Genomic DNA, 57,671 nt, shown 5'->3' on the forward strand with positions numbered 1-57,671 from the left:
TCAGTTCGGCGTGGAAGTGGGCAATGACGGCATCCAGTGGCTTGTGCTCGCGGAACAGCATCTTCTGGGCCTGGCGAACCAGCGCGATGGTCGCTGCGCTGATTCCCGCGCGTTGCATGCCGATGACGTTGATCGACTTGATTTCCGGATTGTCACTTCCCGCGGCCAGCATGTAGGGGGGGATGTCGGTCGGAACGCGGCAGCCGCCGCTCACGAAGGCGAGCGTCCCGATCGTGGCGAAGTGGTGCACTACGGAGTTCCCCGAGACAATCGCCCGGTCGTGCACGTGGACATGTCCGCCCAGCAGCACGCCGTTGACCAGCATGGCATGATCGTAGATGTGGCAGTTGTGCGCGACATGTGCATTCGCCATCAGCAGATTGTGATTGCCGATGCGGGTGCAGCCATCTTCTTTCTCGGCTCCGCGGTTGACCGTGACCCCTTCGCGGAACTGGTTTCCGTTTCCGATCTCGACGGTGGTCGGAGCACCGGGGTGATAGCTGTAATCCTGTGGTTCGCCGCCGATGACCGATCCGGGCCAAAACCGGTTCTCTTTGCCGATGGTCGTATGGCCAGTCAGGGTCACATGGCTGTCGAGGTGGCAGCCATCTCCGACCGAGACGTTCGGGCCAACAACGCAAAACGGTCCGATGAAGACGTTCTCGCCCAACTGGGCGCGACGATCAACCTGAGCAGAGGGACTGATCTGGGTGGACATGGTGAGATGTTCCTGAGCGAACGGATGGCCAGTTAACTGGCCTTGAGAGTGGCGGTCGGGTGATGAGCATCCGGTCGCGAAGCGGCCAGATGGAGAGTTGAATTCGTGGGGAGCGCGAGGGAACGGGCTCGAAGGAAGGGGTGTCGATGTGAGGCGGAACGGATCAGCCGGATGATTTCGTGACTGTGTCGATGACCGGATCGCTCAGCCGCGAATCGTCCCCGGATGTCACATCCCAGGAGTGCGAAATCGCCGACGCAGTCCAGCATCTTGTGACGAACGCATTCATCTGCAAATCGCAGTGAATTGGCGATCAGTCCCTGATCTCCGAAAACAAGGGCGTTACTGGTTGTCGAACGCAGGGCAATCCCCTGGCTCTGAAGTTGCTGGACTTCCCGTTCAAGCGCAAACGTGCGGCAACGGGCCAGTTCAGCGACAAATGTCTCCGGGGTGATCGACAGCTTGAGAGACTGTCTGCCGATCGGGCCGGGTCCATAGTCGAGGAGAAATCCGATCTCCAGTTCGCCAGACCGGGAAGGCTGGGCAGCAATTCCGACCTGGGCGTTTTCGGTAAAACACAATGTTTCTTCAATCTCGATGACCGGCCGCCAGGCTGCCTGCTGGACGATTCCCGCACTCTGCAGGGCTTCGACAAAGGCCCACGAGGAGCCGTCACAGCCGGGCGGTTCGGGGGCATTGAGCCGGACGAGACAGTTATCAATCTGCAGGCCGGCCAGTGCGGCCATCACATGTTCGATGACGGAGACCGTTGCCCCCTGATGCGAGATCATGGTGCAGCGGGACTGTGGAACGACGTATTCAATCCAGGCGGGAATGCGGACGGACGGCTTCAGATCCACACGTTCAAATACGATGCCGGTGTCGACCGCTGCCGGGCAGAAGACGAGATCGACATCCTGACCGCCGAATAACCCGAAACCACTGACTGAAACGGGACGCTGGATGGTTTGTTGGTGACGCTGGGGAGGATTGAGCATGGGACAGACTCCTGAAGGCACAAACTGAAGTCTGTCAGAACTAGCGGATGGTCTTGCCGGAACTCGTTCCTGCCGCCGGCTTCACACCGGAGGGAGACGTGGTTGCCGGCGGGGCACCAACCCGTTTGGCCCACTCATCATTCAGATAGGTGAGAATCGGGTCCGTGAGGTCATCCTGCGGACGATGGTAGAGAACCTGGCGGTTCATCCCATTGATAATGTCTCGGGGATTCTCGGCATCGTCGACCGATTGGCGACTGAAGCGGAGAACGACAGCATATTTATAGAAGCGGGCGTACCGCTGCACGGCGTCTTCGACTTCGAGGTACACCGTCTTATAGATGTCTGCTTCTTTGCGGAGGAATTCCCGCTGGGTATTGCGTTTGAAGGTCTCCAGAGCGGTCTGGGCCTGCAGCAGCTCCCCTTCAATCTTGACGAAATCCGGGCTCCCTTCCTGCAGGGTCTGCAGCTGGCTCTGCAACTGTTTGAATTTTTCGACTTTGCCGCGGGCTTCCTGATCAGACTGCTCCAGTTCTTTCTGGAGTTCCTCGGTCATCGTCTTGAACTTCTGGTAGTTCTTGAAGACGTGGGCCATGTCGATGAGGCCGACCGGGTTCGCGGAGCTGCTGGCTGCGGCCGGAGTATTGTCGGCGGAGTACGCAGAAGGATTCGTCAGAGCCAGGCCGGCCACCAGTGTGGTGCCGACAAGCCAATGAGACAATTTCTTCACGAGAGGGCACTCCTTTGCACCGCTATGACTGATCGATCGCATCAGATCACAGCATCGAACCGGCATCCTGCTGGCAATTCCTGCACGTCAGCGGGCAGGCTGTGCATATTCTGCACATGCTCCGGAATGGGTCAAGATGTTTTCCCGGTCGGGGGTGTCCGCCCTGCAGATCCTGCTGATGCAACAGGCCTGCCAGTGTTTTCCGCTGACGGCCTGGAGCTTGTGCCTTCTGCCGGGGGGTAAGTTCGGGCCAATCAACAAAAAAGCCTTCCGTAACAGCTGTCACGGAAGGCGTCGATGTGAAGATCAGCGATCAGCCAAACTTATGCACCTGGCGGATTCGGAGCGTCTTCGTTAATCGGGGTGGAGTGGCCGCCCGTGGCACCGCCGCAGGGGGCGCAGCCAGTGCTGCAAGGAGCACAGCCGGTGCTGCAGGGAGCACAGGCGTTGCCGCACGGTGCGGCGCAGGCCGGAGCACAAGCCGGGGCGCAGCAGGAAGGAGCCGCACAGGTGGCCACGCAGCATGACCGGTGATGATGGCGAACCTTCTTGCAGCAGCGGCGATGTCCAGCTTCTGCGGAGTTCGCAGAAACGAATGCCACGATGGCGATCAGGGCCATCAAGCCAGTGAGTTTCCGTACCATAGATGTCGCTCCCATGTCGTAGTCTCGGAGTGTTTCGCTGCCGTCCACCGGGCCCGAGGCCAACCCGCGGTGGCGGACGCTGAGATCATGTGACGGCTGTCAACATTGCTGATCACAGCGAATTTACCGATTTGGTACTTTAGGGTGTACAGAAAGTCAAACAACTTTTCCTGGAACTGGGTGGGACTTGGGAAAATAACCGAGGTTACGAAATCTTCAGAAATCGCGAAAAGCTCCCAGCTTACGTGGCGAAACCGCCGGGCTTTTGCAATTCGCCGAGTTTTCCGGTCGTAAGGATTTGTTGACATTCGGCACGCTGTTTCCGTGTCGAAAACGCCAGCTATTCCGAATATTCCGCATCAGCGGGCGGTAGAATCCCTAGAGATGGCACATTCGTCGGAACCCATTGTGCCGTAAATCACGAATCATGACGATTCCGCGGTCGGTCTGAAGAGTCGGGCTTAAGTTGATGCCCCGTGCAGACCGAAATTGTAAGTCAGATTAATCACTCTCAACGGAACGGGAATGCACTTCCCGAGGGTTGCAAGACGCAAGCCTGCCGTGAGGGTCGATTGGTCAAGGGGGGGTTCACGCTTGGACTGCGATCTGGAGGAGCGGCATGACGCCGTCTCGTCTTGGGGATGCTGTTCATGCGTGGCTCTAAGCAAATGCTGCTTGCGAGTCATGTGCCCGGCGTCGAGCCGGAAAGCTGGGACTCCCTATATGGACGGCGTCGTTCGCGCTGGTGACAGGGTTGCGAGGGGGACTGACCACTCTCCCGCGCCGGCACAGTGTGGACGCCTGCTGTAATCACCTGAGACGACCCCGAAGCCGACGCTGGTTTTTGCCATGGACCCACGGGCTAGGAGAGCCGGCCATGTTGTCGAACTAGGGGTGAAGATCCAGAGCAACGAATTGCTCTGACCCAGACAGAATGTGATTGGAGAGCCCGCAATGAGGACGATCTTCACTACTGGTCAAGTTGCGAAAATTTGTAAAGTCGCACCACGCACCGTCAGCAAGTGGTTCGACTCCGGACGACTCCGCGGATACCGGATTCCCGGTTCCCAGGATCGCCGGATTCCCCGGGAGCATCTCATCCGGTTCCTTAAGGAACACGGGATGCCGCTCGGAGAACTCGAAGATGAAGCCATGGGCAAACTGCTGCTCGTCGGAGTGGACGGTCCCGTCCGCAGCGGTTTGGAAGGCGTTCTGCAGATTGACGACTTCAAAATTGAACTCGCGGCCAGCGGGTTCGAAGCCGGCATTCAGGCAGAATCACTGCACCCGGATTGCGTTGTCATCGACTTCGCAATGGGTCGCAATGAAGCCCTGATGATTGCACAGAATCTCCGGAAGAATACCGACTACACTGACACGGTGCTGATCGCGCTGCTCAGCGACGATGACACCGCCAGCGGGTTCGACCGGACGATTTTCAACGAAACGTTCCGCAAGCCGTTCGACGCAGCTCTGCTCGCTGAACGGATCCGGACGCTCGTCAGTCGTCGCAAGACGCTCGTTTGACCGGCCGTGAGGCGGACAGGTCACTGCCTCAAACTTTCCGCCGGACAGTCGCCCAAAGCTTCGTCACGGAAGACGGGCGGACGGGACGGCAAGTCTGATGACCAGTTTCGGTTCGAGATGTCCGTTGGCGCGATTCGCCCGTTCAGCGTTCGTAGCTCTCCGGATCCGTGGGTCCAATCCATTCGTAACTTTGGGGAAAGTTAGGAATGACGTGTTCGGCGATCGCCAGCACTGGACCGGAAGGAATCTCGTCAGCGACCATCATGAACCGCAACTCTCAGTCAGTATGCCCTACTAACCAGGCGATTCCGCGAGTGACGGAAATTCGGAATTGCTGATGAGCGGCTCGACCATTCGACTGAAGCGACCCTCGCTTTGAGGGTCGCTTCAGCCATTTCCAGACCACCCTCTGGCGCTTGGAACGAACTCCACCCGCCACGCTACACTGAAGCCTGCAGCCCGCTGGTTCCAGGCCACTCCCCCCGACATCTCATGCTCCGGGCGGACTTCTGTCTGCAACCACTCAGGTCGGTTTTCCCGCAGACAAAGCGATCTCCCCATGCCCGCAGGCACTTTCTGTCGCACTTCCTGTTTTCTGCCGCTGCTGCTGGCACTGCTGGGAATGTTTTCCGTCGCTGCGACAATCGACCTCGCCAAGGACTGCCGCTGGTCCGCCGAAGGGCCCGGCCTCACCTTCGATGAGGGCTTCAACGTCGACATCGGGGTCTACCTGGTCGAGTCGATGATCCACGCCGGACTCGGACTGCTCCATCCCGCGACGCTCGCCGAAATTTATAATGATCCCGCGTACAACCCGGATCATCCGCCACTCGGCCGTCTGGCAATGGGGATCTCTAACGCTCTCCTTTGTCGACTCGGGGATGACCCGCGGATTTCGGTGGTCACCTATGCCCGCGTGGCGTCGGCTCTGGAATACGGAGCACTGATCTGGCTGGTCACCCGTTTCTGCCTGCGACGCTGCGGACGCACCGGAGCTGTGGCGGCCGGCCTGTCGTTGCTGCTGACGCCGCGACTGTGGGCTCATGCCCATCTGGCGGCACTCGAAACCTGCATGAATCTGACCTATGCCCTGTTCGTGCTGGTCACACTGGACCTGTGGAGCCGCATCGGTCGGACGCCCGTTCAGACCACCGTCGGCGCAAAAGGTTCACCGCAGGGACTTCCTCATGTGCTGCGCCCCAGAGACGGCATCGTGCCGGGAATTCTCCTCGGTCTGGCACTCCTGACCAAGATGCAGGCGATCTTTCTCCCTCCCGTGTTTGTCGTCTGGGCGCTTCTGACGTGGCGCAGCAAAGCCCTTCTTCCCATTGTGGTGACGGCGGTCGTTTCGTTTCTCGTCTTCTTTGCCGGGTGGCCGTGGCTGTGGCACGATCCAGTGAACCGGATGCTTGACTACTTCGCCCGCTCGACCGATCGGATCACGCTCTATTGCTATTACTGGGGGGAACGCTTCGCCGACCGGGAAGTCCCCTGGCACTTCCCGTGGATCACCTTCCTGATCACGACTCCGGTGGTCTGCCTGCTGCCCGGACTGCTCGGGCTCTGGCCGGAACGAGCCGCGACCTCAACCCCCCGACTTTCTTTGCAACGACATGAACGCCTGTTTCTGCTGGCAGCCATGCTGTTGCCGTTGGGGGTGTTCTCTCTCCCCGGCGTGACGGTCTACGACGGCGAACGACTCTATCTTGTCGCCTGGCCCCTGTTCGCGGTGTTCGTCGGGATCGGCGCGCAGCGGATCGCCAGCTGGCTAGTTCCTGTCACCGGCGAGTCCCATGTCGTCGGTCCCGGAACCAAATGGAAATGGGGCACGGCAGCGGTGGTGCTCTTCCTGCTGCTGTTCTTCCCTCTGCGACAGATGATTCTGCTGCAGCCCTGTCAGCTCAGCTACTACAACGAACTGGTCGGCGGTCTCGCCGGCGCGGATCGGCTGGGCTTCGAGCCGACGTACTGGGGAGACGCGGTGACATCCTCCTTCCTGAAGCGCAGCAGTCAACACCTCCCGCAGCAGTCGCGACTGGCTGTCGCCCCGTTGTTGCATCCCGCCTATCTGCAGGTGTTACGACGGGATTCCTGGCTGAGGCATCGTCCGGATCTGACGTTCGAGCCCTACGATGACACCAATCCCCAACTGTCAAAGTATGTGCTGGTGATTCGTCGTCACGCCGATCCGTGGGCCTCGTTGACCCCACCGCCACCGGGGACCAGGGTGCTGGAGCAGGTGACCCGCGACGGCGTGGTGCTGGCGGAGCTACTGCAACTGCCCTGACGCCGGGGGCCGCAACAGTGGGAGGTGCCGCAATAGTGGGGTGAGTCCGGAAATCCAATTCCAGGAACTCCTCTGTTCGGAATTCCAGCTCCCGCATAGAATTGCCGCGACCAACCGCTCTTTGGATGACCGGCGTTTTCTTCAGCCTGGCGGGGCGTTTGGCTTTTCCCTCCGTGCGCTCCCCGACAGCGAGTTTCCCGTTTACTCGCAACCGTCGAGATCGTCAGTCTGGCGAAACCGCGACAACAACGGTTGCTGGGAGAGAACATGGCTGTCACGACTCACCGGGCACTGCCGCCTGAGATTCAGGACATTCAGGCCGAGATGGAGCAGATCGCTGCCTCCTATGGGCTGGATTTCTTTCAGACCATCTTCGAGATGCTCGACTACGAAGAGCTGAGCATGTTCGCCGCGTATGGCGGGTTTCCCATCCGCTATCCCCACTGGCGGTTCGGCGCTGAGTACGATGAACTGATGAAGAGCTATTCGTACGGTCTGTCCAAGATCTACGAAATGGTGATCAATACCGATCCCTGCTACGCCTACCTGCTCTCCGCCAATGCCATCACCGACCAGAAACTGGTGATTGCTCACGTCTACGGACACTGCGACTTCTTCAAGAACAACGCCTGGTTCGCCCCGACCAATCGGAAGATGCTCGATCAGATGGCGAATCACGCAGCGCGCGTCAATCGCTATATCGACCGCTACGGCTACGAAACCGTGGAGCGGTTTATCGATGCCTGTCTGTCGCTCGAAAATCTGATCGATCCCCATGCTCCGCATATTCGCCGAACTCCGGATCCGGCGAAGGAACAGGAAGCCCGTCGCCACGAGCGTCGTCAGGACTCGGTCGAAGGACACGCCCGGCCAACGGAGTCCGGGCGATTTCAGTCCAAAGACTACATGGACTCGTTCATCAATCCTCCGGATGTGCTGGAAAAAGAGCGGCAGATCCGCCGCGAGAAGGAAGAAGCCCGCGAGGCGACAAGATCCTTCCCCGAAAAGCCGCAGCGGGACGTAATGCTGTTTTTGCTGCAGTACGCCCCGTTGCGAGACTGGCAGCATGACGTGCTGGCGATGATCCGCGACGAGGCCTATTACTTTGCTCCTCAGGGACAGACCAAGATCATGAATGAAGGCTGGGCCAGCTACTGGCACTCCACCATCATGACAAAACATGGCCTCACCGATGCGGAAGTGATTGACTACGCCGATCACCATTCCGGCACGATGGCCATGAGCCCGCAGCGGCTCAACCCTTACAAAATCGGCATCGAACTGTTCCGTGATATCGAGGAGCGGTGGAATAAAGGTCGCTTTGGAGCGGAGTGGGAAGAATGCACAGATGAAACCGCTCGCAGGAACTGGGACCAACAACTGGGACTCGGGCGTGAGAAGATTTTCGAAGTTCGTCGCATCCACAACGACCTGACGTTTATCGACAGCTTTCTGACAGAAGACTTCTGCCGCAAACACAAGTTGTTCAGCTTCGCCTACAACGATTCCAGCGGGAACTATGAAGTCGCTTCACGCGAATTTCAGGCGATCAAAAAGCAGCTGCTGACCAGTCTGACCAACCACGGTCGTCCGTTCATCTACGTCAAAGACGGAAACTATGCCAATCGGGGAGAGCTGTATCTGCAGCATGATTTTCAGGGAATCGAACTGAAACGGGATTACGCCAACGACACGCTGCAGAACCTGCAGATGATCTGGGGTCGTCCCGTGCACATCGCGACGGTCATGGATGAAAAGCCGGTGGTTCTGGCGTATGACGGTCGACGGCACGAGGTGCATTCGGCGTAACCCGCCCCGGCGATGTGTGGCGGCGATGCAGCGAGACCCTCGCTGCCGCGTCGGGTTCCGCAGTGAGCCAACCAGACGCCGTCGCGTCAGAGCCATTTTTGACCCGTTTCGCAGCAACTGCTACTCTGTCCGCTCACAGCAGTTTTGAAACGCGAGTACAAGGATGCGGCGATGAGCGGATACGACACAGATCCTGAATCGGGTGGCAATTTTCCTCCGGTTCGGCAGCTCACCAAACCCCAGCGTCGCGCCTTCGGTGTGTTGATCGAGAAGGCGTTCACCGTCCCGGAAAGCTATCCGATGACGTTGAAGGGGGTCACGGTCGGATGCAATCAGAAGAGCAACCGGGCACCGCTGACCAACTACTCCGAAGATGCCGTTCTGGAAGCGTTGGAACAGCTCCGCGAGATGGGACTCGTGGCGGTCGTGCATACCGAATCGGGCCGCACCGAGAGATATCGGCATTATGCCCGCAAGCGATTCCCTTTCACGGAACCGCAACTGGCGATCATCACCGAGTTGCTGCTGCGCGGATCTCAGCAACTGGGTGAGTTGCGGGCCCGGGCCAGCCGCATGGTGCCGATCGAGAGCCTGCAGGACTTGCGCACGGAACTCGATGCACTGCTTGAGCAGGGATATATCCGCTCGGGTGGTTCACTGGATCGCCGGGGAGCTGAGGTGGACCACAACTTTCATGTTCCTTCGGAGGCGGTCCCCGCGCTGGGAGGCGGGAGCGATGTCGCGACGCCGGGCGAACAGGAAGACCGCCCCGCAACGCGAGCCGTGGTGACTTCTTCTGCAGGAGCGTCGGACGATCTGCGGCAACAGCTCGCGGCGATTCGCGAGGAGAATCAGAGCCTACGCAGCGAACTGCAGGAACTCAGGCAGACGGTCTCCGAACTGCAGGACAATCTCACTTCGCTCCGTCAAAGCCTCGGAGCGTAGCGCGGCGGCCCGCTCCTTTCCTTGCGCAGCACGGTTCCCCATTGATCAATCGCTCGATCCCGCGCGGGGGGTGCGTCGACCGCAAACCGAAACGCGAGACATCGGCGGGTGTTGATGTTTTCTGCCGAAATGTTTGGTGACGTGGAACCCACACGGCTGCGCTCGACGAGGTCCCGCGGATTGACAAAGGCAGTTTGACTTTTCCGCCCGTGTCGAGGAACCTCGGCGGAAGAGGTGTGCCGCTTCGCTGCAAGGAGCGGAACACCAGGGCATCGACGGAGCGTAGTTTTGAAACGTTGTTCTGAACGTTTCACCAGGATGGAATTGAACGGACTCATGTCTGCATGGATCAGAATTGTCAGCCTGTGTGGATTGCTGGCGCTGACCGCCACGAGTGGAACGCTGCTCGCCCAGCTTCCGATTCCGCTGGTGCCACCGTCTCCCCCTCCCTCACAGCCGGCTGCTCCGGCGGAGAATTCAGCCCCGGCCCCTGCTGCCGCAGCGCCGGCGGGAGCCCCCTCTCCCCCTCCTCCCACGGTCGAATCGCCGACCACGGATCAGGTCACCAAGGACGGACTCGAAGGCCTGCGCAAACGTGTCGACGCAGCCACTGACCTCACAGAAGATCAAAAGAAAAAAGGGCTGGAGGCAATTCAGAAGGCTCAGGATGCGCTGAAGCAGGCTGAAGACTTCGCCGCTTCCAAAGACGCCCTGCAAAAACAGATCGAAGGACTCGAGGAGAACCGGAAAAAGTGGTCACGCGATGCCGCCGCGCTGCAGAAAGCCCGCTGGCCGCTTGGCGAAACGGAACTTCTCAAGCTGGAACAGGAGCTGACCCAGAAGAATCAGAACCTGATCGAAGCCACAACCGCGTTGCAGCAGGTCGAGCAGCGAATTGCCGACCGCGAAGCGCACCAGCGGACCATCACAGACCGGCTGGCTGCCATTCCCGCGGCGGTCGAAACGCTGACACAGACTCTGGCGAAGCTCCCGGCGTCGACCGATCCCCCCTTGCTGGTCGAAGCCCAGCGTTCGCGTCTTCTGGCCGAACGGTCGCGACTCTCCGCGGAACCGGCAGCCCTGCAGACGGAAATGTCGACCATTGCTGCCGAAGAGGCGGTGGGGCTGCTGCAGCTTCAACGGCAATACTGGACACAACGCACCGCCGCGCTGAAGACCGAAATCTCCCGCTGGACAGACCATATCGCCAACCTCAAGCGAGACGATTCCGTCGGCCGCAAGAACATTGCCCGCACCGATGCGGAAGCGGCCGAGTTCCCGGAACTCTCCGCGATCTATCTGCAGAATGCCAAGATCGTCGAAGCCGAGCTGGAGGTCCGTACCAAGCTCGAACAGCTGCAGTCGGAACTCGATGTTTCGACCGACATGCTGCAGCGACTGGATGAAAACTGGAAGCAGCTGGAGGTCCGCGAATCCAAAATCAAATCGAGCGCGGCGTTCGGGATTCGCCTGCGTGAAGAGCGCCGTAAGCTCCCCAATGTCACCGAACTTCGACGGGAGGTGAGCGAACGCAACGAGACCTACGTCACTGCCAACCTGGAAGCGATTCAATGGGGCGAGCGTTTTCCGGAACTCTCCAAGCTGGACGCGGAAGTTGACAGGACTCTGAAGAAGATTGTCGGCTCCTACAACGTCAGCTCGGATGAAGTGGTTGAGATCGAAGAGGAATGTCGGCGGGCCCTCGTTCAACAGCAGGAATATCTCACGCAGCTGGAAGCGGCTTATGGCCACTACAGCACGGCACTCGATCGGCTGAATGCCCTGCAGGAACAGCTGGCCAAGCGGAGCCTCGAATTCCGCGACTACATCGACGAACGGGTGCTGTGGATTCCCAGCGATGTCCCGCTGCTGCCCAAGAACATTTCTGGCGATCAGCAGGCGCTGGTCTATCTGCTGAATCCGGAGACGTGGGGGACCGTCGGTCTGGTCATCCTCAAGGATCTGCAGCAGTTTCCCTGGCTGTACGCGCTGATCACGCTGCTGACGATCGGCATGTGGGTCACACAGGGACGTCAGAAGAAACGTGTCCGGGAATACGGACAACAGGCCACCAGCCGCCTGAACACGTCGATGACTCCGACCTGGAACGCGCTGCTGTGGACCACGCTGCGGGCCGCGGTCATTCCGTTTCCGCTGGTGTTTTTGAGCTGGCGATGTATTGCGGCCGATACCAATGCGATGGTCTCGGAGCTGGCGACGTATCTGCTCTGGTTGTCGTTGTGGATTGGCTGGCTGGACTTCGTCCGGCTTTCCGGCCGCCCGAACGGACTCGGCCCGGCGCATTTTCAGTGGCCGGCACGGGTCAATCAGATTTACAGCACGCAGGCGGCCTCGTTCCTGCTGCTGGGGACACCGCTGTTGTTCATGCTGGCGGTGCTCTATGCACGACCTTACAAAGGTTCCAATGAATCGCTCGATCGCATTCTCTGGATCACACTGTTTGGGCTGCTGGCTTACTCCCTGCACCGCTTGACCTCGCCAAGATTCGGAGTTCTCTATGAGCTGAATGACGCGACCGGAGTCGACCAGCGGTGGAATCGACTCGGCGCGTTGTGGCATTTCATTGCGGTCTCGATTCCGGTGGCGCTGGCCGGGCTGATGGTCGCGGGTTACACCTATGCGGCGGAGCAACTTTGCCTGCGATTGGTCGAGACGCTGGTCGTCCTGTTCGCCGCCGTCTTTACCCGGGCCCTCTCCTTCCGCTGGCTGACGCTGCGACAGCGGAGACTCGCGGTGGAGCGCGCTCGGGAAGTGCGTGCCGCACTGGCACAGGCCCGCGAGGAAAAAGACTCCACGGCTGCTTCCGTTCTGGAAGCGCAGGAAGCCCGCACCAACCTGGTCGAAGTCAGTGCGCAGTCGAAACGCCTCCTGAATACCACCATCGTCGTGATTGCCCTGTTTGCCGCCTATTTGATCTGGAAGGAAGTGCTCCCCGCGCTGAAGTATCTGGACGAATACAAGCTGCTGGGGACGACATTGACCGTCTCGAAGCTGATGGGGGCCATCATGGCGGTCATTCTGACCACGACCGCCGCGCGGAACATTCCCGGTCTGCTGGAAATCACCATCCTCGAACAGCTGCCGCTCGATCGCTCGGTTCGCTACGCCATCGGTGCCCTGACCCGTTATCTGATCCTGATTATCGGCATTACGGCGGTCAGCAAGGCGCTGGGGGTGGAGTGGCAGAGCATCCAATGGCTCGTCGCGGCCCTGACGTTCGGCCTGGGCTTCGGGATGCAGGATATTTTCGCCAACTTTATGTCGGGACTGATCATCCTGTTCGAACAGCCGGTCCGGGTCGGCGATGTGGTGACCATCGACAGCACCACAGGAACCGTCAGCCGCATCCGAATCCGCTCCACCACGATCATGGACGCTGACCGCAAGGAATACATCGTTCCGAATCGGGAACTGATTACCGGCAAGGTGCTCAACTGGACGTTGACCGACTCCACCAACCGCATCCTGCTCAAGGTGGGTGTTGTCTATACGTCCAATCCCGTACAGGTGCAGGAGATTCTGCTGCAGATCGTACGCAGCCAGCCGCATGTCCTCACGGAACCGGCCCCCGGCGTGATCTTCGAGGGGTATGGGGAAAAGACGATGAATTTCGCCGTAACCGCGTTTCTGCCGTCGATGGAATTCCGGGGAGCGACCATCAACTCGCTTTATACCCGAATCCATCAGGGACTGACCGCCGCGGGCATCGAGTTGCCCCATCCGCAACGGGAGTTTGAGATCCGGATTCCGAATAACAGTCCGGGTCTCCCCCTGCCGGTCCCCTCCAGTAACGGGGAAGACATCGCCGAAGCTGTGGCGGACGCTGCGGACTGAATCACGCTGCCACGCCCTCCGCTGATCCCGTCGTCGTGACGTCGACTGCCTCCTGTGATTGAACTCCATGTCTTATCAAGATGAGTCTTATCAAGATGAAGATGCTGACTGGGAAGACCCGGACTTCGACGACATCGAAGAACCGGAGGACTCGGGGACGATCGAATGTCCCAATTGCGGAGCGGCGGTCTACGAGGACAGCCCGCAGTGTCCGACTTGCGGCGAGTACGTGACCAGAAGCCGCCCCTCGCCCTTCAGTGGAAAGCCGGTCTGGTATGTGGTGCTCGCCATCCTGGGGGGACTGGCGGTCGTTTTTGCCTGCCTGCGGTTCTGACGGTGAAATCGGTGCTGAAACCTCCACGGTCGGCATTCGCGCTGACCGGGATCTGCTATCCTCAGCGGATCATTCTCTGAGCCGATTGTTCAGACCAGTCCCCTCGCAGCAGAGATTCCCCGCAGGGAAACGCCTGGCGCCGCGTGGCGAAACGGATCAAGCAGCAGCCTAAATTGTCCTAGCACGTCACCCGAGCGCATGCCTCCATCGATTTTCAACTCCTTGCTGCTTCCCGATCTGCGGCTGATGCTCCAGGAAGGAGATGAGGCCGGGCTGCGGGAATTCTGCGATGCCCTGTATCCGGCAGTCGCCGCCGAAGTGTTGGAGGGACTTGAACCGGAAGAAGCCTGGAAAACACTGTCGTACTGCAAGGCTCCGCGACAGGCCGAGATCTTCTCGTTCTTCGATCTCTCGTTTCAGGTCAAGATGGTGGACTCGATCGAGCCTGAGAAGCTCTCCAAAATTATTGAAGAGATGTCGGCCGACGACCGTGTCGACCTGCTGGCCCGGATGGATCCCGAGCACGTCGAGCAGCTGCTTCGGCTCGTGGCGCAGGCGGAGCGGAGTGATATCCGCAAGCTGCTTTCGTACCCGCCGAACAGCGCCGGTTCCATCATGACCACGGAATACGCGTGGCTGCCTTCGGACATCACGGTGCAGGAAGCGCTGGAGCGATTGCGTCTGCAGGCCCCCAGCCGCGAGACGATTTACTACATCTATATTACGGATGCATCACGGCATCTGATCGGGTTCCTGTCGCTGCGGAAGATTATTCAGGCCAAGCCGGGCGTCAAGCTGGCCGACATCATGCAGCGGGACGTGATCTCGGTGCGGGTTGATGACGATCAGGAATTCGTGGCCAACGAAATCGGTCGTTACGGCTTTATCGCCATCCCGGTGGTCGACAACCAGAACCGGTTGGTGGGGATCGTCACCCATGACGATGCCGCCGAGGTGTTGCAGGAAGAAGCGACGGAAGACGCCCACCTGCTGGCTGCCGTGCAGCCTCTGGAAGATGGCTACGTCAATACGCCGTTTCTGGAGATGGCGTGGAAGCGGGGAATGTGGCTGGTGATCCTGCTCGGCTTTGCCTCGTTGACAGCGCATGTGCTGAACTACTTCGAAGGTTCAGGGACCGGCTCGTGGATGGTGCTGTTTCTGCCGATGGTCCTCGGAGCGGGGGGAAACGCCGGTTCCCAATCGGCGACGCTGGTGATTCGGGCCCTGGCGCTGGACGAAACGCAGGGGCGGGTGCACTGGATCGCGTGGCGCGAGGTCCGGCTGGGAGCGCTGCTCGGGCTGGTGCTGGCGACGTTGTCACTGATGGTCAGTGCCACGTTGATCGGCGGTCAGGCGACCGCGGTCGTCCCGATTACCGTCTTCGCGGTGGTCGCGATCGGAACGCTGGCCGGAGCGATGTTGCCACTGGGGCTGAAGAGGGTCGGACTGGATCCGGCATTCATGTCGAACCCGCTGATCGCTGCGCTCAGTGACATGCTGGGTGTGGTGATCTATTACAACACCGCGCGGGTGATTGTCGGGTTGTTTTGAAGTGCCTGGAGAGTGAGAGGGGCCTTCCATCGCCAGCAGGCGGGAGTCACGGTATCAAATCAAACAGGGCCCGCGGGTTGCCGTCCGCGAGCCCTGCTGTCGACCCAGACAGGTCGGCCATGTGCCTGTTGCTGGTGATCGAGAGACAGCTGTCGGTCGATCACCAGCGGGAGGAATGTGTGTGTCGGTTCACACGACTTCCATCCGTCCGTCGACGTATTGCCGCATCGCGGGTCCGGCGGCTTCCGACGGCCCCGCATGGATCTGCACCCGAATCGGCACTCCGTGAACCGTTCCTTCAATGGTCAGAAAGGAGAGGTCCGAGAGGTGTTCAAAACAGACGTTGCTGTTCGGGAATGCATTCCAGAACAGTCCTTCGATGCTGTCGAAGTGGCGGGTCAACTGTCCCAGATCAAAGCGGAAGTTGACCGGTCGCAATTCACCGTCACCCGGCCCGCCGACAATTTCATGTTCTCCCAGGAACAGCGAAACCTGCCAACCGCTCTCCCCTTTCAGGCATTCGTAGCCGACACGGGCGACGCCGCTGAAGGGTTCAAAGCGTTCGGAGAATTCCTCCACAAAATTGATCAACCAGGCGGGGAGCTGGGGCTTCTGCGATTTGCGCTCTCCCGACATCTCCAGTTTTTTCACAAGATGGCGAATCGCCAAATGGGAATGACTCAACAGATTCTCCCTCAATCGGACTGACCGGAAAGATCCGCAATCCTCTAACTCAATGATGCCGCGCGCCCCTGCGCTCTCCTTCGTCACTGCACATCAGCCTGAAATTTCCATGCTGCTGTCCTTACGCACCTACAAATCGGGCGATCCACGAATTGCTTCCAGCGAAACCTGCCAACTCTGGCCGGAACCCTGTCCGGAAGTTGCAGCGCGCCGAACATGCGGGCCGTAGCGTGAAGGACCTGTGGGTACGGCGGATTGGACCAGTTGTTCACCCCATGCAGCCGGCAGCACTGCCGCCGGTTATAAGCATTGACGCACAGCGCCGGCGGGTTTCCGCCAGTTGTCGCCGGAGAACAGGATTTCCGCCTGATGGGCTGAAACGACCGCCCCTGGACCTGCCCCGCTGGCTGCCCGCACCACGGGTTTCTCCGCCCATGCTGTTGCTTTTATGAAATATTCCCGTGCAGCGGCGGAAATGGTATAGCAGCAATGAAATCATCCTGAAGATGATTCACTGCGGCCAGAAGTCCCTTCTCCTGTCTGTTTCCGGTCCTGGCGTTTCATTTCACTCCTCAGATATCACGGCAGCACCCACATGTACGACTACGAAAAGCTTGGCGCGTTCTACCTGGGACGGGATTACGACCTCGCAGCCGGGCGAGCCCTTTCGCATGATGTGCTCTACGATTCACGCGATCTGACAACGCACGCCGTTATCGTCGGTATGACCGGCAGTGGAAAAACCGGGTTGGGGGTGACGCTCCTCGAAGAAGCCGCCATTGACCAGATTCCTTCGCTGATCATTGATCCCAAGGGGGACCTGGGAAATCTGGTGCTGCAGTTCCCGAATCTGGACCCCGGCGATTTCGAGCCCTGGATCGAAAAGGAAGACGCTCTCCGGCAGGGAATGAACGTGAATGAATTTGCCGCCGAGCAGTCACAACGCTGGAAAAAAGGACTGGCCGACTGGAACCAGCCGGTCGACCGGATCACTCGGCTGAAGCAGGCGGCCGATGTGGTGATTTATACTCCCGGCAGCAATACCGGCATCCCGTTGGCAATTCTGAAATCTCTGGATGCCCCGCCCGAAGCGCTGCGCAGCAATCCGGACGCCATCCGGGAAAAGATCTCGTCCACGGTCTCCGGGTTGCTGGCCCTGCTCGGGAAAGATGGGGACCCGCTCCGCAGCCGCGAGCACATCCTGCTGTCCAATATTCTGGAAACAGCCTGGACCGCCGGACGCGACCTCGATTTGGCGCAGCTGATTCGAGAGGTCCAGAAGCCCCCTTTCAGCCGGATCGGAGTGATGGATCTCGAATCGATTTTTCCGGTGGCGGAACGGATGGAACTGGCCATGACCATCAATAACGTTCTGGCCTCCCCCGCCTTCGCCAGCTGGACCGAAGGGGAACCCCTTGACATTCAGCGGATGCTCTACGCCCCGGATGGCCGCCCCCGCATGGCCATTGTTTCGATCGCGCATCTCAGCGACCGCGAACGGATGTTCTTCGTCACGATTCTGCTGAACGAAGTACTCACCTGGATGCGGTCGCAGTCCGGCACCTCCAGTCTCCGCGCTCTGTTGTATATGGATGAAGTCTTCGGCTATCTGCCGCCGACCGCGAATCCTCCCTCCAAGCTGCCGCTGCTGACCCTGTTGAAGCAGGCCCGCGCCTTTGGACTGGGGCTGGTGCTGGCGACGCAGAATCCGGTGGACCTCGATTACAAAGCACTCTCCAACGCCGGAACCTGGTTTCTGGGACGTCTGCAGACCGAACGTGACAAGCTCCGCGTGCTCGATGGGCTGGAAGGGGCCGCGACATCGACCGGCAGCGAGTTCAACCGCCAGCAGGTCGAGCAGATTCTGTCGGGGCTGCGGAACCGCGTGTTCATGATGAACAATGTCCATGATGCGGAGCCGACGGTGTTTCAGGTCCGCTGGGCGCTCTCTTACCTGCGCGGTCCGATGACTCGTGATCAGATCCAGACGGTGATGGCTCCCCGCAAAGCCCTCGCGACGTCGAACACGAGATCCGCTGTCCGTCCTGCACCGCTTGATTCCCGCTCGCCGGCGGGTGCGGCGACCGATGTCGCCCCCGGCTCCAGTGCTCCACCAATTCTCCCAGCGGAGATTCATCAGCGGTTTTTACCCATCGCCCGCAGCGTCCCCCGCGATGCCCGAATCGTCTATCAACCGGCGTTGCTGGCGGTCACACGGGCCCACTTTGTGGACGCCAAGTCCAAACTCGACGTATGGCAGGAATCGGGCTGGCTCGTTCATGCGACCGACGGAATCTCGAAAGATCCGTGGGAAGAAGCGGATGAAATCGACGCCCGCAAGCTGCGGGATGAACCGGCCCATGCGGAGGCGACGTACGGAGAATTGCCGGTCGAATTTAGTCGGCCTGCCTCGTACAAGGCCTGGGGAGCCTCATTGAAAAGTTATCTCTACCGGGCGAAAACGCTGACTCTCAGCTACTGTGCGGATCACAAACTCTATTCGCAGCCGCGCGAGCGCGAAGGGGACTTCCAGGCACGGTTGCTGACTCTCCAGCGCGAACGTCGCGATCTGGAGAAAGAGAAGGTCCGCAAGAAGTACGAAAGCAAAGTGGCGACCCTGAAAGACAAGATCCGCCGCGCGCAACAGAAGGAAGAGGTCGAACGTCAACAGGCAACCACCGCCACCGTCTCGGCAGCCATGTCCTTCGGCCAGTCGATTCTCGGTGCGTTGTTCGGCAAAAAGAAGCTGAGCACGACCAACGTGACCCGGGCTGCGACCTCTATGCGTTCCGCCGGGAAGGTTCTGGACCAGCGGAGCGACGTCCAGCGTGCAGCGGAAAACGTCTCCACCCTGCAGAAGGAGATGGAAGACCTGAGCGCTGAAGTGGAACAGGCACTGGAACAGGTCCAGAACCGGTTTTCGGAGTCCGCCGTGACCGTTGAACCCTATGAAGTGACCCCGCGGAAGGCCGATCTCGCTGTCGATGATCTGAGTCTGCTCTGGCTCCCTTATCAGGTCGGGGCCGGGGGGCGGCTCGACCCCGCGTTTGATGCTCCTTCCGCTCCGGGAGTCTGATGTGGCTGGCGAGTCGTAAGGGTTGTGGGAGAAGTGGCTTACGGCTTGTTTGCGTGCGAGACATTGACATTGAACTGAAGTGTCGGAGTGGCCAGCCTCATCCATGCGGGAATCTGGATTCATCTTGCCGCGACCGGGGGAATCACGTACCGTCCCCCGGTTTATCGCAGGCAGGTGGTTATGGATTCGGGTCAAAGAACTTTCGTTTCTGGAGTGGTGTTCGGGATCGCGCTCGGCATTGTCCTGGGGCATTTGACTCTCTGGAACGACCAGAGCAGCACGCGGCACGTGACCCTGCGCAAGGCTGCGAGCGGCGTCACCACTCCGCACTCCCCTTATTTCCAGATGCCGGATCGATCCGCCGGGGTGAATTCGCTCGAGAACTTCGAGCTGACATCGACCCAGCCGTTCGATGCCGGGCTCCCCTCGACACTGGAAAGCACGATTGCCATCGTGCGGCCCTCGCCGGACCTGGCTCAGCCGAGTGTAGCACCCCCCGCTGTGCTCCCTCTGCAGGAACCGGCTCCGATCCGGATTGCGGAAGCGACTCCGGTTCCGACGGAAGCAGTGCCGCTCCGGCCTGCACCGGCTGCCGTCGACGCGCAGCGTCTGCGGTCCATTGTCGATGAGGAGTTGACGGATCTGCCGGCTGCCGAACGGGAAGTCTGGTTTGAAGCCCTGAAGGATGTCCGCGCTCAGGATGCGCCGGAGATCCTGCGGATGTGGAAGATGCTGGGGGGCCCCACCCCGCAGTCGACTCGAACCCCGTCTCAACAGACGCTCGCACCCCTGTCAGAACTGGCTCCTCGAACGCTGCAGGCAGAACCAATTCCCTCGTCGCAGCGACACGCAGCGCTCGTACAGCAAGCGACCAGGATTCATCATCGCAATCTCCGCATGGCGAACACTCCCGGTTATCTGCGGATCGAGCCCGTCATCGTGGATGCCCTTACCGAGAACGGCATCGAACCGATGTCGATCCGCCAAGCGTTTGATTTCACTCAACGGCTTGTGAAAACCCAGTTCCCATTGGACGTCGCCATCCTCGGACCGGGAATGTTTGTCGTGCACAACGAGATGGGCGAACGATTCCTCACCCGGAACGGGCGATTTTCACTCGATCGGGAACGTCGCATCGTGGTGCAGATCGCCGGACAGAATTACATCCTGCAGCCCGAGGTCCGGCTGGAGGCTGATGGAGGTGAGGTGCTGATTGCAGCCGATGGAAGTCTTGAGGCTCAATGCGGCCATTGCTCCGAGTCCCGGAAGCATGGACCGATTCAACTGGCGATCCTGCTCACGCCGGAGCATCTTGAAGATCGAGGCAACGGGTTGTACCGGATTCCGGAAGAGTCGCTGCCGGAGCTGAGATTCGCCGCTCCCGGTTCCTCTCCTGGTGTCGGTACCCTGCTACAGGGCTCCTATGCCCTTCCGGAGATCGATGTCGTTGCCGAGCGGCAGGCAGCCGGACGGCTCAAGCCATCACTGCAACTCGAATAGATCATTCCGCTTCTGATCGGACCATCCTCTTGACGCGGACATGAGCGGTTCAACTCACGAAACGCTCGCTGCCCGCGGACTCGACAAAGCCACTTGCGATAGCAAAAGAGCCCGGGCGAGTGCTCGAGCTCTGTGAACAATGCGAACGCTGCGGGGCGGCTTACGCCTCGATGAATTCCAGATTCACCGGCTGGGGAATCAGCCCCGCCTTGTACCCCTCTTCCAGCAGCCGGGCGACGGCTTCACGGCCGCGCGGACCGAAGTCGACAGTCCAGTCGTTGACGTACATGCCGACGAATTCGTCCGCCTTACGGTTATCGAGATCCCGGCCGTACTGCAGCGCGTGCTGCAGTGCTTCCTGACGGTGCTTCAGGCCGTACTCGATGCTCTCTTTCAGATAATGGGTGACTTCCTTCATTCCCTGCGGACCGAGGTCCTTGCGGATCGCGTTTCCGCCGAGCGGCAGCGGCAGTCCGGTCTGCTCCATCCACCACTTCCCGAGGTCGACGACGAGGTGCAGCCCCTGCGTCATGTAGGTCAGCTGTCCTTCGTGAATGATCAGCCCGGCATCGGCTTCGCCCCGTTCGACGACGTTCAGAATCTCGTCGAACGGATGCACGACGTAGCGAAAGGTTCCAGCGTCACCCGACTGATGCGGATCGCGCGCGGGGGTCTGCGGCTTTCCCTGCAGGCAGAGATTGAGCGCCAGAAAGGCGGTCGTCAGCGTGCCCGGGACGGCAATCGTTTTTCCCTTCAGATCCGCGATCGTCTGCGGTTTACGGGTCACGACCATGGGACCGTAGTTGTCTCCCATGCTGGCGCCACAGGCGCACAGGGCATAGGTATCGGTCAGGTAGGCATAGCCATGCAGGCTGACGGCGGTCAGTTCCAGTTCGGCTGCAAAGGCCCGACGATTGAGAGTCTCGATATCCTGCAGTTCATGCGTGAACAGATATTTGCCGGAATCGATTTTGTCGTTGGCCAAAGCATGAAACATGAAGGCATCATCGGGATCGGGACTGTGGCCGACGCGAATGGAAATTTTTTCACTGCTCATGATCTGACACTCTTCGCAACAGGGTTGGTTCCGTGAACCGCAGCCGGGCCGGCATCTTCACGCGGAGATTGACGATTTTTAAATTCGCCGCTGACGCACTCCGTTTTTCAGGGCGAATCCGCCACGTTAGAAATGCACCCGTCCGGTTTCAAGTCCCACGATTCTTTCCCTCAATCGAAACGGATTGATTGTTCCGACCCCTGCGAGGGGTTAGGATGCTGACATTCCCTCCGGCCACATACCCATGTTGTCATCTTATGGTCGCAGCCCCTGCGCAACCGATCTCGCTCGAACTCTGGAAACGTCCGCACCTGCTGGGGTTACAGCATCTGTCGCGGGCCGAGATTGAGCTGATCCTCGATCACGCTGGCGAGTTCAAACAGCTGAAAAGTTCCGGAACCAAGCTGGAACAGCTGCGGGGCGTGGTGGTCGCCAACGTTTTCTTCGAGGCCTCCACGCGGACCCGTACCAGTTTCAGCCTGGCGGCCAAGCGGCTCAGTGCGGACACGGTCGACTTCACCGCTTCGGGCAGCAGTCTCTCCAAAGGCGAGACCATCATCGACACCGCCCTGACGATTCAATCGATGGGGGTTGATCTGATGGTGGTTCGCCACAGCTCGGCCGGGGCTCCGGAGATGCTGTCGCGGCACCTGAACTGCGGCATCGTCAACGCGGGGGACGGCGCTCACGAACATCCCACCCAGGGACTGCTCGATATCTTCACCGTGCGGGAGAATCTGGGCTCTCTCGAAGGGAAAACAATTACCCTCGTGGGTGACATCAAACATAGTCGGGTCGCCCGCTCGAATATCTGGGGGCTGACCAAGCTGGGGGCCAAAGTCATTGTCTGCGGTCCCGCCACGCTGATTCCCCCCGGCATCGAACGGCTGGGAGTCCGGGTGGTGCACCGGTTCGACGATGTCCTCGAAGAATCGGATGTCATTAACCTGCTGCGGGTGCAGTTCGAACGCCAGCGGGGGGCTTTCTTCCCCTCCATCGCCGAATACGCCCATCTCTTCGGCATGAATCGCGATCGTCTGAAGCGGGCGAAAAAAGATGTGCTGATTCTGGCTCCGGGGCCGATCAATCGCGGAGTGGAGATCACGCCTGATGTGGCCGACGGACCTCACTCGCGCATTCTGGACCAGGTGAGCAATGGTCTGTTCATCCGCATGGCCTGCCTGCATCTGCTGGCACAGTGCCGGATGGGAGCACAAAAGACACTATGAGTACGCTGCTGCTGACAGGTGGAAGAATTATCGATCCTGCGCGCGGGGTTGACCGCGTCGGCGATCTGCTGGTGCTCGATGGCAAGTTCACCGAGAATGCGTGGACCCCGCTGCCGATTCAACGGACGATCGATGCGCGTGGACTGATCGTCTGCCCGGGACTGATCGACTGCCACGTGGCCTTTCGCGAGCCCGGCTTCGAAGAAGACGAAACGATTGAAACCGGCGCTGCGGCTGCACTCGCGGGCGGGTTCACCACCGTCGCCTGCCTCCCCGAAACAGTGCCGGTCGTCGACAGCCGGGCCTCCGCCGAGTTCATCGTCCGGCAGGGAGAACGGGCGGGCAAGTGCCGCGTGCTGCCGATTGGTGCGGTTACCAAAGGCCGCGACGGGAAAGAGCTCGCTGAAATCGGTCAGTTGATCGACGGAGGGGCCATCGGCTTCTCCGACGGCAAGCATCCGATCGCCAACGCCGAGATCATGCGACGGGCCCTGCAGTACGCCGGAATGTGGAACAAGCCGATCCTGCACCACGCGCAGGTCCCCGAGCTGGTGCAGGGAGGGACCATGCACGAAGGGTTCCAGTCGACGATCCTCGGCTTGCGGGGCATGCCGGCTGCCGCCGAAGAGATCATGGTTCGACGCGACATCGCGCTCGCGGAGACCACCGGTGGTCGCGTGCACCTGATGGCCATCTCCTCCCTCCGCAGCGTGGAAGAGGTGCGGCGGGCCATTCTGCGTGGGCTGCGAGTTTCGGCGAGCGTCACTCCCCATCATCTCCTGCTGACCGATGAAGCCCTCGAAGGCTACGGCACGCATTGCAAGGTCGACCCTCCACTGCGGACGGAAGAACATCGCCAGGCGCTCATCGAAGGGCTGAAGGATGGCACGATCGGTGTGATTGCGTCCGATCACCAGCCCTTTGCCGAAGAGAAAAAAACGACCGAGCTGGATCATGCCCCCTTCGGGATTGCCGGACTCGAAACTCTGCTGCCAATCTGCGTGGCGGCGCTGATTCAACCGGGACATCTGACCTGGCCGCAGCTGCTGTCGAAACTGACCCTCGGTCCGGCGCAGCTGTTCGGACTCGATTCCGGCACGATGCGTCCGGGGGCCCCTGCCGACATTACAGTGATCGATCCGGAGGCCCGCTGGCGGATTAACGCGGCCGAGTTCCATTCCCGCAGCCGCAACTCACCCTTTCATCAGACGAACGTGCAGGGTCGCGTCCGCTACACCATCGTGGGGGGGGAAGTCCGTTACACCGCTCCCGACGCCCCTCCTCACAAGAAGAGCTGACACCGCGCGGTCATATTCGCAGGTGAAGAGTCCCGGACGGTCGCGATGAACGATCAAGCCCACTTCTGGAGAAGCGTGGCGGCACAGTTCCTCCCGGAGTCTGTTCAGATCCAGGCGTGCGTTTCCGCAACAGGAGGCTTCAGCGGAGCCACCGTCGTGCGGGTTGAGACGAACGCCGGCCACTTCGCACTTCGTCATTGGCCCGCCGATTTTCCTATCGAGCGGATTCGCGAGTTGCATCGCTATCTGGGAGAACTCAGCCGACAGGCATTGCCCGTGGCTGTCCCTTTGCCGCACGGGTCCACGCGCGATACCGTTCTGAATGTGTATGGCGAGCTGTGGCAACTGGAACCCTGGCTGCCTGGAGTACCCTGCCGGACCGCCGGAGCGATTTCCGATGAGCAGCTCATCAACGGGGCTCGCACGCTGGCCCGGATGCATGTCGCCTCCAGTCGCTACCAATGTACTCCCCGGGGGAGGCGATGGTTTCAGTGTCGTCATGCTCCCCCGCCCGCTGCGTCAGAACGCCGGGCGGTGATCGCACGTTGGGATCAACAACAGCTCTGGTACCGACGTCAGCAATTGCTCACCGCGTCGGCTCCGTTTCAGCAGCTCGCGACCACCCTGCTGGACGCTTATGGCCAACAGGCACGCCAACTCGATCAGGAGCTGGCCGACTGCGAAAAAATCGCCGTTGCGCTGCATCCCTGCTGGCGCGATCTCTGGAGTGATCACATCTTGTTTACGGAAGATCAGGTGACCGGACTGATTGATCCCAGTGCCACACGGACCGAGAATGTCGCCAGTGATCTGTCGCGCTGGCTGGGGGGACTGCTCGAGAACGACCAGCGCCGCTGGCAACTGGCATTAAATGCCTACGCGACGATTCGTCCTCTCTCGCCACAGGAGCAGCAGCTGATTCACACACTGGAGCGGAGCAGCGCCCTGCTGAGTGGGCTGACGTGGATTGAACGTTGGGCGATGAGCGCCATTCCTTCCGGGCAACTGCCGGCGGTTTGTGAACGGCTGGAACGCTTGGTGGAGCGGGTTCGGTTTTGTTGAATCGCGGAGCTCTCGTGAACGCTTCAGGCTCTGTGAACTGGCGCTCCGGGAATTCGGGCTTTGTGGTGAAGTGCTGACATCCGCGTGGCAGGAACGGGCATTCCCTTCTCGAAAGACCCTACTCAAGATTCCCCAGACCGAGGCGATTCCACAATCGGGGGAGCGCTGCGGTGATGGTCATCTCGTCGTAACGGACCGGATGCTTCAGGGTCAATGAGCGGGCATGCAGTGCGATCGGCGCAGCGGTCCGGTCCACATCGGAAAAGCCGGGAAACATGCCGCTGGCTCCATACTGCTCATCGCCGATGATGGGCCAGCCACGGCTGCCGAACTGCACCCGAATCTGATGCATTCGTCCGGTTCCCAGTTCGATCTCGACGAGCGCCCGGCCGTTGCCGGTTTTCAGGACCTGGTACGTCAGATGGGAAAATTTGGCCTCAGAATTCTTCTCGCTGGAAATCTCCACGCGGGAGTGATCCGGAATGCGGTAGATCCAGTCTTCCAGCTTCCCCGCAGGTTGATCGGGAATGCGTTCCAGCACCGCACGGTAGACTTTTTTCACTTCGCGCTGAGCAAACTGTTCGGAGAGTCGGGCAGCGCATTTCGAGTTTCGCGAGAAGACGACGACCCCCGACACCGGTCGATCGATCCGGTGCGGGACCCCCAGATAGACATTGCCGGGCTTGTTGTACTTCTTCTGCAGATAGGCTTTGACCTGATCGACCAGACTGGTCACGCCACGCGGTGCCCCCTGGGAAATCACTCCGTGCGGTTTGTTCACCGCGATGACCGGCCCATCCTCGCAGATGACATCCAGCGGCGGCAGTTCAGAATCAAAGTCAGACAAGGGACACATTCACAAAGAGGAACCGGGTGGCTGCAGGTCTCGACCGGCATCAGGCTTCAGAATCGTACTGCAACAGGCTGAACGTGTCGTAACCCCCCAGTCGGTCCCGCCCCCCCAGGAAGGTCAGTTCCACCACAAACGCACAGCCGACGACATGAGCTCCGGTATTCTCCACCAGTTTGGCGCAGGCGTTCATCGTGCCTCCCGTCGCCAGCAGATCGTCGACCAGCAGAACATTCTCGCCAGGACCGAACGCATCGGTGTGAATTTCGAGCGAGTCCGATCCGTACTCCAGATCGTAATGAAACGTGTGCTTCTCGAAGGGGAGTTTGCCCGGCTTGCGAACCGGGACGAAGGCGGTGTTCAGCTCCAGTGCCAGCGGAGCGGCAAACAGAAATCCCCGGGCCTCGGCGGCAGCGATGGCATGGATCTTGAGATGGCGATAATGATCCGCCAGCTGGCGGATGGTCTCCCGATACGCCTCCGGCTGCGCGAGCAGCGGCGTGATGTCGCGAAACATGATTCCCGGTTTGGGAAAGTTCGGAATATTGCGGATGTGTTTTCGGAGATCCATCGGTTCCAGACTTCTGTTCGATTCCCGCAGTTCTGCCCGCCCGAGCAGCGGCAAAAGCCCGCTTGGCAAGTTCGGGAATTATGGAGTTTCCCGCGTCCGTTGGGAACTCTTCAGTTTGCTGCACTTTCCGACAGGTTGTGAAGCTTCTGGCGAGCGGCGGCGACCTGGGAGGCGGCGTCCGGATCGGCCTGATACAGCTCGATGATGCTCCGCCAGATCGCAGCGGCCGAAGCCTTCTCTCCCGCAGCCTGCAACTCGTCCGCCCGGGCGAGTGCACTCCGGACGTAGTCCAGTCGCTGCGGTTCCAGCTGCGCCGAAAGTTGCGTTCGCAATTGTTGCACGAGCGGCAGGTACGAACTGTGTTCCTCATTACCCGCCAGCAACGTTTCCAGCGCTGCCAGCTTGGCCAATGCCTCGGGGAGCAACCCGAGCCGCCGCAATTCCAGAACTTGCCGAAGAATCGCTTCGGGTTCGGAAGCGGGAGGGGGATCGCGTCGCAGTTCCCGTCCGAGCAGACCTTTTTTCAGTTCGTAGGTGCGGATCCGGGACAAATAAGGATCGGTCTTCGGTCCCCAGACTTCCGGATCACTCTCCACCAGCGGCGCAAAGTAATCCCGTTTGGCTTCTTCCCAGGCGGGACCTTCCGGGCTCTCCATCAGTTTCTCGCCCCGTTCGAAGCGGACTTCGGGAGTCAGGCGGTTCATGCGGCTGAGTCCGTAGCCTCCCCCAATCAGCAACATCAGCAGGCCGAACAGGACCCATCCATTGTCAAAAAATTTGCTCCAGCCGGTCGATTGCTGCTGCGATTCCAGATGCGTCCGCAACAGATCACGCACCAGTGTTCCCCCCACCTCGCCATGCGGGGCAGGCAGACCCCCTCCGCCGTCGGCTTGGGTCACATTGGTTGCGGCGGCCTCGTCGGTATCGGACATCTGGGCGTCGCGGAAATCGACTTTCTTCGCCACTTCCTGCAGTCGCAGGCCCAGCACGTAGGCATCGGGATAGCGGTCTTCCACTTTCTTGGCCAGACATTTGCAGACGATCTCGTCCAGCCAGAACGGAATCTCCGGAACAATCCGTTTCGGGCTGTCGAATTGTGAGAAGCGATGCTTCTGGACAATGTCGAGCGTCGTTTTGCCGGTAAACGGCGGACGGCCCGTCAGCATCACGTACATCACCGCACCCAGCGAATAGATGTCGCTCTGCTTCGTGGCCCGCTGTCCGGCCGCCTGCTCAGGAGACATGTACTCTGCGGTTCCCAGAATCCCGCCGGTCACTGTCAGCTTGGAAGAGGCGAACACCTGCGCGATGCCGAAGTCGGTCAGCTTGACGGTCCCGTTTTCATCGAGCAGCAGATTCGAAGGCTTGATATCGCGATGCACAATTCCGCAGTTATGTGCTGCCTTGAGGGCCTTGCAGACCTGTACGGAAATGTCGATGACCATCCGCCAGGGGAGTCGCTTTTCCCGCTTCAACCGTGAGGTCAGCGTCTCGCCGGGAACATACTCCATGGCGTAGTAATAGATCCCGTTGTCTTCTCCGCTTTCATAGAGCTCCACGACATTCGGGCTTTTCAGCTGCTGCATCGCAGCAATTTCGCGGTTGAATCGGGCCACGAACCCCGCTTCGCGACCCATCGATGCCGGGAGCATCTTGATCGCCGCTTCCCGACCCGACTCCACGTGCTGTCCGAGATAGACCGTGCCCATTCCTCCCGCGCCCAATTCGCGTTCAATACGGTATGATCCGATTCGCTCGGGAGGGGGAGTCGGCGTTGTCTGAGCGGTCGGTTCAGTCACTCAAAGATTCCTGATCAGCAGCGTTGGCAAAGGTTACTTCAGTTCGGGGCGCCTTCCGGATGAACGGGCGCGTCTGCATCGAGTCTATGGAGCATTGATGTCCGCAGCAATTCTGTTGATTGCCCACGGGAGCCGACGGGCGGCTGCGAATGCCGATCTTGTGGCGGTCGCACAGGCCCTCGCCCCCCGAGTCGAGGCTCCGATCGTGGAAATCGCCTATCTGGAACTGGCCGAACCCTCGATTCCCCAAGGCTTGCAGCGCTGTCTGTCGCGCGGTGCGACCGAGATCCGGATGCTGCCGTATTTTTTGTCCGCCGGCTCGCATGTCAGTGATGATCTGCGTACCTTCCGGGCAGAGTTCATTCAGGCGCAGCCCGAAATCGCGGTCACCATTTGTCCCCCGCTGGGATTGCATCCGCTGATGATCGAGATCCTGATCGACCGTCTCAAAGAACAACTGCATGAGTGAACAGACACGCCTCCCTACGCCGGAACGCATTGCCGAGATCTATCGTGCGGAATCACGACGGGTGTTTGCCACGCTGATTCGCCTGCTCGGGGACTTCGATCTGGCGGAAGAGGCGCTGCACGATGCCTTCGCCGCCGCGCTGGAGCAGTGGCCGCGCGAGGGGCTCCCCGCCAATCCGCGCGCCTGGCTGGTCTCGGCGGGTCGGTTTCGGGCGATCGACACGATCCGTCGACGCACCCGGTTTGATGCTTCGCTCGGACAGCTTGCCGACCGACTCGGCACCCAGACCGAGCCCGTTCTTCTGGACGAGGAGGGGGTGGAGGATGACCGCCTGCGGCTGATCTTCACCTGTTGCCATCCAGCGCTTTCTCCCGAGACCCAGATTGCGCTCACGCTGCGGGAAGTCTGCGGGCTGACAACCGAAGAAATCGCCAGCGCGTTCCTGACGACGCCCTCCACGATTGCTCAACGGATCGTGCGCGGCAAATCGAAGATCCGCGATGCCGGCATCCCGTACGCGGTCCCCTCCACCAAAGACCTGCCGGAGCGAATTGAATCGGCGCTGCAGGTGGTCTATCTCGTCTTTAATGAGGGTTACTCTGCGTCCTCGGGCAACTCGTTGACCCGTGCCGACCTTTCTGAAGAAGCGATCCGGCTGGGCCAACTGCTGCAGGAACTGCTCCCGACTGCGGAGGTCCTGGGGCTGTTGGCACTGATGCTGCTGCAGGAATCGCGTCGAGCCGCCCGTGCGACCGCAGAGGGGGATCTGATTCTGCTGGAGGATCAGGACCGGGGTTTATGGAATCGTGAGCAGATTGCCGCCGGAACCAGGCTGGTTCGCGCGGCCTTGGCGTCGGGCGAGGCGGGGCCATATGCCCTGCAGGCGGCGATCGCTTCCGTCCATGCCGCTGCAGCCGAGTCGGGAGAAACAGACTGGAGGCAGATCGTTCTCTTCTACGATGCCTTGCTGCGCATCAGCCAGTCGCCGGTGGTCGAATTGAACCGCGCCGTCGCCATCGCCATGCGCGATGGTCCAGAAGCCGGGCTGCAACTGGTCGACGGTCTTCTCGGTCGTGAAACGTTGCGGAATTACCACCTGCTCCACGCGGCCCGCGCTGATTTCTACCGACGACTGGGACGGAGAACTGAAGCCCGCGCAGCGTATGCAGAGGCACTGCGGCTGGCCAGACAGGAGCCGGAACGCCGGTTTCTGCAATCCCGGCTGGAGGAACTGGCGTCCGCATGAACGGGTGGACTCCAGGAATTTCGATGTTTTTTCGAACTCCTTTGCTGACAGGCCTCTGCGACGCCGGATGGGTATTTTGAGAAATTCCCGAAGGGCTTGTCGATTCGCCACGGATTCATTCGACAATCAGGCAACGAGAGTCATTCACCGCACCGGAGATTTCCATGAAATTTATCTGTCTGGGGTTTCACAACGAAACCGCCTTTACGCAGCTTCCCGCCGAGAAAGCCCAACAGATGATGGAAGAGTGCTTTGCCTATGACGATGAACTCCGTCGCGGCGGACATTTTATCGGAGGCGAGGCGCTTGATTCCTCCCGCAATGCGGTCACGTTAAGTTATCAGAATGGGCGAGTGGTCGTCACCGACGGTCCTTATGCGGAAACCAAAGAGCAGCTGGGCGGAATTCTGTTTCTGGAAGCACGCGATCTGAATCACGCCATCCAGCTGATGTCGAAACATCCGGGCGTTCGCAACGGGCCGTTTGAAATCCGCCCTGCTCATGAGTTCGTCAATCAGCTGATTCAGGAGCGTGACCGTCAGGTCAAAGCCCCCTGAGCGGTCTCTTTCTTCTGTCCCACGAGAGAATGGAAACGATCATGACCACTCCTCTCCCGCACCCTCCCATTGCCTCCCGCGGAGAATGGAACGCGGCCCGGTCAGAGCTGCTGCTGCAGGAAAAAGAACTGACGCGGCAACAAGACCGGGTGAACGCCCAGCGGCGACGACTCCCGATGGTGCTGCTGGAAAAAGAGTATCGGTTCGAAGGGGCCACCGGCTCGCGCAGCCTGCTGGACCTGTTTGAAGGGCGGCCGCAGCTGATCATCTATCACTTCATGTTCGATCCGGCCTGGGAGAAGGGATGCCCCGGCTGCACCGGACTGGTGAATGAAATGGGAGATCTGTCGCTGCTGAACCAGCGGAACACCACATTCAAGCTGGTCTCCCGGGCCCCCTTCCTGAAGCTGCAGTCCTATCGCGCTGATCAAGGTTGGGAGGTCGACTGGTACTCTTCATTCGGAAGCGATTTCAATTACGACTTCCACGTCACTCTCGATTCAACCATCGTGCCTCTGCAGCACAACTTTCGCACCGCGGCGGAACTGGAAGAGCGTCGGGAGAAAGAGCCCTATTTCCTGCAGGGAGAGACACACGGCATCAGCGTCTTTTTTCAGTGGGAGAATCAGGTTTATCACACCTACTCGGCCTATGCCCGTGGTGTGGAAGGCCTGACGAACTGCTATGGCCTCCTCGATATCACCCCTTTTGGCCGACAGGAAGATTTTGAGGATTCGCCTGCAGGCTGGCCGCAGAAACCGACCTACGGTTAATTCAGTCGCCTGCAATGTTGTCCCTGGCTGTGATCTGACACTTACGGAGAACCACTCATGTTTTCGCAACCGCAACAGCAACATCAATGGCTGCAGCAACTCGTGGGCGAATGGGTCGTCGACATGGAGTGCAGCATGGGGCCGGACCAGCCTCCGGGCAAATTTCAGTACCGCGAGTCGGTGCGGTCGCTCGGTGGCCTGTGGGTGATGGCCGAATCGGTGAATCAAACACCGGACGGGGGCGAGTCGCGGAACATCATGACCCTCGGCTTTGATGCGAAGAAGCAACGCTACGTCGGTACGTTCATCAGCTCGATGATGGACTATCTCTGGACGTACGACGGCGAACGCGATGCCGCGACGAATACCCTGCCTCTGGCAGCTGAAGGCCCGACGATGGACGGGCAGGGGTTCACGCAGTTCGTGGATTCGATCACCATCATCGACAAGGACCATCGCACGCTGAAGAGCAAAATCCTGATGCCCGATGGCAACTGGGTGGAATTCATGTCCGCGAACTATCGTCGGGTCGGCTGAACGTCGACCGACAGCAACTCACCCATCATTGCCTCATCCATTCCGACCGGAGGACTCCTCCCATGAAGTATCTGCTGCTGATTTACACTGCTGAAGAGGTCTGGACCGAGGCCGAGCGTGAGAAGTGCTACGCGGAATCGACAGCGCTGACGCACGAACTCGATCGCGAGGGAAACTTTCTGGCCGCTGCACCGTTGCATCCGGTGTCGACCGCGACAAGTGTCCGCGTTCGCGAAGGAAAACGGCTGGTCACGGACGGCCCGTTTGCCGAAACCCGGGAGCAGCTGGGGGGCTATTTCCTGATCGACGCCAAGAGTCTCGATGAGGCCATCGACATCGCGGGCCGCATTCCCGGGGCACGCAAGGGAACGGTTGAGGTGCGGCCTGTGCTGGAGATTCCAGGTCTGCCTGACCCCAACGGGAGACGTGAGGGCGGGTGACCCACGACTCGCGGGAGTGCGCAGCAACCACCGAGAATTGATTGGCGGACGCTCAGCCAGGGCATTTTATTTTTTGATCCACCCGTTCTTGCCACGCGGAACTGAGCATTTCATCACACACAACGCTTACTGCGTGGGTACTGGAAAGAGCAACCTGCTCTAACGAAAAATCGATTGTTCCAGTTCATCAGCGGAAAGAGGCTCTCCATGAAGGTCATGGTCATCGTGAAGGCCACCAAAGATTCCGAAGCCGGGGTCTTCCCCAGTCAGCAGTTGATTGTGGACATGGGAAATTACAACGAACAGCTTGTTAAAGCGGGCATTATGCTCAGCGGCGACGGGCTGCAGCCCAGCTCGGCGGGGGCCAGGGTCTATTTTAAAGGCCCGCAGCGTACCGTGGTGGATGGACCGTTCACCGAAACCAAGGAACTGGTTGCCGGCTTCTGGATTTGGCGGGTCAAGTCGATGGAGGAAGCGATCGAGTGGGCGCTGAAATGTCCCAACCCTCACAACGAGGATTGTCACATTGAGATCCGTCCCTGTTACTCGGGGGACGACTATGCCGAATGGGATGAAACCGGCGAAATGGTGGCTCAGGAAAACCGCCTGCGGGCGGAGGTTTTCGGCCTCTCGGCACCCCGTTACGAGCAGGCAGGCGAACTGCGGATCGCAGGTTCGAACGCCCGCTATACCGCGCAGACGCGCGTCAATATTCCTTCACAGTGGGAAAAATTCGCGCCGCACATCGGATATGTTCCCGGACAGGTGGGGGGCATGACCGCTTACGGAGTGATCTGGAACGGGAATGAACGCGGAGAGTTTGACTATCTCTGCGGTGTCGAAATTTCCGGTACAGAAGCGCTGCCCCAGGAGATGACATCGGTGCAGCTGTCGCCCCAGAAGTATGTCGTCTTCACCCACGAACAGCACATCTCGAAGATCCACGACACGTTGCAGGCCATCTGGAACGACTGGATTCCGGACTCTGCCTTAAAGGTGGTTCACGGCCCGTGGTTCGAAAAATATACCGAGGCCTTCAACCCGGAAACCGGCTACGGCGGGACGGAAATCTGGATTCCTGTCGAGTCGTGACTCGTGACGGCTTCGATTTCGTGGCGCGGATTTGCTATCGCCGCACCGGTCGGCTTGCTCTTCGGGTAGGTCTCGATCGAAGCCTGCGCCGGCTGGTCTGCATCGGAGGCGGGACGTTCCGACGCGCTGCGCGTGCTCCCATTCATTTTCTGTCTTCTGAAAAGGGCCGAACATGGCAACCAAGATCTTTGTGAACCTCGCAGTGAAGGACCTGAACCGGTCGAAGGAGTTCTATCAGGCGCTCGGCTACTCCTTCAATCCGCAGTTCACTGACGACACGGCGGCCTGCCTCGTGATCAGTGATCAGATTTACGCGATGCTGTTGACTCACGACAAATTCCAGGGCTTCGCGCCGGGCGAAATCTGTGACTCCTCGAAAAGCAACGAAGCCCTCCTGGCGCTCTCGTGTGACAGCCGCGAAGCGGTCGACGCGATGATCAGCAAGGCGATTCAGGCGGGGGGCAAGACCTATCGTGAGCCGATGGATCATGGCTTCATGTACTGGCATGCCTTTCAGGATCCGGACGGACACGCCTGGGAGCATTTCTGGATGAATGAAGCAGCACTGCCCGCCGGCTGAGCAGGAACGGGTCCTGCGCTGAAAGGACCGCCGAGAGGGGTCGCCTTCCAGGACGATGGACTTCCGAGGTTTTAGAGCACTTTGACCCTTGCTTGCTTGCGCCGTCCTCGTCACGCGGAAGTCCGCCTGTCGCCATGCGAAGCGGTCGCAGCGCGGGGACCGGACAGAGCCACCAGCTCTAGCCGGCGGCCGCTCTGCGTTCCGGCTGGGCTTTTTCCTGCAGCTGGCGCAGCGTTTCCCGGATGCGCTTCATCCCCAGCAGGGCCAACGCATGTCGCAGCGATCGAACCTCATACGCTCCCAGTCCGGCCGAGGTGGCAGACCGCATCAGGTGAGCGGCAATCAGCGGACGGGAGCCGAGTTCCCGCTCCAGACGCGCAAAACTGACGTCGTCGTCGGTCGTAAACGCCAACAGTTCGTCCAGATCCTGCAGGGCCGGGCGAACATCAAAGTGGGGTGCGGCCTGTCGGTGGGCTGCATCTCGGCGGATGGTCATCGCTCTGGTCACCTCCGTTCAGAATGTTCTCTTTTCAACTTGTCCATCGGCGGGCGACTTCAGGAAATGAAATCAAGGATCGACATGTTGCTGAGTTGCCCCAGGGTTGCGAATGTAAACTGCAGCAGGTTCTGTTGCTCCTGCAGCTGAATGATCGTGGCGGAGTAATCTGCCCCCTGCACATCATTCAGGATCGCGGTGGCCTCGAGCTTCAGGTCTCCCATACGTGACTCCAGTTGATCCAGATGTTCCAGCGTGATTGACTGCTGCCCGATCACATTCAGTAACTGGGTGTTGGCGGTGTCGATGTCGCCAATGTGGCGTTCGAATGCCGCAGCCTGTTCGGCTGAGCTGAGCCCGTGCACATTGAGCAAATCGTCCCGCAGATTTTGAATCAGCTGAAACAGGTCTCCGGCGGTCCGCGTTGTGACAACTGCGTTTCCCGCCTGTGCGACATCGGTGGTGTCGAAGTATTGCACCGTCCCTAGCGAAGCGTTGACCAGCAACTGGTTGTCGGTGAATTCAATCGGAATCTCCGTCATTCCTCCATCGACGGACAACGTGCCGTCGGCCGTCAGCTCGACCGTGCCCGTAAAGCCCGCGGTGAGTGCCGACAGGTCCACATAGACGACTTCTCCATTCGGCCCCGTGACCTTGAGGTCGCGATCTGCGCTGGTGAATGTGACGGGAGTCCCCCCGTTGAGCGAGACTGTCGTGGGGACGCCTGTTCCGTTCGCAGCGGTGATTGTCAGCTGATGCCGACCCGCCGGCCCGATGACCGTGTCCCCGGCGGCGGAACTGGCACCGGGTGTCACTCCCGATGTCCCCTGATAGGTTGTTGCGGTGTGTCGAACCTGCAGCTGCGTGGAGGCGGTTCCGGCGGAAGTTCCCGATCCGGCGCGCACTCCGGTCGATCCGGCAATGTTCAGGACTCCTCCGGACCGGGCCTGAAAGATCTGACTCCCTGCGAGATAAGCCTGAAAGGGCAGCGAATCCCCGATCTGCATCGTACCCGTCGTCGCTGAGCCGAGATACTCGACACGGCCATCGGCCTGTTTGACGAACGGCTGGGCGGAAGAGTTCACCCCCCCGAAGAGAAAGTGTCCATCCATCTGGGCATTGGCAATGGTGAGCAACTGGTCTCGAAGGGAATCGAGTTGCCGCACGAGCACACTCCGCTCGCTCTCATCGGTCACCTGGCTCGCCTGCAGAGAAATCTCTTTCGCTTTCACCAGCAATTGCTGGGCGTCGCCTACGTGGGCCGCGGCGGCGTTCAACGTGTTGCGCGCCAGACCGACCGAAGTCAGCTGTTGCGTCAGACGATCGACAATCGACTGCTGTTGCAGCATGACCCGATGTCCATTGGGATCATCCGAAGGCTTGGTGAGCCGCACTCCGCTGGAGAGCTGTTGCTGCAGCACGGCACTCCGCGCAAGCTGCTTCTGCGAGGTCATTCGCCCCAGTTCATACTGCCGGTGCTGTGAGATGCGATAAACCATGGCTCCCTTACCTCACCAGACCCAACAGGTCATCCAGAGTTTCATTGAGCGTACTCAGAAAGCGGGCGGAAGCCTGGAAGGATCGCTGAAACTGCAGCATCAGCAGCAGCTCTTCATTCGGATCGACGCCCGAAACCGCCGATTGCAGGTCCTTCAGTTGTTCACTGAATGTGCTGAGCTGATCGACCTCGCTCCGTTTCGCATTCACCGCCACGCCCAGGCTGCTGGTCATCGAAGCGAGTCGATCTTCCGCGTTCTCGGTCCCCTGTGAGAACAGATTTGCCTGACGAAATCCGGTGACCCTCATCAGTAGTTCATTGTCTCCACCCGCACCGGTCCGGGAGGTTGCGAGCAACTCCGGTCGACGGATCAGCGACGATGACACCTGCACGTTCAGCAGGTCATTGGTTTCGAAGAGGGCATTGATCCCCAGAGCTGCCAGCAATCCGGTCGAATCCGGCGTGCCGATCGCCGCAACGTGGAATTGGTCGCCGGCCATCACCGTTCCCGGAGTGAGCGACAGGCTGAGCCCTGCCGCGATTTCCAAAGGTTGATTCGCCTGATAGCCGCTGCCGACATTCAATTCGGCCACCGCGTTGCCGGTCTTCGCGTCTGTCACCAACAGCTTCAGCCCCGGCGTCACTCCGATCACTCCCTCGCCGGAGGCGGTGATGATCCAGTCGCTGTTGGTGCTCGTGCGCGAGAGTCCCTGTACGGTCGGCCGCGCAGTTCCGCTGATCGCGGAAGTGTCCGGCAGCGTTTGCGGTCGTCCCGTGAAGTCGATCGTGTACCCCGGCGCACCGCTGATTCGTGCCCTTCCATTTTCAGCGAGAAATGCGGCGTCCACATTCGGCAGAGCGTCGAGACGATCCAGCACATCCTGCAAACTGTCCTGATTCACATCGATCTCAAGGGAATGCAGCGACTGTCGACCGGTGGCGTTGTCGGTGACGGTCACATGCAGCCGGCCCTTCTGAACCGGAAACACCAACCCCGCCTGCGCCAGGGGGACGTCCGGATGAGCAACTACCGTACTGCCGGTGAGAGTGCCTGCGGGGCCGGCGGCAGTGAGACCGGTAGCCATAATCGCATTGATCCCCCCCACGAAGGTGCGGCTCCAGTCCTGAAAAGCCGCGATGGTTTCCGGAATCCATTGATTGACGACTGTCAGCAGGGAACTCAGCTCTCCCGAAAGTGGAGTGACCGGACCCTGACCACCACTCAGCCGCAGTTCCAGAGTTCCTTCTGCAGTCCGGGACGTCGACAGACGCGGAACCGTTTCTCCGATGACCAGCCAGCCATCCGCAGCCACCAGGGCACTCCCCTCGTTGATCAGGCTGGCTGCGCTGAGATCGACAAACGTCCCCAGTTCACGAATTAACTGGTCCCGCTGATCGAGCAGGGTATTGTGTTGCTGTCCGGCGGCCGACAGCGTGTTGATCCGGCTGGTCAGCTCGCTGATCTGTTTTGTCAGCTCGTTGACCCTGTCGACCTTTCCCTGAATCTGCGACTCGACCTGATGGCGCATCGTCGACAGGTCCGACTGGAACGAGCTGATCTGCTGAGCAATTCCCTGTGCCGCTGAGAGGACGCCCCGTTTCAGCACCTCTGCCGTGGGATTGACGGAGAGTTGCTCCACCTGATTGAAAAACTGCGACAGCTGTCCGGTCAGCGAACCGGTTCCACTCGTGTAGATCCGTTCGATCTGCTGCAGGGCCTCCAATCCAGCCCGCCCGGCAGCGGACTGAGACAGATTCAACGTCAACGAAGTTTCAACCGCCTGATCTCGAACCCGTTCGACTCCTGCGATCAACACCCCGTTGCCGAGCTGCAGTCCACCTGACTGAAACGGTGTGGCTTCCGTCAGCTGCACACGCTGCCGGATGTAACCCTCCGTGCTGGCGTTGGCGATGTTGTTGGAAATCGTCTGCAGCGCGACCTGATTCGCGCGAAGCGCCGACAGACCGATATTGAATGCCGACATCTCACGACCTTAGCGTTATGCCCACAAAATTCTGGGGAATGACCCGCTGGCCACTGGCGGAATAGCGCTCCGGTCCTGCAGCCGAGGTGAGGACGCCCTGCAAGACTGAGTGAATGACGCCGTTCCAGATCCCCAGGGTCACCTGCGTGGCCCGGAGCTGTCCGAATGTTTTCGTCACGGCCGAGGCCAATTGCTGTCGCAAGTCTTCCAGTCCTGCCGCGAGCGGAGAGGGATCAGCAGCGATTCGTGACATCCGCACCTGTTCCGCTCCGCATTGCCACGCGGCCGAAACTTCGCGCCGCAAGTCGTCCCGACGCTGTCGCACGACCTGTGACAGATTCACCAGCTCGTGAAGCTCCCCCTGGTGAGCAGCCACACCCGCTGTGAAAGACCCGCATTCGGCCAGTGCGACCACGACCTGCTCAAGTCGCTGCAGCAGGTGAATTTCATCCTGCAGTTGTTGACCGGCTCGGCGCAGCAATCTGGGTGTGAGTGGGTGTTGTTTCATCGCGTTCCCCGTGACCGTGGTTCAATCCGGCTTACTGCAGTGATCCGCTGAACGATTCCGCGAGTCCAATGCCACCGGCTTGAGCGATATGTCGCCCGAGATACATGTCGAACATCCCCCCGTAGGTGTCCGCCGAATCGCCGGGAAACAGACCTTCTCCTTCACCACCCATGGTGGAGGACTCGCGCATCTGCTTGAGCAGCATCGAAACAAACACGCTTTCGAATTCGGTGGCGAGTTGTTTGGGATCAGCATTCCGGAATTCGGTACCTGTGGCGGCAGGATCGGACATCATCGGGAGCATCGGGGTGTTCAGGCTGATTCCGTTCATGTCTCTGTCCCTTCACAGACGGGTTGTACTCGTCTTGAACTCACAAACAGGTGCGACTTACTTGAACTCCAGCTCGGCATGCAGAGCCCCTGACTCTTTCAGCTGCTGCAGGATCGAACTCAGGTCGCGCGGCGCCACTCCGAGTGCGTTCAGGGCCTTGGCGAGGTCACCGATGGTCGTGGTCTCGTCGACCAGCGTCAGTGCTTTCTTTTCCTCCGTCACACCGATCTGCGTGCGATCGAGAATCTCTGTTTTCCCGTTGCTGAAGGCGTTCGGCTGCGAGGCTTCCTGGTTCTCCGAGGTGGTCACCACCAGATTGGCATGGGTGATCAACACGCGTGAGACTTTCACGTTCTCGCCAATGATGACAGTGCCGGTCCGTTCGTTAATCACGACACGGGCCTTCACATCGGGAATGACGTGCATGCTTCCGACCAGCCCGACATACTCGCTGACCCGCTCGCGGTACTCGGGAGGGATGCAGATGTTGACCGTCGCGGCATCCAGAACCTGCGCCATGCCGGCCATCTCCTGATTCACCGCCGTTGCAATGCGACGGGCGGTTTCAAAATCGGGTGACTTCAACAGCAGACGAATCGTGCCATCCAGTCCGAGCGGCGTCAGGGTTTCTTCTTCAATGGTCGCTCCCAGCGGAATGCGGCCGGTCGTCGGAAAGTTCTTCTGCACACTCGCCGCCTGTCCGGAGAAGCTGAAGCCGCCCGTCGAAATCGGCCCCGAGGCAACCGCATAGACCTGTCCATCGGCACCGAACATCGGCGTCATGACCAGCACGCCCCCTTGCAGGCTGGTGCAGTCATCGAACGTTGAGACGAGCACGTCGACCTGGGCTCCCCGCCGGGCGAATGCAGGCAGGTCCATCGTGACCGTGACGACAGACAGGTTATTTGTTTTCTGTGTGGTGTCGGTCGCGAGCCGTTCTCGCAGGGTCGGGTCGAAACGGTTTCCCATGCGCTGCAGCATGTTGATGGCATATTGCCGGGTGATGGGACTTTTACTGCCGGTTCCGTTCAGGCCGACGACCAGACCCATGCCGGTCAGCTGATTGCGACGGACCCCTTCTACATCGGTGATGTCCTTGATACGCACATCGCCCCGCGATGTGGCCGCGAGTGCCAGAACCGCGAACAGCAAGATGCCGACGCAGCGCAGCGCGTGCCGCGCGGACGCGGTGCACCCCCCTGATCTGCATGCAGACCAGCGTGCGGGCCGTGACAGCTTGGTGTTCTCCTGCGTCATTGTGCACTCGATCACGTGAGGGATGACTCTATTGGTTAGCGATCAGACCGAATTGCCACGGACTCGGGCCTAGTGAAGCGCTGGCTGCGCGGAGACTGGAAAGACCAACCTGCGCTAGAAGGGCCAGACCACATTCGTGGCCCGCCCCAGCCAACCTTGCCGGGTGAATTTCTGCGAGGGACCGCCGGTCTCATAATCGAGTCTCGCCTGCGAGACGTATCTCCAGGCGATGCTGTTGTCGGGGCCGATGTCCAATCCCCGAATGATGCCGGTCAACGTGAGAATCCGTTCTTCACCGGCAATCCGGGTCCGGCGCTCACCGGCGATGACCAGGTCACCATTGGGCAGCACATCCATCACTGTGCAGGTGAGTCGATCGGTGATCTCCTGACCTGCGGTGTAGCCGGACTGGCCGTCAAACTTTCTGCCGGAGGTGAGGGAGGTATCGAGCGAGGCAGAAGCCCCCTGGGTTCCAAACCCACCGTCGCTGGCCCCTTTGAAGTTGAACAATCCCTTGCTGGAGGTCGATTTGGACATCCCGCGATCTTCAACGTTGGCGATGTCTGTATTCTGGGCGATGAGGACAGTCACCTGGTCGCCGATATTACGGGCTTTCGAGTCGTAAAACAGAAAGCCGTTGTTCGGTGTTCGCTGCTGCCAGATGTTTTCCGCGAACACGCGAGCCGTAGTGCTGCACGACAAGGCCAAGCAGCCCAGCACCAGTCTCGATTGTGAATTGAAGAGGGACATCCTTGCTCCCATCGTTATCGAATTCTTTTCCGACAATTGTTGGTCAGTGCGAGGCCGCGGCCGAATCGAAGCCAGTCCACCCGCACCCTGACAAAGGGGCCCGAGCTTTTGACTTCTGATGGCCCCTTCCTCGCCACGCGGATTTCAGCCTTTCACCAGGCGAAACGCTTGCTGCGCGAGGATAGGAAAGAGCCACTTGCTCTAATACAACGGAACTTCCACCTCGCCCCGCGCGATCACCCGGCCTGTCACGACCCGATTCGACTCCGTATTCCGGACTCGTATCGCCTGCCCTTCCCGTCCCGCCTGCAACGCCACGGCAGTCGGGACCACCACTGTCAGGACCCCCTTTCTGGCAATCAGCCGAACGGCGTCCCCCTGTTTAATCAGCACTTCTGCTTCCGGCGCAGCCTCGGCCGAAAGATGTCGCAGCGTGACGACTTCCCCCGGCTTCAGCGGCACCAGCACTTTCCGTCCGGTGATGCGGTCGACGGATAACTGGTCCATCGGGCTGTCGACATAACGCACCTCTTCCCGCAGGTGTTCCACCGTGACGACGTGACTGCGATCCAGCGAGGCGAGGGCGACCACGACCTGCTGTCGTCGACCGATTTCGAATACTGCGGACCGGGCCGCGACGACCCGATTCCCATCCCGCAGGCGAACCGTCAACTGAGTTCGACCCAGCGGCAGTTGTGGAGTGGGGACCAGCTCGATCGAGGGTTGCGATAACGGCAGTTGATGATCCAGCCAGCTGCCCAGAAACGGATTGACCAGTTTGACATGCAAATCACTCGGTGAGACCTGGTACTGTTCACAGAGCTGTTGAAAGACAGCCTGCTCGATTCCGAGATCGGTCAGTTCCACCGGCTTCAGCGGACGAACGAGAATCCGCTCTGGACCCGTGACGGTGACTTCATCCGGGGCGTAGCCCGCGAGCAGCAGTCGCACCTCCACTCGCGAACGGGTCAGCAGCAGATCTTCATCCCCTCGCAGATCAGCGAGGTCAATCTCCTGCAGCCGCAGCTTGCGGTTAGGATTCTGGTCAACGATCTCCGCGACATCACCCAGACGCACATGGCTGCCGCCGGCACGCGATCCGGGCTGCAATTGCACGACTGCGCACGTGGGCGCTCCGGGCTGGCTTTCACCGCTTTGCAGCGCGGTCGGAAGCAGCCCGCACAACAGACTCCACAGCATCGCACGTCGGATCATGATGTCTCCCTCCAGATCCTCAATCGTTATCGCAGAATGTCGGCTGAGGTCGACAACATCTCGTCTCCCGCACGAATCGCACGGGAATTGATCTCATAAGCCCGTTGCGCCGAGATCAGCGCGATCAGCTCGGTGACGACTTCCACGTTGGATCCCTCCAGTGCGGACTGCCGGAGAAATCCGGTCCCGTTGATTCCGGGATTTCCGAGAATCGCTGCTCCGGAAGCGGGGGTCGCGGCATACAGGTTCCCCCCTTCGCTCGACAGTCCCGCCGGGTTGGTGAAGCGGGCGATCTGCAGCTGCCCCAGATTGACCGAAGAATCGGGAGTCCCCGCAATGACGCCACTGATCGTGCCGTCCGCACCGATGGTCAGCTTCGAAAGGTCGATTCCGTTCTGCACGGTAATTGGTGGATTCAGCAGGTAGCCGTCTGCGGTAACGACCTGACCGGTCGCATCCAGTCGAAACGCCCCGTTGCGGGTGTAGCGCAACTCCTGATTCGGTAGCTGCACCGCGAAGAAGCCGTCACCTTCAATGGAGAGATCGAGCGGATTCCCGGTCTGTTCGGATGTGCCGTTCGTAAAGACCTTGGTCGTGCCGACAGGCCGAACCCCGCTGCCGATCTGCAGGCCGGTGGGAGTGACCTGTCCGGAGGCCACCTCCATGCCCGGCTGCTTCGAAGTGGAATACAGCAGGTCGGCAAAATCGAGGTGACTCCGCTTGAAGCCGGCGGTATTCACGTTCGCCAGATTGTTCGCGGTGTTATCGATCATCATTTCCTGCGCCTTCATGCCTGTGGCGCTGGTATAGAGTGCTCGCAACATAATGCATTCACTTTTTAATAAATCGGGAACGAATCACACGCGGGATCGGTCAGTGTGTTGTGATGCTTAGCATTGGTGTTAAACGTTCGGAGGGATGGCGACATCTCTGGGGAGGAGCGATCGGTTCTCTACGCGAGAGAGGGTGTGGCTGTGCAGTCGATCATCCCGCTGGGAGGAGGTATGGAAACAGGCAATCATGCCTATGTGGAACTGTTGACGTTAATCCGCTTCTGCATGGATTCGTTCAGCAGCGTCATCGAACGCTGCGCCGCTTCGTGCCGCCGTTGGGCAGCGATCATCTCGACCAGTTCCTGGATGGGAGAGACGTTCGACCGCTCCTGCATTCCCTGCAGGATAACGGCCTTCTCGGCATCCAGAGGCCCCGCTTCCTCCGGAGCGGAGTACAAGGTCACGCCAGCCGGCTGCAGTTGCTGTGGATCGGAAAACCGGACGACTTTGATCTGTCCGAAGCTCACCTCTCCCGATTTGATGGTTCCATCCTGAGTGACCGTAATCGGGCGGTCGGCTCCTTCGATCCGGATGTCGCCACTCTCCCCCTGCACAGGGAGGTCATCGGCCGTGACGAGTCGTCCATCAGCTGACAGGTGAAAGCTGCCGTTGCGGGTATAGAGCGGTCCCTCTTTTCCCTCGACAACAAAGAAGCCTTCCCCCTGCAGCGCAAGATCGAACACACGATCGGTTTTCTCGAGCGGACCCTGGCTGAAGTCGTGTTGAATTTCGCTGCTGTGTGACCCTTGTGGTCCTCCTGCAAGAGCGTTCGACAGAGCGCTCTCGAAACTGTCTGGCGGAGGGGTTTGGAGCAAATTCATACGTTTATAGCCGGGCATCTGGGCATGCGCGAGATTCCTCGCGATCGCTTCGTGCTGGTGCGTTGCAGATTGCATCGCGGCGGCGGCGCTATAAAGCCCGGAGATCATGTCGAATGCACTTTCAACTCGCTGCGTTCGATTTTCGAACAAACTGAAGCCGAACTGACGCTTCTCTCGGCTTCTGCTCATCTCGTCGACGCGAGTCACTTCAACCATGCAGCCTGTTTCATTCGCCAAAACCGGAAAGGGCCAAGTCAATCAAAACGGTCTTCCTAAAACCCCTGCTTTGCAGTGTGGTGAGGAACCACGTAGCTAATTTCTACGCATTGCTGCGTATAACTACGCATGTTGCATCTTGAGACCATTTCACTCACATCCGCTGGAAACCTCTAAAACATCAAGTGGTGGTCGCTACAACCCTCAAGGTCTTCCGGTTTGCAGGTCGACGTAATGAGGCAGGAATCCATCTCTCGAGGGCTGGATGGATCTCAACATCAACAGAAGGCAGCGCTGCTTCTGTCGATCACGTCCCGATTCGGGCCAGCCATTCGCCATCGTCCCTCCAGGCAACCGCTACGATGTCAGATCAGGAAAGCAAAGAGGGAGTCGCCGAGACCGCCAAGAAGGGAGGAGTCCTCCCCTGGGTTGTCGTCGGGACGGTCGCTGCCACAGTCGGCGCTGCCGTGCCCATGGCGTTGACGTCGCTGCCGTCGGCTCATGCCGTCCCTCCTGGCTCCACGGAGTCAGCACCCTCCACAAAAGTGGCGACCGATCTTTCATCGATGGTCTTTATGCCGTTCGGGGAAGCGACGGTGAATCTCGATGAAGGCCGCCTGAACCGTTATCTGCACATCAAGCTGGCGCTGCATGTCCGCAAGAATGACGAACTCACCGTCAAGAAAGCGATCGACGAGAAACAGCCCGTATTGCAGAACTGGATGCTCAGTCATCTCGCTGATAAAGACCTGAATGATATCCGGGGCAAAGCCGGACAGAACATGCTTCGTCGCGAGATTCGCGATCACTTCAATTCCGTTCTCTTCCCCGACAATTACGAACGCATCTACGACGTGCTGTTCGAAGAGTTCAATGTGCAATAGCCATGTCCGAAATCGAAACACTCAAAATCCTGGACTTCAAGAGTCCCCGACGTCCTTCCACGGACGCGTTTCGGCAATTGTCGATGTGGCTGGCCAGCACCTGTACCGTGGCCCAGGAATCATGGAGTTCGCTGCTGTCGCATCCTGTGGAGCTGAAGTCCGTAGCCGTCGATCCCGCACAGCTCCGCAGCACGCTGCAACGACTTCCTGAGGACGGACTGGGGGTCTACCTGTCGATTGGAGAAGCTCATCTTCCGTCGATGATTGTTTTTACCGCCCGGCAGGTTCGCGGTCTGATCGCCGACCTGTTGGAACTCAGTGAAGAGTCAGCCACGGACTGCAGCCGGCTCAGTGCTGTCGAATCGGCCATGCTGGAACTGCTCTTTCAAAAGCTGGCCGAGGCGATGGGCGACGCCTGGCCCGGATCGACCCCGTTGAAATGCCGCTACCTCGATCTGACGGCTCGACCACAGCGGACCCGTCTCTTTCCGATGGACTCCGCGTTGCTAGTCGGTCGACTGCAACTCACTTCCCGCTTTGGTGAGGAAACTTGCCACTGGCTGCTGCTCAAAGAAGGGACCGAACGGCTGATCTTTGATGAGTTGGGGGAAGCTCCTGCCGGCGAACGTGAATCCGATCCTGCGCTCGCCAGCCTGACCGAGCGAATTCCGGTCGAAATGGTCGTGGAACTCGGCACCGCGCAGCTGTCCATGTCGCAGATCGAACGGCTGAATGTCGGCGACGTTCTTCTGCTTGACCAGTTCCTGAACCGCCCCGCTCTGGCCCGTGTCGAAGGGACCCCCAAATGGGCGGGCCTCCCGGTGCGGATCGGCTCTCGACAGGCTTTTGAAATCACTCACCTCATTCACAATGAAACTAATCTCGGCCTGCTGAACGGTAGCGGCCCTTCCATACTCACTCCTGTCTCCTGACCGGATGACGGATTGTGCATCGCCAGTCCCGATACGCCGCCGTTTCTGAATGGACCTCCACATGGCAGACATCACCACCGAATCGACCAGCGTTTATCCAGTCGAATTCCCCGCCGCGACCGGACCTCAATATTCCGAATCGCGCGCCCCGCTGAAACGGTTTTATGACGTCAGCGTTCCCGTCTCTGTCGAGCTGGGCCGGGTCTCGATGCCCATCGGCGAGATGTTGCAGCTCGCGGAAGGTTCAGTCATTCAGCTCGATCGAGTCGTCAGCCAGCCCGTGGACATCATCGCGCAGGGAGTGCGGCTCGCACGGGGTGAAGTCTGCGTGGTCGACGAACGTTATGCCGTGCGGATCGTCGAGATCGAACCGGCAGCCAACTCCCGCCATTGAACCGACAGGCGAGTCCTCGCAGTCGGTGAGTGCCGACAGCCAGAGTCGAGTGTCTTTGTCGAGAGTTCTACCCGGGTCAACTTGCTGAGCGAACATTGGTCAATCCCTTCCTCAAACTGCTCTCCCTTCTGCTGACCGGCAGCCTGTGCGGGCTGGCAGTTGCGGTTGACGTCTGCGCACAGGAACCGCGTTTACTCCCCTCCGCGGGAAAGGGAATCGAGATCTTCCACGCCGACCCTGAACCGTTTATCGTGCTGCCCGCAGGCTTTGAAGTCGAGTCGGACCGACGCAGCACGGCGGTGACGGTGCCCACTCAGTCGCTGCAGACAGGTGACCTGCGGGCGCGACTGAAAGAATCACTGTCTCGTGAGGGGCAGTCCTCGCTGCAGCAGCGTGACAGTCTGACAGACGATGCCGCCCGCATTTCGAAGTGGACAATCGCACTGCTGCTGGTGGTGGGGACGGGCCTGTTCACAATGAGACGGCTGGGACTTCAGCCTGTCACACAGTCAGCCGTCGGCTCATTAAGGATTCAGGAAACCCTGAAGTTCGGACGGGCGGGGCTGCATCTGGTCTCGGTCGGAAGCGAACGGCTCATCGTGGCGGCCGATCAGGGAGGAATCCGTTCGGTCACCCTGCTGCCGAGCTGGCCCGGCCACGAGGGCGATTTCGAATCTCTGGCTGCACAGGCAGAACTGAATCCCGTGAGTCGCACATCCGGCTGATCTTTTCCTTCCCTGAGTCACGGACGACATGAACGACCCGACCACCATCACGAAGATCCTTGAAACGGAAGCGTTTCAGAGTCTGTCGCCACAAATGAAAGTGGCGCTGTTTCTGGGAGCGCTGACGTTTCTCTCTTCCGCGTTGGTGACGATGACTGCGTTCACGCGGATCGTCATCGTGCTGTCGTTTGTCCGGCGGGCTCTCTCCACGCAGGAAATTCCACCGACACAGGTGATTCTCGGGCTGTCACTGTTTCTTACGATGTTCGTCATGGCGCCGACCTTTTCAAAGATCGAAGCGACCGCCATTTCCCCCTACCTGGCGGGAACGAGTACCGGAGCCGAAGCCTGGACTGCCGGCTCGGCCGCCCTGCGGGATTTTATGCTGAAGCAGACCCGCAACGAAGACCTGCTGCTGTTCATGGATCTTTCCGGAACCGGCGAAATTGCCACGGCAGAATCCCTGCCCCTGACGACGCTTGTCCCCGCCTTTGTGATCAGCGAACTGAAAACAGCATTCATCATGGGTTTCTGCCTGTACCTGCCGTTTGTCCTGATCGACCTCGTGATGTCCATCATCCTCATGGCGCTGGGAATGATGATGATGCCTCCAGTGGTGATTTCCACCCCCTGCAAGATCCTGCTGTTCGTCCTGATTGACGGCTGGCATCTGATTGCCCGTGCTCTCAGCCTCAGCTTTGACTGACGTCGCTCAAGTTTTCGTTGAAATTGGATTGATCCCTGTCCGCCGCGACCCCTTCCATGAATACCACCGCCTCACGCACGAGCTGGCTTTACCAGAGCGAAACGCTGCTCTCGGTTGGCCTGTTGGCTGTGCTGGGGATCATGTTGATTCCCTTGCCGCCGGTGCTGCTCGATCTGCTGATCGCCGCCAACCTGAGCGTGACGATTCTGCTGATGCTGGTGACGTTGAACACCCGGCGGGCTCTCGATCTGACGGTCTTCCCATCACTGCTGCTGTTACTGACCCTCTTCCGGCTCTCTCTCAATGTGGCGACGACCCGCTTGATTCTGCTCTCCGCACATGCAGGATCGATTGTGGCTGCCTTCGGCAACTTTGTCGTCGGGGGGAATCTGGTGGTCGGACTCGTGATCTTCCTGATTCTGGTGGTCATTCAGTTCGTGGTGATTACCAAGGGCTCAGGGAGAATCTCCGAAGTCGCGGCGCGTTTCACTCTTGATGCCCTCCCCGGCAAGCAGATGGCCATTGACGCCGAACTGAACGCGGGAGCGATCGATGATGTGGTGGCCCGCAAACGCCGACAGGAACTGGCACAGGAGACCGAGTTCTACGGAGCCATGGACGGGGCGAGCAAATTCGTCCGGGGTGATGCGATTGCCGGCCTGCTGATCACCGCCATCAATCTGGTCGGCGGAGTGATCATCGGGGTTTCCAACGGCATGTCGTTCGGAAAATCGATGACCACCTATTCGATCCTGACGGTCGGCGATGGTCTGATTTCGCAGATCCCGGCGCTGATCATCGCCACCACCGCGGGGATTCTGGTGACGAAGACCACTTCGGAAACCAGCCTGGGGCAGGAGATTGAAGGGCAGTTTCTCCGGCAGGAGCGACCCCTGTGGATCGGTGTCGGACTGCTGGTGCTGCTGGCCTTGGTCCCCGGCATTCCCAAGGTGCCGTTTCTGGCCATCGCGATGGGCTTGTTGATCTATCTTTCCAATCGCACGAACAAAGCCCGCAAGGCACAGGCCGCCGAACCAGCCCCTGTCCCCGTCGCGGAAGCGACACCCGAAGAAGATCTGCGAGAGTTCCTCACGACGGACCGCGCCACGATCGAAGTCGGTGCCCGGTTGATCGCCCTCATCAATCCCAAGTCGGCCAAGGGACTCGCGGAACGAATCCGCAGCCTGCGTGTCGACTTTTCACGCGAGAAAGGAATCTGGATTCCTCCGATTCGTGTGCGGAGCAATCTGCAGCTGGAGCCGGATCAGTATCGCATGCTGATCGCCGGTCGACAGGTGGGACAGGGAGTGTTGCGCACCGAGAAACATCTGGCGATCGCCCCCGAGAAAGTCCGTGTCGAAATTCCGGGAGAAGCAACGCGCGAGCCCGCTTTTGACCTCGCGGCCCGCTGGATTGATTCCACGCTCGTCAAACAGGCGGAGGCGCATGGCTACACCGTCGTCGACGCCACCAGCGTGTTGATCACACATCTGGGTGAGATCCTCAAACGGCATGGCCACGAGCTGATCACCCGCGAGACCCTCAAGCAGATGCTCGACCGCGTTCGCGAATTCGCACCGACCATTGTCGACGAACTGAAATCCGAAACCGTGCGGATGGGAGTGCTGCATCAGGTGATTCAACAGCTGGCGGAAGAAGGGGTGCCGCTGGCGGACTTCACGCTTGTGCTGGAGTCGATCGCTAATCACAGCCCGCACGCCAAGACCGCCAACGAGCTCACCGATGCTGTACGGGAAGACCTGGGCCGTTTGATCTGCGACAGATATCGCGCTCCGGAAGGGGCACTCCACATCCTCGCGTTTGAGCCGAAACTGGAAACCCGCCTGCGGGAATCGGTCCGCAATGGACAGCTCGCCATCGGGGCGAAGCCGATGGAAGTGCTGCTGCGACTGATCGGGGATCAGTGGCAGAATTCGATCCGTCATGAACAGCCGCTGGCGCTGCTGGTCGACCGCGCCCTCCGGCGACCGCTTCGACATCTGCTGTTACGCGTGGCTCCCGGACTGGGAGTGCTGGCCTATCAGGAGATCCCCGGAGAAGCAGCGCTCGATCCCGTGGCGATCCTTCCTTATCACGAGTTCTTTCCTGCCGACGACCTGCGCTCCGCTGCCGAGTCTCCCTCCTCGACACTCCATGAATCCCGTTCGGGGGCACTGGCTGCTGCGTGAACCACGATGTTGGAAACAATTCTCCCATAACCAGACCGCCCTCAACCGTTGTTGCCGAACATGAAGCAAAAACAGTCCTCAGGTCCGTTGCCGTGGGCATCAGCCGCCGGGATTCTCGCCGGTTGTCTGGTCACGCTCACGGGGGTGGCGATGAATCTCGAACCGGAAACCATTCTGGTGCGGGCGCTCATCGGCAGCCTGCTGATGGGCGTGTTCTCATTGACGTTGCTGCTCACCTGGAGGGTGATCACTCCCCAGGCAGACGAAGACTGAGTTCCCTTTTCCAGAGCTCCGCAGGGACGCGGACACGACCCCCTTTTCGCTTGAATGAATCGCATGGACGCGGCAGTCAAGGCCTACCAGAACACGACTCAGAAGGAGCTGCGCGACCGTCTGGTCGTGGAGAACCTTGACTACGTGCAGCACCTGCTGGGGCGTATGCTGGTCTCTTTGCCGCAGTCGGTCGACAGCGACAATCTCGCTTCTGCGGGAATTCTGGGGTTGGTGGAGGCGGCTGGACAGTTCGACACCACGCGCGGCATCGACTTCCGGACCTTCGCCTATCATCGCATCCGTGGCGCGATCCTCGATGAACTTCGACGCAACTGCCCTCTCTCGCAGCATGTCCTGCAGCAGTGGAGCAGTATCCGTCACGCCTGGGAACTGCTGGGCGAAAACGCCTCTCCTGCCACGCTCGCGCGGCACTGCGGGCTGACCGAAGCGGAAGTCGAAGACTGCATTGCTGCGGTGCGACTGACACAACCCGAATCGTGGAGCGAAGAGCTTTCCAACTGGCAGCGACCCGATACAGCCCACAGCGATCTGATTGACCAACTGGATGCGGTTGATGAACAGCGTCTGTTGGCCAATGCGATCGAACAGTTGCCGGACCGGCTCCGGGCCATCTTGTCGATGTACTACACGGACGAGTTGAGGCTTGCCGAAATCGGTGAAGTCCTCGGGCTGTCGGAATCGCGTGTTTCGCGGCTGCTCGCCCGGGCTCAGATGCAACTGAAAGGGATTCTGGAACGGACACGCCTGCGTGCCGGTTAACAGCCCACAAACCCCGGCAGGTCTTCCCTTGCTCTGGTCGAGACTCCTGACACTTTCGCGATGACAGCCTGTGCCTCCCGCACGCAGATTGATCGGTGACCGATGTTGAACACAGAAACGCTTCCCGCTGCTGCAATTCCCTGCCGTGGAGAAGGGGGACCCATCATCTCCGGACATCAGGTGCGGATGGCTCCTCATCCGATTGTCATCGCCGACAAGTCGGCGGAAGGAACTCCGGTGGTCTCGTTGCGTCGGGAAGGCAACATCATCCGCGAGATTCAGATCCGCTGCGCTTGCGGCGAGCTGATCATCCTCGACTGCGACTATCCCCTGTAATCAGCCCCTCCCGATTCCGAAGGCACTCGTGCCCCTGACAGACCCTGATGAGTGGCCAGTCCACGGCGGAGTTCAGAATGAGATCCCACCGCTCTTCACTGCGGATCGCCTTGTCGCTGGCAGGCGTTCTCCTGACAGGAACCACCGGTTGTCAATCGCTGCGCAGCGTCCGCCCTACAGCGGCTGAGTCGGAGCCGCAGGCAGCACTCCCTCCCCTCTCCAGTGTTGCCGGAGGACAAGGGATGCTGGCCCCGGGGATTCCTCAACTGGCCCCCCTTCCCTCCCAGGTGGCGTTCATTCCTCCCCAGCCGGAGGCGATTCAGACTGTCGCCTATGAGCCACCCCCTGCCCCGCCGGTCACTCCCGTACCACAACCGCTGATCCTGCAGCCTTCCGTCGGAAATGGCGGGGCCAAACCGCAGTCCGATCCCTGTCTGCCGGGCATGCAGCAGTGGCGCGATGAAGTGTCACGACAGACGGAGCTGCTGACTCAACGGCTTGCTGAACTCGAAAAAGAACTGACGCAAACCCGGCAGGCTTTGCAGACGGTCAGCGGCGAATTGCAGACCGCGAATGCCGAGATCGCTCGTCTGAATGGAGAAGTGACCCGGTCCCAGCAGCAGGTCCGGCAACTGGAGACCACATTCCAGAGTCAGCAACAGGCGGACCTCGAAGCACTCACGGAACTCAATGAGACGCTGCACAAACTGCTGCGGCAACAGCAGGCCGGTCGCGGAGGCACACCCCGATGAAGTCCTCAAGCCACTCCTCTTCAGGTCCGTGGAGACGGCCGGCCAGTCTGCTCTGCCTGATGGGCATCGCCCTCCTCATGGTTTCGGGCTGTCAGTCCTGGTTTCCGTGGAAGAAGTGCGAGCCCACTGCGCCTCCGGCGGAATGTGGTCCGTTGCTCGATGCGAATCAGCCGATTCCCCGTTCCGTTTCCGTTCTGGACCGCTCGACGGTCGGCATTCCGGGAGAGCGGACGTTCTTCACTCAGGAACTGGTCGCGGCACTGAATCAGGTCCCGTATTGTCAGGCGATCCTGTTACCTCCCAACTTTCCTCTCCCGGGGGCTCCCTACGCGGGCGCTCCCCAGCCGGAAGAATGCCCACAGGCTTCCGAGATTCCTGTTGGAACCGATGAAATCTGGATCGTGCAGGTGACCGAGATTCAGCCGTTTCGACCGATCCGGGTCTGCGCCACGATTGAACGTCGCCAGAGTTACGATGGCCTGCTGATTGAACGCATCCAGCGGACCTGGGATGCGCCCATCGACGATGAACCGCTCGCCCCCTCGCACTTCAACGCGCGGATTCTGCGCAAGCCGCCGCCGCGAGGGATTGTGGAGCATCATGAGCTGAGTCGACTCAGTCCCCGCACCTACATCCGCAATATCACTCAGGAGCTGGCGATTGAACTGATGGCTCCTCTTCCTCCGGCAAAGTAGTGTTGCCGCCCCTCGCTTTTTGTCTGAAAAACCGCCCATCGAAGGGCGAACGGCAGCTCCGCAGTGTTCATGGTGAGCTCACCAACCGCGCAGAAAAAACCCAGCCGTGAAGGCTGGGTGATTCCATGTTGGCTTTGTTGATCAAAGGAGCGGAACTGGCTCCGGAACCAGCAGGAACGGGAAGACCCGCAGGGGACGGCCCGGCTCAAGATCGGTCGGATAGGCCAGTTGAGCCGCGCGGTCGGCGGCGAACTGCAGCAGCGTGAAGTTGAGTCCGCAGTAACGGTCCTGATCCGACTCCGCAGCCACGTCGGCGAAGACTTCACCAGCCGACGCCGCGTGTCGACGCACCCCGTGGATGCTCTCTTCGCGAACCTTGATACCTGCGGCGGCCATTTTGACCAGCCCCTTCAGGAACAGACCGCACAACGTGTCGGCCCCGGTCGCCCGCAGCAGACGTTCCCATTCGTCGTGAGCTTCCCAGTAAAAGCCCAGATTGAAATAGTCCAAGGCCATCAGGTAGCTGCGGTTTTCCGCCCACTGAGACTCCTTCAGACCTTTGGGAGCCTGAGGACGCTTGTTATAGCTGTGGCCGCGGGGATCGCGGTAAGGGTGCGGCGTTCCGGAACCGGGGACATGGGTGTAACGGGGGACTTCGCTGGAGGGCAGGAGACGCGTAAATCTCACTGTTTCTTGCATTTCCACTCTCTATTCTAAAAACCGGTCGTCGCACAGGTGCCGCAACAGCAAGGCAATGCACCACCGGACCCCATAGGGGCCGAAACGAATGGTGACGAGGCGCGATCGGCAAATTCTCTGATGATTTCGGGACTTCGGTTGGGACTGGCGGAGGTCCAGGCGGCTGGCGCTCACCCCTGGGAAACTGTTGCACGAGTAGAAACAGGCCCCTGTTTCACTCCAAGTACAACCGCTGAGTCCTTCATCCGGCTCCCGGACGCTGTCATGGAGACATGTGCGTTTTGCGGAAGCCATTCCCTGAGCGACTCTATTAGAACACGGGAAAAACCTTTTGGGTAGACCGTTTTTCGCAGATTTCTAAGATCGGCAGACCCTGTTCGCGCAGCGGGGCCGACCACTCGCATCGAGAAAGTCCCGTCGATTGAACCGGTTGTGAGAGGGCACGGAGACAGCGGCAACTTCTGCGGCGCGGATGGAGAGGAACGAAGCCCCCCGCCAGAAAATCTGTTGTGCAAGTTCTTGCGGGGTTGGCTTTTGTGTCGCCAGGCCAGGCGCGACAAGGGGTGGTGAGGCGAATCCCCTCCGCTTTCAAGGGAAAGGAAGGGAAATCCGTGACATCACGAATCGGGAGCGCATCCCGTCGGGAACGCTACCCCGGCAGTCGAAACCCGGCAGTGCGAGCTAAAAAGACTGCAGGCCGCTTCAGCAGGTGGCGGGACTGCCGCACTGGTGGTGACGCATGAATTCCTCCGCCGGCACGAGGATGCGGGTTCCGGTGGACTCATCGAGCAGTCCGAGCAGGTTGGCGCTCGGTTCATCCGCCCGGACGAGCTGGTCGCGACCGGTCAGCCGACTGATGTAGACATCAGCCGAGACAATTTTGCACTGCGGACTGGTCCGGAAGCGAGTTCGGATTTCTGCGAGTGTCGGGGCCATGTGAACAGGTTCCGTGTTCAGCGATTTGCGAACGCCCATCGTCCAAGAAGGGGTTCACTGGTGATCGTCCCGGAGCGACTCCCTCGGCTCCCAGCGATGCGATAGCTAATCCTTGGACTCGAAAGCGTGGTGCTTGTCGTTCATCCCGATTCCCCCGACCTCAGCTCAGATCTGTTGTGCGTAGTACTCTTGCGCGGTCGAGGCAGAGCCGACAGCTCTGGAATGGCATCAGCGAATGGATATCTTGTCATCCATACGCATGGTACTCTCCTCGCGAGACGATTCAAGTTCCGCCCATGGCAATTCTGACTGGGATCGTCGCATGTCATTTCCGCGTGGAAAGATAAATCTCTTCTTGATTGCAGCGATGAATCGGCAGCCCCAGCCGGGAGCGCGAAAAAATGCCCACTCCACAGGTCTCATACCTGATTTTCGATGTCGAGGCTGTCGGTGACGGCGACCTGATCTCCAAGGTGAAATATGCCGGTCAGGGGCTTTCCGGGAAAGAGGCTCTGCGGAAGTATCGCGACGAGTTGCTGGAACAGACCGGTCGCGATGTTCTGCCCCCCACCTTCGTGCTGCCGATCTCGGTGGTCGTGGCGAAAGTCGCCTCCGACTTCCAGCTGATCGACGTGACCGCCCTTGATGAGCCTCAATACCGGCCGCATGTCATCACGCAGCATTTCTGGCAGGGCTGGCGGCACTACGGACGGCCGACGCTCGTCACGTTCAACGGACGGGGCTATGACCTGCCGGTGCTGGAGCTGGCTGCCTTTCGCTACGGCATCCCGTTGCCCGACTGGTTCAACACGACCGGCCCGACCTACGAGCAAATGAGGAACCGCTACAACCGCACCTCGCATCTCGACATGATGGACCTGTTCACCAACTTTGGCGCCACACGTTTTACCGGGGGGCTGAACCTGCTGGCGAACCTGATCGGCAAGCCCGGGAAATCGGGAATCGATGGGTCCCAGGTGCAGGACATGTACGATGGGGGGCGGGCGCGCGAGGTCAATGACTATTGCCGCTGCGATGTCCTCGACACCTATTTCGTCTTTCTCCGGTCGCGGGTGCTGCTGGGGCAGATCTCACTCGCCCGGGAGCAGGAACTGGTTGACCAGACGAAGGCCTGGCTGGAAGAACACTGTGAACACGTGGCAGGCTTTCAACATTATCTCAAGGAGTGGGGGGACTGGTCTCCCCCTCCGCCACAATAACCCGGGCTGCCATTGAAATGGCCGACTACTTCCGCCGCCGCAGCAAGATCCATTTTCCGTTGACACTCAGCGTCAGCCTGATGGCACTGAGTGTCACGCTGATGATCTGCTGGATCGTAATCCTGTCGCAATCCGCCAAGTGGACGGCACTGACTGTCGGTGTGGTGGCGTTTACCATGATTCTCGCCGGGCTGACGGTCTGGCTGATCCTGACCCTCAAGGAGATTGCGCTCAACAACCGTCAGGCGAACTTCGTCGACAGTGTCACGCACGAGCTCAAGTCTCCGATTGCGGCGCTGCAGCTGTATCTCGAAACGCTCTCCATGCGGAATTTGACTCCGGAAAAGCGTAACGAGTTCCACGGCATCATGGCGGGCGAACTGCGGCGGCTGGACCGTCTGATCAATCAGCTGCTCGAAGTCGGTCGACTCGATGCCATCGGCGAGAATCAGGACCCCGAAAACATTCCGCTCGACGAGTTGTTAAGGCAGTTTGCCGAGTCGGTCTGCATGCAGTGGAAGCTGCGGGTCGACGAGGTCTTCCAGTTTGATACCGTTCCGGTTGTGGTCTTCGAGGGGCGAATCGTCCTGGATCTGATCCTCTCGAATCTCGTGGAGAATGCGGTCAAGTACGGAGGGGAGCCCCCCCGGGTCTCGATTCAGCTGCGGCCCGCCGGAAGGCACCGGGCAGCAATCCGCATCACCAATAACGGATCGGGGGTCAGCCCGGAGGATCGCAAAAAGATCTTTCAGATCTTTTATCGCGGGGGGAGCGAACTCGAGCGCCGGCGCAAGGGGACCGGGCTCGGCCTCTACATCGTGTACACCTTGGTCCGTCGGCTGCGAGGACGGATCTCCGTCGACGACCGCGACGATGGTCAGCCGGGCTGCACGTTCACGCTGGAGCTTCCGGGACGGATTGATCTCGAAGACTCACCGACAGCCGTTTAGCGCGGGATGCTCTTGCAGGTGGCCGCGCAGCGCTCGTTTCAGGAGCAATGAATCACCCCCGCGGCGAATCCCACACGGTGAAGAATCACAATCCACTCAGCGATCCCTGATCACGCTGCGGCTGGGGGTTGCATCCGCTGCATGACCGCTTCCCGTGCCAGTCGATGCCACTCCAGTCGCGAGACCGGGCTTCGACCCACGCGGAATTCTGCCACGGCGACGGAATGCAGTCCCCGGAACAGAAACGCCAGCGTGATCTTCTCGAGCAGGCCGGTCGAAACCGTTCTGACCCGAAACTCGCCCGGGAATGTCTGCAGCTGACTCTGCCATTCAGCAGCCGACGGATCGTTGACGGCAGCGAGAGGAATCACCAACGCGCCGCGGGCCTTGAGGCTCGATCCCAGATTCGCGAGTGCAATCATCCGTTCCGGGCTGAAGGGGCCCGCGGAGTACGAACTGGTTCCCCGGAACAGGATCGTGTCGACGGAGTGAGCCCCCCACGGGATGCTCGCAGCCGGGGAGCCGAGGCTGATCAGATCGCTGCCGGCCTGGGCACCATTCTGCTTCTCATCCATCCCTAACACGTTCATGCCGCGCTGCTTCAGGGCGAGCAGGCCACTTCCATCCCCGCATCCGACATCCACAAACAACCGTCCGGCTGCAGCCCCGTATTTGCGGGCCAGAAACTGCAGTTGTCCTGCGGACAGCAACGATTGCGGAACGCCGCCAATCTCCGACATTGAACCCTCCCTGGTTGCAGCGGATCATCCTTGACCGTTTCACCCGGTCGCAATTCGCACTGCAGGAGCTGCCACCTCGAGGAAAAAAATCCCCGGGGCCGTCCGGTGCAAATCCGCCGGTGACAACGAATCTGCTCACAATCTTCGGGAGGAGTGAGGGAGGAGCGTGACGAAAAACAGACCGGTCGAGAGGGGAGCGGTCAGAAGCCCGGTCGAAATGGTGCAACTCTCCATCTGCGAAGGCCCCGTCAGGGAGGCAATCTTTTCCGGTTGCGTCGAGTTTGTGGCGGGCCGGGTCGGAAGCGCGGGGCGGGGGACGTGGCCGTGGCAAC

Annotated in this window: 55 protein-coding genes (1 of these 55 only partly in view); 34 read left to right on the top strand and 21 right to left on the bottom strand. The window is 59.9% G+C overall.

The genetic code is table 11. The annotated features are described in order from the left end of the window. The 3 genes in view from lpxA to SH664x_RS00480 are tightly spaced (at most 40 nt apart) and all read right to left on the bottom strand, a layout consistent with a single transcriptional unit that may run on beyond the window. Positions 1-718: the 5' portion of an acyl-ACP--UDP-N-acetylglucosamine O-acyltransferase gene (gene lpxA / locus SH664x_RS00470; RefSeq protein ID WP_437204066.1), read on the bottom strand. It extends 131 nt beyond the left edge of the window; the window shows 718 of its 849 coding nt (coding positions 1-718); it begins with the start codon at positions 716-718; its stop codon lies off the left edge, out of view. Between the two features lie 32 nt (positions 719-750). Continuing rightward, positions 751-1,716 (bottom strand): UDP-3-O-acyl-N-acetylglucosamine deacetylase, encoded by a 966-nt coding sequence (gene lpxC, locus SH664x_RS00475; protein WP_437204067.1) that lies wholly within the window; start codon positions 1,714-1,716, stop codon positions 751-753. Positions 1,717-1,756: 40 nt separating this feature from the next. Further along, on the bottom strand, positions 1,757-2,446 hold the full coding sequence (locus SH664x_RS00480) for an OmpH family outer membrane protein (RefSeq protein ID WP_437204068.1): 690 nt from the start codon (positions 2,444-2,446) through the stop codon (positions 1,757-1,759). A gap of 378 nt (positions 2,447-2,824) precedes the next feature. On the opposite strand from SH664x_RS00480, the gene SH664x_RS00485 reads away from it, so the two are divergent. From SH664x_RS00485 to mgtE, 8 genes are all read left to right on the top strand, one after another. Beyond that, on the top strand, positions 2,825-2,980 hold the full coding sequence (locus tag SH664x_RS00485; RefSeq protein WP_437204070.1) for a hypothetical protein: 156 nt from the start codon (positions 2,825-2,827) through the stop codon (positions 2,978-2,980). Positions 2,981-4,044: 1,064 nt separating this feature from the next. Next, positions 4,045-4,617, top strand: coding sequence for a helix-turn-helix domain-containing protein (locus tag SH664x_RS00490; protein ID WP_437204071.1), 573 nt, complete (start codon positions 4,045-4,047; stop codon positions 4,615-4,617). 559 nt (positions 4,618-5,176) lie between these two features. Continuing rightward, on the top strand, positions 5,177-6,904 hold the full coding sequence (locus SH664x_RS00495; RefSeq protein ID WP_437204073.1) for an ArnT family glycosyltransferase: 1,728 nt from the start codon (positions 5,177-5,179) through the stop codon (positions 6,902-6,904). Between the two features lie 267 nt (positions 6,905-7,171). Further along, entirely contained in the window at positions 7,172-8,713 is a 1,542-nt protein-coding gene (locus SH664x_RS00500) for a SpoVR family protein (protein ID WP_437204075.1), read from the top strand. A 171-nt stretch (positions 8,714-8,884) separates the two neighbouring features. Further along, positions 8,885-9,658, top strand: a complete 774-nt coding sequence (locus tag SH664x_RS00505; protein ID WP_437204076.1) for a DUF480 domain-containing protein — start codon at positions 8,885-8,887, stop codon at positions 9,656-9,658. Positions 9,659-9,994: 336 nt separating this feature from the next. Then, on the top strand, positions 9,995-13,513 hold the full coding sequence (locus tag SH664x_RS00510; protein WP_437204078.1) for a mechanosensitive ion channel domain-containing protein: 3,519 nt from the start codon (positions 9,995-9,997) through the stop codon (positions 13,511-13,513). 67 nt (positions 13,514-13,580) lie between these two features. Beyond that, positions 13,581-13,847, top strand: a complete 267-nt coding sequence (locus tag SH664x_RS00515) for a hypothetical protein (RefSeq protein WP_437204080.1) — start codon at positions 13,581-13,583, stop codon at positions 13,845-13,847. A gap of 198 nt (positions 13,848-14,045) precedes the next feature. Beyond that, on the top strand, positions 14,046-15,398 hold the full coding sequence (gene mgtE / locus SH664x_RS00520; protein WP_437204081.1) for a magnesium transporter: 1,353 nt from the start codon (positions 14,046-14,048) through the stop codon (positions 15,396-15,398). A 189-nt stretch (positions 15,399-15,587) separates the two neighbouring features. Here mgtE and SH664x_RS00525 read toward each other — a convergent pair whose 3' ends face one another. Beyond that, positions 15,588-16,082 carry a hypothetical protein gene (locus tag SH664x_RS00525; protein ID WP_437204083.1) on the bottom strand — a complete coding sequence of 165 codons (495 nt, stop codon included), beginning with the start codon at positions 16,080-16,082 and terminating at the stop codon, positions 15,588-15,590. 595 nt (positions 16,083-16,677) lie between these two features. Between SH664x_RS00525 and SH664x_RS00530 the strand changes: the two genes are divergently transcribed. Further along, positions 16,678-19,158, top strand: a complete 2,481-nt coding sequence (locus SH664x_RS00530; protein ID WP_437204084.1) for a helicase HerA domain-containing protein — start codon at positions 16,678-16,680, stop codon at positions 19,156-19,158. 87 nt (positions 19,159-19,245) lie between these two features. Then, positions 19,246-20,658, top strand: a complete 1,413-nt coding sequence (locus tag SH664x_RS00535; RefSeq protein ID WP_437204086.1) for a hypothetical protein — start codon at positions 19,246-19,248, stop codon at positions 20,656-20,658. Positions 20,659-20,818: 160 nt separating this feature from the next. On the opposite strand, the gene SH664x_RS00540 is transcribed toward SH664x_RS00535, so the two are convergent. Then, the gene (locus tag SH664x_RS00540; protein ID WP_437204088.1) at positions 20,819-21,715 is read right to left on the bottom strand and encodes a menaquinone biosynthesis family protein; all 897 of its coding nucleotides are present in this window, start codon (positions 21,713-21,715) and stop codon (positions 20,819-20,821) included. Between the two features lie 257 nt (positions 21,716-21,972). Between SH664x_RS00540 and SH664x_RS00545 the strand changes: the two genes are divergently transcribed. The 3 genes from SH664x_RS00545 to SH664x_RS00555 are packed head-to-tail and all read left to right on the top strand — an operon-like array spanning position 21,973 to position 25,304. Continuing rightward, on the top strand, positions 21,973-22,944 hold the full coding sequence (locus tag SH664x_RS00545) for an aspartate carbamoyltransferase catalytic subunit (protein WP_437204089.1): 972 nt from the start codon (positions 21,973-21,975) through the stop codon (positions 22,942-22,944). Next, complete coding sequence (locus SH664x_RS00550) at positions 22,941-24,242, top strand: dihydroorotase (RefSeq protein ID WP_437204091.1); 1,302 nt, start codon at positions 22,941-22,943, stop codon at positions 24,240-24,242. The genes SH664x_RS00545 and SH664x_RS00550 overlap by 4 nt, the downstream gene beginning before the upstream one ends. A 45-nt stretch (positions 24,243-24,287) precedes the next feature. Beyond that, complete coding sequence (locus SH664x_RS00555) at positions 24,288-25,304, top strand: phosphotransferase (protein ID WP_437204092.1); 1,017 nt, start codon at positions 24,288-24,290, stop codon at positions 25,302-25,304. 118 nt (positions 25,305-25,422) lie between these two features. On the opposite strand, the gene SH664x_RS00560 is transcribed toward SH664x_RS00555, so the two are convergent. The 3 genes from SH664x_RS00560 to SH664x_RS00570 form a co-directional block, all read right to left on the bottom strand. Continuing rightward, positions 25,423-26,151 (bottom strand): RluA family pseudouridine synthase, encoded by a 729-nt coding sequence (locus SH664x_RS00560; RefSeq protein WP_437204094.1) that lies wholly within the window; start codon positions 26,149-26,151, stop codon positions 25,423-25,425. 49 nt (positions 26,152-26,200) lie between these two features. Continuing rightward, positions 26,201-26,725, bottom strand: coding sequence for an adenine phosphoribosyltransferase (locus SH664x_RS00565; protein WP_437204096.1), 525 nt, complete (start codon positions 26,723-26,725; stop codon positions 26,201-26,203). A 110-nt stretch (positions 26,726-26,835) separates the two neighbouring features. Beyond that, a complete protein-coding gene (locus SH664x_RS00570) occupies positions 26,836-28,524 on the bottom strand; it encodes a protein kinase domain-containing protein (protein WP_437204098.1) in 1,689 nt (562 codons plus the stop codon). A gap of 97 nt (positions 28,525-28,621) precedes the next feature. Between SH664x_RS00570 and SH664x_RS00575 the strand changes: the two genes are divergently transcribed. From SH664x_RS00575 to SH664x_RS00610, 8 genes are all read left to right on the top strand, one after another. Beyond that, the gene (locus tag SH664x_RS00575; protein ID WP_437204100.1) at positions 28,622-28,993 is read left to right on the top strand and encodes a sirohydrochlorin chelatase; all 372 of its coding nucleotides are present in this window, start codon (positions 28,622-28,624) and stop codon (positions 28,991-28,993) included. Then, the gene (locus SH664x_RS00580; RefSeq protein WP_437204102.1) at positions 28,986-30,239 is read left to right on the top strand and encodes an RNA polymerase sigma factor; all 1,254 of its coding nucleotides are present in this window, start codon (positions 28,986-28,988) and stop codon (positions 30,237-30,239) included. The genes SH664x_RS00575 and SH664x_RS00580 overlap by 8 nt, the downstream gene beginning before the upstream one ends. 164 nt (positions 30,240-30,403) lie before the next feature. Next, complete coding sequence (locus SH664x_RS00585) at positions 30,404-30,796, top strand: YciI family protein (protein WP_437204104.1); 393 nt, start codon at positions 30,404-30,406, stop codon at positions 30,794-30,796. Between the two features lie 41 nt (positions 30,797-30,837). Next, positions 30,838-31,569, top strand: coding sequence for a DUF899 domain-containing protein (locus tag SH664x_RS00590; RefSeq protein WP_437204106.1), 732 nt, complete (start codon positions 30,838-30,840; stop codon positions 31,567-31,569). A gap of 57 nt (positions 31,570-31,626) precedes the next feature. Continuing rightward, positions 31,627-32,106 carry a DUF1579 domain-containing protein gene (locus SH664x_RS00595; protein ID WP_437204107.1) on the top strand — a complete coding sequence of 160 codons (480 nt, stop codon included), beginning with the start codon at positions 31,627-31,629 and terminating at the stop codon, positions 32,104-32,106. Positions 32,107-32,168: 62 nt separating this feature from the next. Continuing rightward, positions 32,169-32,546 (top strand): YciI family protein, encoded by a 378-nt coding sequence (locus tag SH664x_RS00600; protein ID WP_437204109.1) that lies wholly within the window; start codon positions 32,169-32,171, stop codon positions 32,544-32,546. Positions 32,547-32,753: 207 nt separating this feature from the next. Then, the gene (locus SH664x_RS00605) at positions 32,754-33,638 is read left to right on the top strand and encodes a GyrI-like domain-containing protein (protein WP_437204111.1); all 885 of its coding nucleotides are present in this window, start codon (positions 32,754-32,756) and stop codon (positions 33,636-33,638) included. 172 nt (positions 33,639-33,810) lie between these two features. After that, a complete protein-coding gene (locus tag SH664x_RS00610) occupies positions 33,811-34,218 on the top strand; it encodes a VOC family protein (RefSeq protein ID WP_437204113.1) in 408 nt (135 codons plus the stop codon). A gap of 178 nt (positions 34,219-34,396) precedes the next feature. Here SH664x_RS00610 and SH664x_RS00615 read toward each other — a convergent pair whose 3' ends face one another. The 10 genes from SH664x_RS00615 to SH664x_RS00660 form a co-directional block, all read right to left on the bottom strand. Then, entirely contained in the window at positions 34,397-34,714 is a 318-nt protein-coding gene (locus tag SH664x_RS00615) for an HDOD domain-containing protein (protein WP_437204115.1), read from the bottom strand. A gap of 59 nt (positions 34,715-34,773) precedes the next feature. After that, the gene (flgL, locus tag SH664x_RS00620; protein WP_437204117.1) at positions 34,774-36,213 is read right to left on the bottom strand and encodes a flagellar hook-associated protein FlgL; all 1,440 of its coding nucleotides are present in this window, start codon (positions 36,211-36,213) and stop codon (positions 34,774-34,776) included. A 7-nt stretch (positions 36,214-36,220) separates the two neighbouring features. Then, positions 36,221-38,197, bottom strand: coding sequence for a flagellar hook-associated protein FlgK (gene flgK, locus SH664x_RS00625; protein ID WP_437204119.1), 1,977 nt, complete (start codon positions 38,195-38,197; stop codon positions 36,221-36,223). Between the two features lies 1 nt (position 38,198). Further along, positions 38,199-38,705 carry a hypothetical protein gene (locus tag SH664x_RS00630; RefSeq protein ID WP_437204121.1) on the bottom strand — a complete coding sequence of 169 codons (507 nt, stop codon included), beginning with the start codon at positions 38,703-38,705 and terminating at the stop codon, positions 38,199-38,201. Between the two features lie 31 nt (positions 38,706-38,736). Next, entirely contained in the window at positions 38,737-39,036 is a 300-nt protein-coding gene (locus SH664x_RS00635; protein WP_437204122.1) for a rod-binding protein, read from the bottom strand. Between the two features lie 57 nt (positions 39,037-39,093). Further along, a complete protein-coding gene (locus SH664x_RS00640) occupies positions 39,094-40,188 on the bottom strand; it encodes a flagellar basal body P-ring protein FlgI (RefSeq protein ID WP_437204124.1) in 1,095 nt (364 codons plus the stop codon). 219 nt (positions 40,189-40,407) lie between these two features. Continuing rightward, positions 40,408-41,043 carry a flagellar basal body L-ring protein FlgH gene (locus SH664x_RS00645; RefSeq protein WP_437204126.1) on the bottom strand — a complete coding sequence of 212 codons (636 nt, stop codon included), beginning with the start codon at positions 41,041-41,043 and terminating at the stop codon, positions 40,408-40,410. 201 nt (positions 41,044-41,244) lie between these two features. Next, a complete protein-coding gene (gene flgA / locus SH664x_RS00650; RefSeq protein ID WP_437204128.1) occupies positions 41,245-42,258 on the bottom strand; it encodes a flagellar basal body P-ring formation chaperone FlgA in 1,014 nt (337 codons plus the stop codon). A 26-nt stretch (positions 42,259-42,284) separates the two neighbouring features. Further along, positions 42,285-43,082 (bottom strand): flagellar basal-body rod protein FlgG, encoded by a 798-nt coding sequence (flgG, locus tag SH664x_RS00655; protein ID WP_437204130.1) that lies wholly within the window; start codon positions 43,080-43,082, stop codon positions 42,285-42,287. A 200-nt stretch (positions 43,083-43,282) separates the two neighbouring features. Further along, positions 43,283-44,128, bottom strand: a complete 846-nt coding sequence (locus SH664x_RS00660; RefSeq protein ID WP_437204132.1) for a flagellar hook-basal body protein — start codon at positions 44,126-44,128, stop codon at positions 43,283-43,285. Positions 44,129-44,490: 362 nt separating this feature from the next. Between SH664x_RS00660 and SH664x_RS00665 the strand changes: the two genes are divergently transcribed. From SH664x_RS00665 to SH664x_RS00715, 11 genes are all read left to right on the top strand, one after another. Further along, entirely contained in the window at positions 44,491-45,012 is a 522-nt protein-coding gene (locus tag SH664x_RS00665) for a flagellar basal body-associated FliL family protein (RefSeq protein ID WP_437204133.1), read from the top strand. Between the two features lie 2 nt (positions 45,013-45,014). Beyond that, positions 45,015-45,944, top strand: coding sequence for a FliM/FliN family flagellar motor switch protein (locus SH664x_RS00670; RefSeq protein WP_437204135.1), 930 nt, complete (start codon positions 45,015-45,017; stop codon positions 45,942-45,944). A gap of 61 nt (positions 45,945-46,005) precedes the next feature. Further along, positions 46,006-46,338: a flagellar motor switch protein FliN gene (gene fliN / locus SH664x_RS00675; RefSeq protein WP_437204137.1), complete on the top strand. Its 333-nt coding sequence runs from the start codon at positions 46,006-46,008 to the stop codon at positions 46,336-46,338. A 95-nt stretch (positions 46,339-46,433) separates the two neighbouring features. Next, on the top strand, positions 46,434-47,063 hold the full coding sequence (locus SH664x_RS00680) for a hypothetical protein (protein ID WP_437204138.1): 630 nt from the start codon (positions 46,434-46,436) through the stop codon (positions 47,061-47,063). Positions 47,064-47,091: 28 nt separating this feature from the next. After that, positions 47,092-47,769, top strand: a complete 678-nt coding sequence (gene fliP, locus SH664x_RS00685; RefSeq protein WP_437204140.1) for a flagellar type III secretion system pore protein FliP — start codon at positions 47,092-47,094, stop codon at positions 47,767-47,769. 56 nt (positions 47,770-47,825) lie between these two features. Next, a complete protein-coding gene (locus tag SH664x_RS00690; protein ID WP_437204142.1) occupies positions 47,826-49,958 on the top strand; it encodes a flagellar biosynthesis protein FlhA in 2,133 nt (710 codons plus the stop codon). 60 nt (positions 49,959-50,018) lie between these two features. Continuing rightward, positions 50,019-50,231, top strand: a complete 213-nt coding sequence (locus SH664x_RS00695; protein WP_437204143.1) for a hypothetical protein — start codon at positions 50,019-50,021, stop codon at positions 50,229-50,231. Between the two features lie 63 nt (positions 50,232-50,294). Then, positions 50,295-51,011, top strand: coding sequence for a sigma-70 family RNA polymerase sigma factor (locus SH664x_RS00700; protein ID WP_437204145.1), 717 nt, complete (start codon positions 50,295-50,297; stop codon positions 51,009-51,011). Between the two features lie 102 nt (positions 51,012-51,113). Next, a complete protein-coding gene (locus SH664x_RS00705; RefSeq protein WP_437204147.1) occupies positions 51,114-51,347 on the top strand; it encodes a hypothetical protein in 234 nt (77 codons plus the stop codon). A 77-nt stretch (positions 51,348-51,424) separates the two neighbouring features. Then, positions 51,425-52,099 (top strand): hypothetical protein, encoded by a 675-nt coding sequence (locus tag SH664x_RS00710; protein ID WP_437204148.1) that lies wholly within the window; start codon positions 51,425-51,427, stop codon positions 52,097-52,099. Further along, entirely contained in the window at positions 52,096-52,794 is a 699-nt protein-coding gene (locus SH664x_RS00715; RefSeq protein ID WP_437204150.1) for a hypothetical protein, read from the top strand. Before SH664x_RS00710 ends, SH664x_RS00715 begins: the two co-directional genes overlap by 4 nt. Before the next feature lie 141 nt (positions 52,795-52,935). Here SH664x_RS00715 and SH664x_RS00720 read toward each other — a convergent pair whose 3' ends face one another. Next, complete coding sequence (locus SH664x_RS00720; RefSeq protein WP_437204152.1) at positions 52,936-53,493, bottom strand: DUF309 domain-containing protein; 558 nt, start codon at positions 53,491-53,493, stop codon at positions 52,936-52,938. A gap of 702 nt (positions 53,494-54,195) precedes the next feature. Beyond that, a complete protein-coding gene (locus tag SH664x_RS00725) occupies positions 54,196-54,429 on the bottom strand; it encodes a hypothetical protein (protein ID WP_437204154.1) in 234 nt (77 codons plus the stop codon). A gap of 401 nt (positions 54,430-54,830) precedes the next feature. Here SH664x_RS00725 and SH664x_RS00730 point away from each other — a divergent pair, with 401 nt between their 5' ends. After that, positions 54,831-55,649: a ribonuclease H-like domain-containing protein gene (locus tag SH664x_RS00730; RefSeq protein ID WP_437204156.1), complete on the top strand. Its 819-nt coding sequence runs from the start codon at positions 54,831-54,833 to the stop codon at positions 55,647-55,649. 17 nt (positions 55,650-55,666) lie between these two features. Further along, a complete protein-coding gene (locus SH664x_RS00735) occupies positions 55,667-56,599 on the top strand; it encodes a sensor histidine kinase (RefSeq protein WP_437204158.1) in 933 nt (310 codons plus the stop codon). A 110-nt stretch (positions 56,600-56,709) separates the two neighbouring features. Here SH664x_RS00735 and SH664x_RS00740 read toward each other — a convergent pair whose 3' ends face one another. Then, positions 56,710-57,339: a methyltransferase domain-containing protein gene (locus tag SH664x_RS00740; RefSeq protein WP_437204160.1), complete on the bottom strand. Its 630-nt coding sequence runs from the start codon at positions 57,337-57,339 to the stop codon at positions 56,710-56,712. Positions 57,340-57,671: the final 332 nt, after the last annotated feature.

It is taken from the genome of Planctomicrobium aquicomposti (assembly GCF_051466325.1).
GTDB lineage: Bacteria > Planctomycetota > Planctomycetia > Planctomycetales > Planctomycetaceae > Planctomicrobium.

Excerpts from the sequence above, each read along its gene's own strand:
- SH664x_RS00580 (WP_437204102.1), top strand. The coding sequence starts at position 28,986 with ATGAGTGAACAGACACGCCTCCCTACGCCGGAACGCATTGCCGAGATC.
- SH664x_RS00710 (WP_437204148.1), top strand. The coding sequence starts at position 51,425 with ATGAGATCCCACCGCTCTTCACTGCGGATCGCCTTGTCGCTGGCAGGC.
- SH664x_RS00705 (WP_437204147.1), top strand. The coding sequence starts at position 51,114 with ATGTTGAACACAGAAACGCTTCCCGCTGCTGCAATTCCCTGCCGTGGA.
- SH664x_RS00555 (WP_437204092.1), top strand. The coding sequence starts at position 24,288 with ATGAACGATCAAGCCCACTTCTGGAGAAGCGTGGCGGCACAGTTCCTC.
- SH664x_RS00645 (WP_437204126.1), bottom strand. The coding sequence starts at position 41,043 with ATGTCCCTCTTCAATTCACAATCGAGACTGGTGCTGGGCTGCTTGGCC.
- SH664x_RS00700 (WP_437204145.1), top strand. The coding sequence starts at position 50,295 with ATGGACGCGGCAGTCAAGGCCTACCAGAACACGACTCAGAAGGAGCTG.
- SH664x_RS00500 (WP_437204075.1), top strand. The coding sequence starts at position 7,172 with ATGGCTGTCACGACTCACCGGGCACTGCCGCCTGAGATTCAGGACATT.
- SH664x_RS00695 (WP_437204143.1), top strand. The coding sequence starts at position 50,019 with ATGAAGCAAAAACAGTCCTCAGGTCCGTTGCCGTGGGCATCAGCCGCC.
- SH664x_RS00595 (WP_437204107.1), top strand. The coding sequence starts at position 31,627 with ATGTTTTCGCAACCGCAACAGCAACATCAATGGCTGCAGCAACTCGTG.
- SH664x_RS00720 (WP_437204152.1), bottom strand. The coding sequence starts at position 53,493 with ATGCAAGAAACAGTGAGATTTACGCGTCTCCTGCCCTCCAGCGAAGTC.
- SH664x_RS00505 (WP_437204076.1), top strand. The coding sequence starts at position 8,885 with ATGAGCGGATACGACACAGATCCTGAATCGGGTGGCAATTTTCCTCCG.
- SH664x_RS00490 (WP_437204071.1), top strand. The coding sequence starts at position 4,045 with ATGAGGACGATCTTCACTACTGGTCAAGTTGCGAAAATTTGTAAAGTC.
- SH664x_RS00600 (WP_437204109.1), top strand. The coding sequence starts at position 32,169 with ATGAAGTATCTGCTGCTGATTTACACTGCTGAAGAGGTCTGGACCGAG.
- SH664x_RS00550 (WP_437204091.1), top strand. The coding sequence starts at position 22,941 with ATGAGTACGCTGCTGCTGACAGGTGGAAGAATTATCGATCCTGCGCGC.
- SH664x_RS00605 (WP_437204111.1), top strand. The coding sequence starts at position 32,754 with ATGAAGGTCATGGTCATCGTGAAGGCCACCAAAGATTCCGAAGCCGGG.
- SH664x_RS00740 (WP_437204160.1), bottom strand. The coding sequence starts at position 57,339 with ATGTCGGAGATTGGCGGCGTTCCGCAATCGTTGCTGTCCGCAGGACAA.
- SH664x_RS00665 (WP_437204133.1), top strand. The coding sequence starts at position 44,491 with ATGTCAGATCAGGAAAGCAAAGAGGGAGTCGCCGAGACCGCCAAGAAG.
- fliP (WP_437204140.1), top strand. The coding sequence starts at position 47,092 with ATGAACGACCCGACCACCATCACGAAGATCCTTGAAACGGAAGCGTTT.
- mgtE (WP_437204081.1), top strand. The coding sequence starts at position 14,046 with ATGCCTCCATCGATTTTCAACTCCTTGCTGCTTCCCGATCTGCGGCTG.
- flgK (WP_437204119.1), bottom strand. The coding sequence starts at position 38,197 with ATGTCGGCATTCAATATCGGTCTGTCGGCGCTTCGCGCGAATCAGGTC.
- SH664x_RS00590 (WP_437204106.1), top strand. The coding sequence starts at position 30,838 with ATGACCACTCCTCTCCCGCACCCTCCCATTGCCTCCCGCGGAGAATGG.
- SH664x_RS00615 (WP_437204115.1), bottom strand. The coding sequence starts at position 34,714 with ATGACCATCCGCCGAGATGCAGCCCACCGACAGGCCGCACCCCACTTT.
- SH664x_RS00660 (WP_437204132.1), bottom strand. The coding sequence starts at position 44,128 with ATGGTTGAAGTGACTCGCGTCGACGAGATGAGCAGAAGCCGAGAGAAG.
- SH664x_RS00725 (WP_437204154.1), bottom strand. The coding sequence starts at position 54,429 with ATGGCCCCGACACTCGCAGAAATCCGAACTCGCTTCCGGACCAGTCCG.
- SH664x_RS00630 (WP_437204121.1), bottom strand. The coding sequence starts at position 38,705 with ATGAAACAACACCCACTCACACCCAGATTGCTGCGCCGAGCCGGTCAA.
- flgA (WP_437204128.1), bottom strand. The coding sequence starts at position 42,258 with ATGATCCGACGTGCGATGCTGTGGAGTCTGTTGTGCGGGCTGCTTCCG.
- flgL (WP_437204117.1), bottom strand. The coding sequence starts at position 36,213 with ATGGTTTATCGCATCTCACAGCACCGGCAGTATGAACTGGGGCGAATG.
- SH664x_RS00495 (WP_437204073.1), top strand. The coding sequence starts at position 5,177 with ATGCCCGCAGGCACTTTCTGTCGCACTTCCTGTTTTCTGCCGCTGCTG.
- SH664x_RS00530 (WP_437204084.1), top strand. The coding sequence starts at position 16,678 with ATGTACGACTACGAAAAGCTTGGCGCGTTCTACCTGGGACGGGATTAC.
- SH664x_RS00510 (WP_437204078.1), top strand. The coding sequence starts at position 9,995 with ATGTCTGCATGGATCAGAATTGTCAGCCTGTGTGGATTGCTGGCGCTG.
- SH664x_RS00585 (WP_437204104.1), top strand. The coding sequence starts at position 30,404 with ATGAAATTTATCTGTCTGGGGTTTCACAACGAAACCGCCTTTACGCAG.
- lpxC (WP_437204067.1), bottom strand. The coding sequence starts at position 1,716 with ATGCTCAATCCTCCCCAGCGTCACCAACAAACCATCCAGCGTCCCGTT.
- SH664x_RS00610 (WP_437204113.1), top strand. The coding sequence starts at position 33,811 with ATGGCAACCAAGATCTTTGTGAACCTCGCAGTGAAGGACCTGAACCGG.
- flgG (WP_437204130.1), bottom strand. The coding sequence starts at position 43,082 with ATGTTGCGAGCACTCTATACCAGCGCCACAGGCATGAAGGCGCAGGAA.
- fliN (WP_437204137.1), top strand. The coding sequence starts at position 46,006 with ATGGCAGACATCACCACCGAATCGACCAGCGTTTATCCAGTCGAATTC.
- SH664x_RS00540 (WP_437204088.1), bottom strand. The coding sequence starts at position 21,715 with ATGAGCAGTGAAAAAATTTCCATTCGCGTCGGCCACAGTCCCGATCCC.
- SH664x_RS00735 (WP_437204158.1), top strand. The coding sequence starts at position 55,667 with ATGGCCGACTACTTCCGCCGCCGCAGCAAGATCCATTTTCCGTTGACA.
- SH664x_RS00690 (WP_437204142.1), top strand. The coding sequence starts at position 47,826 with ATGAATACCACCGCCTCACGCACGAGCTGGCTTTACCAGAGCGAAACG.
- SH664x_RS00715 (WP_437204150.1), top strand. The coding sequence starts at position 52,096 with ATGAAGTCCTCAAGCCACTCCTCTTCAGGTCCGTGGAGACGGCCGGCC.
- SH664x_RS00670 (WP_437204135.1), top strand. The coding sequence starts at position 45,015 with ATGTCCGAAATCGAAACACTCAAAATCCTGGACTTCAAGAGTCCCCGA.
- SH664x_RS00635 (WP_437204122.1), bottom strand. The coding sequence starts at position 39,036 with ATGAACGGAATCAGCCTGAACACCCCGATGCTCCCGATGATGTCCGAT.
- SH664x_RS00545 (WP_437204089.1), top strand. The coding sequence starts at position 21,973 with ATGGTCGCAGCCCCTGCGCAACCGATCTCGCTCGAACTCTGGAAACGT.
- SH664x_RS00565 (WP_437204096.1), bottom strand. The coding sequence starts at position 26,725 with ATGGATCTCCGAAAACACATCCGCAATATTCCGAACTTTCCCAAACCG.
- SH664x_RS00575 (WP_437204100.1), top strand. The coding sequence starts at position 28,622 with ATGTCCGCAGCAATTCTGTTGATTGCCCACGGGAGCCGACGGGCGGCT.
- SH664x_RS00515 (WP_437204080.1), top strand. The coding sequence starts at position 13,581 with ATGTCTTATCAAGATGAGTCTTATCAAGATGAAGATGCTGACTGGGAA.
- SH664x_RS00730 (WP_437204156.1), top strand. The coding sequence starts at position 54,831 with ATGCCCACTCCACAGGTCTCATACCTGATTTTCGATGTCGAGGCTGTC.